This is a genomic window from Leifsonia sp. 10L418 (assembly GCF_056395445.1).
On the sequence record NZ_JBFTJN010000009.1, the window covers coordinates 57,672 to 114,353 of the forward strand.

A 56,682-nucleotide genomic window follows, 5' to 3' on the forward strand; every position below is an offset into this window, starting at 1 on the left:
GCAGCCCGGCGGCGATGGTGATCACCAAGTTCTTCGGTCGGAAGAACGCGTAGCCGAAGCCGAGCATGATGCTGCGCATCAGGGTGAGCTTCTCGACTGCGACGAGCCAGTGGGGAAGATCCCCGCTATCGTCGACGGCGCGCCCGTGCGAGCGCCGCCTGAGCTGAACGATTCCGACGGCGATGAGAGCCGCACCGACGACGACCGGAGCGAGCCCGAACGCCGTGTCGGTTTCCGCACTGCCGGGCTCGGGGAGCAGACTCGACAGCACGCTGAAGAGGCTCACGGCGAGTCCGACGCCCGCGATCCAACCGATCGCGAAGCCGGCCCCGGCGCGGATCCCGCGCGGAGCCAGCAACATCAGGATGACGCCCAGCACCGGCATCGGACTGATCGCGATCCCGAGAGCCAACGCGATGAGCTCGCCGAGGTTAGACCACATCACGAGGCCCCGATCAGCGCGCTTCCTGCATCGGAGCGATGACCTTCTTGATGATCAGCAGCACCGACGCCATGAACGGACACGCGACCAGGGCGCCGAGCAGGCCGAGGAGCGTTCCACCGATCAGCGCGCCGATCAACACCAGCGACGCGGGAATGCTGATGGCCTTGCCGACGATCTTCGGCGTGAGCACGTATGCCTCGAGCTGCATGTAGAGGACCAGGGCGATCAGCGCGATCAGCGCCGTGGTCGGTGAGGTGAAGAGAGTGACGGTGACAATGATCGCCGTGCTGATCACACTTCCGACGAGCGGTATCAGGGTGATCGGCAGCGCCAACGCGGCGAGGATCGGCGCGTAGCTCACGCCGAGTGCGGTCAACAGCACGAAGGTGAACAGCGAGTTCAGGACCGCCAGGATGAACATGCCGGAGAGGTACTTGCCGACCGACTCGAAGATCTGCTCGGCGATCTCGGCGAAACCGGCCCGGCGCGACTTCGGCACCAGCGTGTACAGCGCGCTCTTCATGTTCTCCAGCGAAGCCACGAAGTAGATGGTGAGCACGACGACGAAGATGACGCCGACGGTGCCGTTCAGGATGTTCGCACCAACGCGAAGCGCTCCCCCGCTGACGGCCAGCCAGACCGCCGGGTCGGCTGCAGCGTTCTGCAGGGAGTCGAGCAAGGGGGTCAGCGCCCCGCCCAGAAACTCGTTGACCTCGATAAACCAGCTCTGATTCGCGATCTGGTCGAGTCCGCTCGGAAGGGTCTTCATCAGCTCGCCGGCCTGCTCGGTGAGGATGGGGATGATGATCCAGAGCAGCAGCGACACAATCACCAGGAAGGTGAACACCACCGCTAACACCGCCTGGCCCCGTGACAGCCTCCAGCTCTCCAGCTTGAGCACCAACGGGTACAGCCCCAGGCTGATGAACAGTGCAAAGAAGATCAGTGTCAGCGCGTAGCTGACCGAGCTGATCGCCGAACCCAAAACGAGCGCCAGCAGCACGCCGAGGGTCGCGACGAAGCCGAACCTGAACGGCCCGGCGTTCAGCAGGGCCGAGGTCACCGGATTCGCCGGCGCATGCGGAGCAATCAGGAGCGCCGCCGGGTTCGCTGGCGCAGCCGGGTTCGTCGAGGTCGCATCGTTCCTTGTCGTTGTTGGCATCGGTGTTACTTCACCGGGGTGAAGTTCAGCGCCAAATCGATGAGCAGACGGGTTCCGAACCCTGTCGCGCCCTTCGAACGCCAGACATCGTCGGCGTCGACCTGCATGGTCCCGGCGATATCGAGGTGCGCCCAGGGGATGTCCCCGACGAAGTCGGCAAGGAACAGCGCGGCGAGCGTCGCACCGGCGAACTTGCCGCCCATGTTCGACATGTCCGCGACATCCGAGTTCAGCTGCTCGCGGTAGCGACGCTCGAGCGGCAGCTGCCAGATCGACTCGTCGGTGGCGAGGGAAGCGGCGCCCGCCTGATCGATCAACGCCTGGTTGTTGCCGAGCACCGCGGCCGTGCGCAGACCGAGCGCCATCATGGCGGCCCCGGTGAGCGTGGCGATGTCGACGATCGCGTCTGGCGACTCTTCGCCGGCGAGAACCAGGGCGTCGGCGAGCACGAGGCGACCCTCGGCATCCGTGTTCTTGACCTCGACGGTCGTGCCGCCGCGAATCGTGAGCACGTCGCCCAGCTTCATGGCCGAGCCCGACGGCATGTTGTCGGTGCACATCAGGAAAGCAGTCACAGCGGTCGGGCAGTCGAGGTCGGGCAGCGCCGTCATGGCGGCCAGCACTGCGCCGGCTCCGGCCATGTCCATCTTCATGGCGAGGTGCATGGGGTCCGACGGCTTGAGGCTGATTCCGCCCGAGTCGTACATGATCCCCTTGCCGACCAGGGTGAGCTGGGCGGGCGCGGCCGTGGCTTCGCTGGTGCGCGGCGTGTAGCTGATCTTGATCATGCGGGGCTCTTCGACGCTGCCGGCGTTCACACCGAGCAGGCCGCCGAGGCCGAGCTCCGTGACCTGCTTCTTGTCAAAGATCTCAACGGTGAGGCCGTGCTCGGCGCCGAGCGCGACGGCAACGTCGCCGAGGTCGGTGGCGGTGAGATGCCCGGGAGGGGTGTTCGCCAGGTCGCGGGCCAGGTTCGCGGCCTGCGCCAGAATCTGCCCGGTGCGGATGCCGGCGGTGACGTCGTCGATCTGGTCAGCGGCAACCACAATCTGAAGCGTCGACAACGCCACGTGCTTGCTTGTGGACTTGAGTTCGGTATAGCGGTAGCGCGCGAGCAAAGCTCCCTCGGTGACCAGACGACCGACGGTGTTCGGCGCAATCGCGAACTCGCCGCCCATGACCAGGGCGAGGTTCTCCGCCCGGCGTGCGGCACGGGTGAACACCGCCGCGGCGTCGCGCAGCACAGCCTCGGACTGGTCGGCGTCGTCGCCGGCGCCGACGGCGACGAGCTCGGGGCCTGAGGCCTGCGGAATCACCAGCGACTGGCCGGTTTTTCCGTCGAAACCGGCACGGGTGAGGGCGTCACGGTCGATGCCGAGCGCGGCAGGAACGGCGCCGGTCGTGCCGATCAGAAACCCGATCGCACCGGGAACGCCCGAGTCGCCGGCTTCGGCGACAGCGGTCACCGTGATCGCCTGCGCCGCGACCAGCGACGGAGTCGCGGAGAACGTGGCGGGAATGAGTTTGTAGTCGCTGGAGGGCATATCAATGTTCCTTAGGCTGCGTGGTTGCCGGCTGCGTGGTTGCCGGCTGCGTGGTTGCCGGAGGGCGTCGGAAAGGGGTGGTGACCGGTCGCATCGAGGTCATCCACGTGGTCGGCTTCCTCGAGTTCTTCCTCGCTGGCCGGGTGACCAGACGAGAGTTCGGCCGGGAGGTCGCCGGGCCGGTAGTTCGGCATCCGTCCGGCGGGAATGATCGCCAGGACTGCGATCGACGCCAGCGCGAGCAGCGAGATCTTGAGTGCACGCAGTCGGGCTTCCTCGTTGAGCGCCACCGCCGCATCCACCTGCTCCGGAGTCGCGTTCGTCGTACTCAGCACGTCCTCGAGGTGGTCGTTGGTGACGAAGTTGATGCTGTTCAGGTCGACCTGACCCTTCAGATCGTCAGTCAGAGTTGCGTTGCCGGCGACACCGCTCAGCACCATCGCGCTCAACACACCGACGGCGAACACGCTGGCCAGGGCGATGCCGACACTTCCCGAGATGTTGTGCACGAGACCGCGCCAGGCTCCGACGTCACCGGCGAGCGTCTTGGGCGCGGCCGAGAGCAGCGTGTTGAAGACCAGGGCGACGATCGCGCCTTGACCGAGGCCGAGGGTGATCAGGCCGAGGATGACGAACACCTGTTCCCACTCGTTGCGAATGGTGAAGGCGAGCAGGATCAGGCCGAGTGCCACGACGACGAAGCCGACGCGGGCGATCTGACGCGGAGGGAAGCGCTTGTACAAGGTGGCGACGATGGTGCTGGCCACGAAAATGGAGAGGGTGTACGGGATGACCGCGATCGACGTCTGAAAGCTTGAGCGGCCCTGCACGATCTGGATGTACAGCGGGATCAAGAAGTTGGCCGCGGTGCCGACGAACAGCATCGCCGCCATGCAGATCGTGGTTGCCTTCTCCGAGCTGGTGCGCAGCACGTCGAGGTCGAAGATTTGCGGCTTGCCCTGAGCCTTGCGGCGGCGCAGCCAGGTGAAGAAGATCTGGCCGCCGATGATTCCGAGAACGATCAGGATCGGTGCCGGTGAGATTCCCAGGATGTTGAACGGCGCATCCTCGGTCGCGAGTACCACGCCCCAGCTGTTCAGCCCGCTGAACCCGAAGCTGAGCAGGATGACTGATGCCGCGGCGATGAGGGCGCCGGTCCAATCGATTTTCACGTCTTTCTGCGGGGCCACCGGCTTGAGCCTGAAGCTGAGCAGCAGGTTGATCACGGCGAGAACAACGATGAGCGCGAAGGAGTAGCGCCAGCCGATGGTGGAGGCGAACGTACCGGCGATCAGCAAGGCGAGAACTCCGGCTGCCGGGATGGCGGCGGCCAGGTAGCCGATGGCCTTGGCCTGCTGCTGTCCGTGGAAATTGGCGGCGATGAAGACGACCAGCGCGGGGGCGATCAGCGCGATGACCGCACCGGATGCCGCTTGCGCGATGAACAGCATGGCGGGGGTGGCGCTGAGTGCGACGGCGGCCATCGCGACACCGTGAATGACCACGGCGATCTGGAAGACCCGGCGCGAACCGAACTTCGCGCCGACCTTCGCGCCCAATAAGATGAACGCGGCCATCGCGAAGGTGCCCGCGGTGATCGCTGTTCCCACGCTGGTCGCGGGCGTATTCAGCTCGGTGGTGATTCCCTGCATCGAGACGGTGAGCGCGTTGACCGCGAACGACGCTTGGATCTGGGTGAGAACAACCACGATCAGCGGCAGCCAGGAGGCCTTCACTAACGTTTCGGTGTGATCTGTTGCTGCGGACATCTGTCTACGCTCACAATCCCCTGAAGGCACGACCTGAATTTCCTCGGTGGGAGGTCACTTCATTATGGAGGACCGGGGCTCTCCGACAGAGTTTTTAGGGATTCCACGCCGACGGGTCATGGCGTGTCGCCTCCGTCGCCGCCGCAGGGCGCCCGCGCGCTCCCCGGTTTCGTCCGTCGCCGCTCAAAAGGTCTCGATGAACTCGACGGGCGGCCCGAGTTCCGGTCGGTCCCGCAACTCCAGATGATCGCCGCGTCGTTCGAGCTCCAGTACCGTGATCTGGTTGGCGCCGACGCGCAGCAACGGGGCAGGTAGATAGAGCGTGACCTGCGGGCCGATCTCCCAGTAGCGTCCCAGCAGGAAGCCGTTCACCCAGACGAAACCCTTGGCGAAGCCCGGGAGCGCGAGGAAGGCATCCGCCGGCTCCGTGACCTCGACCGTCGCAGTCGTCCAGCCCGCCGCAGCGTCCTCAGTGCCGACGCCGGTCGTGCCGAGCGCAACCTCGCTCAGGTGCCCCGCCGACCACTCATCGATCGGCAGCGACACCATCGTCCAGCCCTGCACGAGACGACGGTCGATTTGCACGCCGCCGAGAATCCCCTTGCCCTGACCGAGCAGCGGCCCGTAGTTGATTCGCCCTTGGTTCTCGACGAGAATTTCAAGCTGCACGGAACGGCCCTTTCCGTGCAGAGTGAGACCGGTCACCCCGCTCACCGTGTCGAGAATGCCGATCAGGTCGCCGTCAACGAACACCTGGGCGCGGTCGTGCAACCCGCGCACAGAGAGGATGCTCTCCCCCGGTGGCAGCATCGGGTGCGCCCGGTAGAGCACGAGCCCGTTGGCCTGGCCGAGTTCCTCGAAGCTCAGCGGGTGCGGGGAGGCGACCGAGACCCCGGCGCCACGCAGCGACGGAAGCAGCGATGCCGCGTGCACGACGGGGAGCGAACGTGCCGGAAGAACGGCGGCGACCGGAGGGGCGGCTGGCAACGATTCGGCGTGAAAGGTCTCCAACGCGGAGCGCACCGCGTCGAATTTCGGAGTCAGGGCGCCGTTCTCGGCGATCGGGGCATGCGAGTCGTAGCTGGTCACGGTCGGCTGCAGGCGCGAACCGTCATGGTTCGCTCCGGCGAACAGGCCGAAGTTGGTTCCGCCGTGGGCCATGTAGAAACTGACCGAGCCGCCGGGTTCGGCAAGGATGTCCCGCACAGTTTGCGCGACCCCCTGCGGGCTTCGCACGTGGTGCGCTTCACCCCAGTGGTCGAACCAGCCGTTCCAGAATTCGGCGACCAGGAACGGTTCGTCGGTGCGGCGCGTGCGCAGCAACGTCGCGGCTTCAGGAGCGCCCGAACCGAGGGTCGCGCTCGTCAGCACTCCGGGAAGAGTGCCGCCGTCGAGCATCAGCTCGGTCGGTCCGTCGGCCGTGTAGAGCAGTTCGACCACTCCGCGCTCGACCAGCGCCAGCCGCATCCATTCCAGGTAGCCGGAGTCGTCGCCGAAGCTGCCGAACTCGTTCTCCACTTGGAAGGCGACGACAGGGCCGCCGTTGGCGCTCTGCAAAGGCACGAGACGGGGGATCAGCTCGTCGAACCACTTCGACACCGCGTTGAGGTAGCCGACCTCACGCGACCGCGGCTTCAATCCGGGGGTTCCGGTGAGCCAGGCCGGGAGCCCTCCGTTGTCCCACTCGGCACAGATATACGGACCAGGACGCAGGATGACGTCGAGCCCGGCTTCACCGGCCAGGCCGATGAACCGTTCAAGATCGCGCCACCCTGCGAAGTCGATCTCGCCGCGGCGCGCCTCGTGAAAGTTCCACGCCACATACGTGTCGACGGTGTTCAGGCCCATCGCCACGAGACGGGCGAGGCGGTCTTCCCACAGTTCCGGCAGCACCCGAAAGTAGTGCAGCGAGCCCGACAGGATGCGGTGCGGCTCGCCGTGACGGATGAAGGTGCCGCCAGACCAGGTGAGCGCGGGGGAACCAAGGGCTGCGGCGGCTCTGTTCTCGGCGGAATCGGCGTTTGTGAATGAAACAGTTTCGGGCAGGGTGGTGACACTCATTTGACGGCTCCGGCAGTGAGACCCGCACGCCAGAAGCGCTGCAGGCTGAGGAAGGCGATGGCCAAGGGGATGATCGAGAGGAAGGCGCCGACGATGACGGTTCCGCCGGGAACCTGTCCGTTCGATCCGCTCCAGGCAACGAGCCCGACGACGACCGGTTGCAGCTTCGAATCGTTCAGCACCATGACGGGCAGCAGGTAGTTGTTCCACACGTCCACGAATTGAAAAAGGAAGATCGTGACCAACGCCGGCGACATGATGCGCATCGAGACGCTGCCGAAGATACGAAACTCCCCTGCGCCGTCGAGGCGGCCGGCCTCAATCAATTCGTCCGGCACCGATTGGGCGGCGAAGACACGCGCCAGGTAGACGCCGAATGGGCTCACGATGGAGGGCAGCAGCACGGCAAGCGGGTTGTTCAGCAGGCCGATCTGGTTGAACATCAGAAACAGCGGCAGGGTGAACATGACCTTCGGGATGAGCACGGCCGCCAGGACGACGCCGAAAATGAAACCGCGCCCCCTGAACGAGTATTTGGCGAGCGCGTACCCGGCCATGGCCGAGAACACGGTACCCACGACGGCGGCGGTTCCGGCGTAGAAGACGCTGTTGAGCATCCAGCGGCCGAAGATTCCGTCATTCACCGCGAAGACGCGGGCGATGTTGTCAAACAGTCCGAAGCCGTCGGCCCACAGACCCGAGCCCGAGAACTGGGTGCCCGCGGGTTTGATCGAGGCGACGATGAGCCACCAGATCGGAACGACAAAGTAGAACGCGGAGAGCAGCAGCAGCCCGGTCACGCCGAAACTGCGGGTCAGCGAGCTTTCTTTCGCGGCCCGACGACCGGCCAGGCGGGGCGCGGATGCAGCGGCGCTCATTTCTCTCCTCGGTTGGTCAGGCGAAAGAAGCCATAGGACAGCACGCCGACGAGGAGCGCGAGCACCACAGATTGCGCAGCGGCATACGGGTAGTTCTGAGCGCCGACCTGGGCCTGCGCGGCCATCAGGGGCGTGAACGTCGAGGTGATCGATCCCCCGGACACGGGTTGCAGCACTCGCGGTTCGTTGTAGAGCTGTGCGGAGCCGATGATCGAGAACACCGTGGTGAGGATCAGGGCCGGACGCACCATGGGGATCTTCACGCTCCACGCGGTACGCCAGGCCGAGGCGCCATCGAGCTTGGCCGCCTCCAGCGTCTCGCCGGGTATGGTCTGCAGTGCCGAGTAGATGATCAGCATGTTGTAGCCGGTCCAGGTCCACGTGACGATGTTCGCCACCGACCAGAGCGCGAAGCCCTCTGAGAAGAACGGGATCGTGAACCCGAAYGTGTCATTCAGAAAATTGTTGATGGGGCTCGACACCGGAGAGTAGAGAAACGACCACATCAGAGCCGCGACGACTCCAGGGACGGCGAACGGAAGAAAGCTAGCCAGACGAAAGAAGCTCTTGCCCCTGGCCGACCGTGAATCGAGCAACAGCGCCAGCACCAGGGCAAGACCGAGCATCACCGGAACTTGCACCGCACCAAACAGGACAACGCGTCCGAGCGAGGCGATGAATTCGGCGTCGGCAAACACCCGCGCATAATTCGCCAGCGGGTCGAATGTCAGGGTGGGTGCGGTCAGGCCGAGCCCCGAGCGCGTCAGGGTGAACAGACTCTGACCGATCGCGAAGAGAATCGGCAACACGTACATCGCCACAAAAAGCAGAAGAAACGGCGCAAGAAAGAGAAGTGGGATGCGGAGTCCGGCGAAACGGTGACGGATGCGCGGTGCACGCGTTCCCGCGGCATCCGACTCCGGATCGGTCGCTGGCGCAATACGGGGCGATGCTCTGGGCGACGCAGCGGCGGGGGGAGCTGTCGAGATGCTCATCGTGCTCTCTTTCGAAAAGGGTGGAGCGAAAAACAGGAGGGGCGGGTCGCTTGGCCGACCCACCCCCGAGCCAGTGGCCGCTACTTCGTGACCGACAGTCCTTGCGCGGTGAGCGCGTCGACGGTCTTCTGCTGGGTCGCCGCCAATGCGTCGGCGATCGTGCCCTGGCCGGCCCAGGCCTTGCCCAGACCATCGTTCAAGAAACCGACGACCTCCGGCATGTTCGGTCCCCAGGTCCACCCCGACGCAACGTTCGGTGCCGCTTCAGCGAAGACATCGAAGATCGGCTGTCCGCCGAAGTAGTCGTCCGGCTTGCCGAGCGCCGGGAGCGACAGCAGATCGGTGGCGGCCGGGTACAGTGCCGCACTGTCGATCAGACCGGTGAACGTGTCCGGGTCGGTGCTCATGAAGTGAGCAAACGTCCAGGCCGCCTCGGGGTTGTCGCAGCCTTTCAGAATCGCGGTGCCGGAGCCTCCGACGTTTCCGACGACGTCGTCACCGGCTTCCCACTGCGGCATCGGGGCGACCGCCCACTTGCCGGCACCGGCCGCGATGTCGTTCTTGAAGATTCCGGCGAGCCAGACAGCGCCAACGTGGGTCGCAATGCTGCCGTCACCGAGTCCGGTGTACCAGGATTGGTCCCACATGGGTGCCTGGCTGATCACGCCGGCGTCGCTCAGGCCCTGCCAGTACGCGGCGAGCTTCTGGTTGGCCGGGGAATCGATCGACACCTTCCAGGAATCCTTCTCGACGCCGAACCACGGTGCGCCGGCCTGCGAGGCGAACCCGGCGAAGTCGTAGTCGGTGTAACCGGTCGAGAGAAAGTGGGTCGGGTCGGCGGCGTGGATCGCGATGCCGGCTGCTTCATACTCGGCCCAGGTGGTCGGGGCCGCGATACCGAGGCTGTCGAAGAGTTCCTTGTTGTAGTACAGGGCCATGGGACCGGTGTCGACCGGAGCTCCGTAGACCGCATCGCCGACGCTCATCGCGTTCCAGGCGGCGGGGGCGAACTCCTCTTTGCTCGCGTTGGCGTACGTCGAGACGTCTTCCAACGCGCCCTGCGCAGCGAAGCTGGTGAGGGTTTCGTAGCCGACCTGCGCCAGGCAGGGCGCGCTGCCGGCCGTCACGGCGTTCAGCATCTTGTCGTACCCGCCCTTTGACCCGGGCGACACCTCTTCATAGGTGACCTTGATGCCGGGGTTGGCCTTGTTAAACGAGGCGACGGCATCCGCGTAGCCGGGTGCCCACCCCCAGAAGGTGACTTCGGCAGGCTTGTCGGCGGTGCCGGAGCCCGCGTTGCTGGTTGTGGTTGTGCCGCCCGCGCAGGCGGAGAGGGCCAGGCCGAGCACGACCGCGCCGGCGATGCCTGACGACCTCAGGACAGATTTCTTCACTGTTTCTCCTTTGAATGCAGATCGGGGGGATGATTCGATTCGGACCTCTGGCCAGAACCTTCGAATCCGTGTGATGACTATTGCACAAATTGTTATCGATAACAATCGCAGATTCAATCCGTGCCAACTTGCCTGGAAAAATATGGGCGATAGCACCATCCGCGTTGTAATATCGTTATCAATTAGTCGAAAGGAGCGCGCGATGACACACACCGCCCAGCCACCACGTGCCCCCGGGATGACGGATGTTGCCGCCCTCGCCGGCGTCTCGGCCCAAACCGTCTCCCGCGTGCTGAGTGCTCACCCGAATGTGAACGAGAAGACGCGCACGCGTGTACTCGCAGCCGTCGAGCAACTCGGCTACCGCCGAAACGGTGCCGCGCGTGCACTGTCCTCTGGCCGCAGCCGCACCCTCGGCGTGGTCAGCCTGCCGACGAACAATTATTCCAGTGCGGTGCTCGCCTATGGGATCGAAGCGGCTGCGCGCTCCGCCGGCTATGTGGTGAGCACGGCGATGACGACCTCGCTCGATGCCTCGGCGATCGCCGAGGCGATGAACCGATTGTCCGAGCAGGCCGTCGAGGGAATCGTGCTCGCCGTGCCGGTGATCAGCGGCAACGACGCCGTCGAGCAGCTCACGCGCCGCATCCCGACCGTCACGATCGACGGCTCGCGCACCGCGTCGACCGAGGTCGTGGCGATCGACCAGGTAATGGCCGCGACACTCGCAACTGAGCATCTTCTCGAACTCGGCCATGACACCGTCTGGCATGTCGCCGGACCGACGGAATGGCTTGACGCCGAGAGCCGGGCAACCGGCTGGCGCGAGGCGCTTCAGCGCGCCGGACGAACGGTTCCGCCCGAGCTACACGGCGACTGGTCACCGGAGTCCGGCTACCAGGCCGGACTCTTGGTCGGCCGGATGCCCGAGGTCACGGCCGTGTTCGTAGCGAGCGATGAAATGGCCTTCGGGCTGATTCGCGCCCTGCACGAGCTCGGTCGCCGGGTGCCGGAAGACATTTCGGTCGTCGGCGTCGATGACATCGCACTGGCCGCCTATTGCAGTCCGGCGCTCACCACCGTCGCGCAGCCCTTTGAGGAGATCGGTCGCCGCGCCGTCGCGCATCTGCTGCGGCACATCGACGATCCGGCCGCCCCGCCGCAGCCGGAGTCGATCACGCCGCAACTCGTGGTGCGTGCGAGCACGGCTCCCCCCGTGCGGGTGGAGCCGCGCCCGTCGGCGGCGGACAGGTTCTAAACCAGCGAGTCCCGCCAAGCCGCGTGCAGTTGAGCGAACCGGCCGGTGCCGGCGATCAGCGACTCGGGTGACCCGTCTTCGACGATGACCCCGTGTTCCATCACGAGCACGCGGTCGGCAATCGCCACGGTCGACAGACGGTGCGCGATGATGACCGCGGTGCGATCGGCGAGCAGCGTCTGCAGACCCTCCTGCACCAGACGTTCGCTTGGAATGTCGAGCGACGACGTCGCCTCATCCAGGATGAGCACGGCCGGGTTGGCCAGGAACGCCCGCGCGAACGAGATCAGCTGGCGCTGACCGGCCGACACCCGACCGCCGCGCTTGTTCACGTCGGTGTCGTAGCCGTTCGGCAGCCCGACGATGAAATCGTGAGCACCGACGGCGTGGGCGGCGGCGGCGATCTCGTCGAATGTCGCATCCGGTTTGCCGATGGCGATGTTGTCGGCGACCGACCCGCTGAACAGGTAGGCCTCCTGCGTCACCATGACGATGGCGCGGCGCAGATCCTTCGGATGCAGATCGCGCAGGTCGACGCCATCGAGCTCAACCCGGCCGTCGGTCGGGTCGTAGAACCGCGAGATCAGCTTGGCCAAGGTTGATTTTCCGGCACCCGTCGAGCCGACCAAGGCGATGGTCTGCCCGGCCGGCACGTCGAGATCGAAGTGCGGCAGGATGACCCGATCGGTCTTGTAGGCGAACTGCACATTGCGAAAACGCACCTCGCCCTTCGCCTCCCACAGGTCGACCGGGCGCAGGGGGTCCGGCACGCCGGGGCGCTCCTCGAGCACGCCCGAAATCTTCTCGAGGGCGGCGGCGGCCGACTGGTAGGAGTTGTAGAACATCGCCATCTCCTCCATCGGGTCGAAGAACCGACGCGCATAGAGCAGTGCGGCCAGCAGGGTGCCGATGGCCAATTGACCGTCGGCCACCCGGAAACCGCCGACCAGCAGCACAGCGGCGACCGTCACGTTGCCGATCAGCACGAGTCCCGGGTCGAAGATTCCGAACAACTGAATCACTCGGCTGTTCACCGCCCGGTAGTCCTCGACGAGATCGCCGAACTCCTGCTCGTTGCGCTTCTCCTTGCGGAACGCCTTGACCGCCCTGATCCCCGTCATGGTCTCGACGAAGTGCACGATCAGGCGCGCCGAGGCCACCCGGCTCTGCCGGAACTGGGTCTGTGAACGCACCTGGAACCAGCGGGTCAGCACCGCCAGCGGAATGAGTGCACCGAACAGCACCAGCCCACTGGTCGGGTCGAGGAAGAACAGCGAGATCGCGATGAAGACCATGTACAACACGCCCTGCAACAGCTGATTGATTCCCGAATCCAGCAGTTCCCTGATGGCGTCGAGGTCGCTCGTCTGCCGAGAGATGATCCGGCCCGAGGTGTACGACTCGTGAAACTCCAGACTCAGTTTCTGGGTGTGCAAGAAGACGCGCTTGCGCAGGTCAATCAACACGGCCTGGCTGATGCGGGCCGACATGACCGTGTACCAGGCGATCAGCACGGCGCCGATCACGCCGGTGAACAGGTAGACGACACCGGCAGCGGCCAGCGGCATCCAGTCGTTGTTCATCAACGCAGGTAGTCCGGTGTTGAGGCCATATGCGATCAGCGCCGGGCCGGCCACCTGGGCCGCGGTCGACACGACCACGACGACGAGCGCGAGGGTGACCCGCCAGCGCTCGGGGTGCAGCAGCGAGCCGAGCAGCCGCAAGGAGCGCTCTCGAATCTGGGCGCTCTCCGCCTTGGTGAAGTCGTTGCGTTCTTCGCCTTCTACTCCGGTGACACTCATCGCGTTCCCTCCTCTCGGGCGTTCTCTCTGCGTTCTTCGTCTTCCAGACTGGAGATGACGAACTTGTAGTGCTCATTGGTGACGAGCAGTTCGGAGTGCCGCCCCACCGCGGTGATTCTGCCGTCTTGCAGCAGCGCAACCCGGTCGGCGAGCGTGACCGTCGATGGCCGGTGCGCGACGACCAGAGCAGTCGTCGAGGCCAGCACGTCACGCAGCGCGGCTTCGACCAGAGCTTCGGTGTCGACGTCGAGCGCCGACAGGGGGTCGTCGAGAACGAGCACGGCCGGTGCCGCGGCCACCGCCCGCGCCAAGGCGAGGCGTTGGCGTTGGCCGCCGGAGAGGCTCATCCCCTCTTCGCCGACCTTGGTGTCGACGCCGTCGGGCAGGTCATGCACGAACCCGGCCTGCGCGATGCGCAACGCTTCCTCCAGCACGGCGTCGGCTTCGGCGCTTCGCCCGGCGAACTCCTCACGACCGAGCAGCACGTTGTCGCGCACGGATGCCGAGAACAGCGTCGCATCCTCGAACGCCATCGCCAGGTGTCGGCGCAGCTCTTCGCGACTGAGCTGGCGCACGTCGACGCCGTCGAGGGTCACCGCGCCATCCGTCACGTCGTAAAGACGCGTCGTCAATGCGGTGAGAGTCGACTTGCCCGAACCGGTCAGCCCCACCAGGGCCATGGTCTCCCCCGGCTCGAGCACCAGGTCGACCCCGTTCAGCAGATCGGGCACGTCCGCCGGTGAATCGTGGTAGCGGAAGTGCACGTTCTCGAAGGCGAGGCGGCCGCGCGGCTCACTGATCGTCACCGGGTTCTCCGGGTCGGTGATCGTGTTCGGCGCGTCGAGAATGTCGAAGAACCGGTCGGTGGCCGTGCGGGTGTCGAAGGTCATCGACAAGAGGAATCCGATCGACTCCACCGGAAAACGCAGCACCGTCGCCGTGGCGAAGAAGGCGACCAGCTCGCCGAGACTCAACTGGCCGAGGCTGGCCAGCCAGACGCCGACCACCAGGCAGAGCGCGAACGCAACGTCGGGAACGAGCAGCAGCCACAGCCAGATTCCGGCGATCGCGCGTGCCTTCTCGATTTCGGTGCCGCGCAGGCTTTCCGCCTGCGACGAGAAGTTCTTCAGCGCGAAACTGCCGCGACCGAAGGCCTTCAGCACCCGGATGCCGTGCACCGACTCCTCGACGGCGGTCGCGAGGTCGCCGGCTTGATCCTGGCTGCGGCGGGCGATCACCGAGTACTTGTCTTCGAAGACGTAACCGTAGATCCAGATCGGGATGGAGCAGACCAGGAAGATGAGTCCGAGCACCCAGTTGATGGAGATCAGAATTCCGAATCCGATGATGATGGTGATGGTGTTGACCACCAACAGCACCGTGCCGAACGAGAGCCAGCGGCGAATCAGGTTGAGGTCGCTCACCGCACGGGAGAGCAGCTGGCCGCTCGGCCACCGGTCGTGGAAAGTCACGGGCAGGTCCTGCAGCCGGGTGTAGAGGCTGTTGCGCATGGCCGCCTCAACGTGCGTGCCGGGGTTCAGCACGAACCAGCGCCGCAGCCCGATCAAAATCGCCTCGAGGATGCCGAGGCCGAGCACGATTCCGACGGCCGGCCAGATTTGGCTGGTGTCCCCGTCGGAGAGCGGTCCGTCGACGAGCCAGGCGAGAACCTGCGGGATCGCCAGCGCGACGAGTCCCGCGAGCAGTGCCGCCACCATCCCGAGGTACCACCGCGGCATCGCGGATCGGGCATAGGGGTAGAGCCGCATCAGCGTGCGGAAGGTGTTGAGCCGGGCCGGTGCGATGGGCTCGACGGGTTGAGGCGGATGTTCGGGCGAGGTGAGTGTGGTCACGTTGATTCCTGATGTGGTGATGAAAATGGGGTGGCGCGGCCACCGACGTCTGAGGTGCGGGTGTGGTTCGGCATGCTGCCGTTGCCACCCGGATCTCATCGATTTCCGGGATGCCGCGGCTCAGAAGCCGAGCCGGTCATGCGTGGAGATCTGCCATGCGTCGGGCCCCCGGGCGGACAGGCAGAGTGTGGGCGTGGGCGGGAATGCAACGGCGGAGTTGCTCCGCCGGTTCTCGCTACGCGGCGATCGGTTCCGACGGATAGCGAGCAGTCACTCGGAGGGAGGCGCCAAATTCAGCGCCGCTGTTCGCAACCGTTGCGAGCGTAAACCGGGCTGTCTTTGTCATGTCTGCCTCCTGGGCGCATCATCGTCTTGGGCCGCCCCGTTCAGGCAGCCTTTCAGAATATGGCAAGGAAAGCTTCAGGCGCAAGCATTTATTTCTGGCAACCGGTGATCGAGCCTGTCGAGATTTCATGGCCGCGTCTCGAAATCGGCGAAACGTGGTCACTTCGACGAGCTCAGTACCTCGCTCGACAGGCTCGACCACCGAGATGCGCGGGTTAGGGCAGCAGGTCGCTGTGATGCGCCTCGACCACGTTCGGGTGCGCGCGCAGGCGGTAGCGCAGCGCATTGTCACCGTAGGTTTCAAGAATCGGGCTGTTCGTCGGGTCGACCGACAACCCGCGCGTCTCAGCTTCGAGTTCCGGCGGCAGGTCGAGGCGGGGCATGGTGGCGTCGAGTGCCGGGTTGAAGAAGAACGGGATCGAGATTCGGTCGTCGCCGATCCGCGGCGAGATCACCCGGTGCAGGGTCGCCTTGAGGTAGCCGTGAGTGGCCAGCTCGAGCATCTCCCCGATGTTGACCACGAACGCACCGGGCACCGACGGCGCGTCGATCCAGTCGCCGTCATGTTCCACCTGCAGGCCGCCCTTGCCCGGTTCGACGAGTAGCAGAGTCAGCACTCCGCCGTCGCGGTGAGCTCCGACGCCCTGCTTCGGTTCCGGGTTCGACTCCCCCGGATAGCGCACGATCTTGGTCAACGAGAACGGATGCGTCGCGAACGCGTCGTCGAAGACATCCTCTGCAGCCCCGAGCGAGAGCGCCCACGCCCGCAGCAGGCGCAGCGCGAGCGCGTTCAGCTCGTCGTTCCAGCGCAGCGCCACCTCGCGCAGCTCGGGCAGAGCCTCCGGCCAGAGGTTCGGCCCTTCGAGCCGCCAGTATTCGGCCACCCCGGCGCCCGGTTCGACGACGTCGCGCTCGACGCCGATATCAATCTGCTCTCGCCAGTCGATGTCGCCGTGGGTGAGCTCCCCGCCCACGCGCGTATAGCCGCGGAACTGGGGGCTCTTCACGTTCTCGATGGCGAGTTTCTGCTCCGCCGGAAGCTCGAAGAAGCGTCGCGAGACGGCCAGGAGGTCGTCGGTCAGCCCCTGGTCGATGCCGTGGCCCACGAGGTAGAAGAACCCCACGTCGTGGGTGACGCGTCGAAGGTCCGCGCGAAACGCGTCGGCTTCGGCCGGTCCGGCATCGAGGCGGGACAGGTCGAGAACGGGAAGAGAGGTGAGCATCTCCCTATCGTGACAGGGCTTGCCTCAAGCGCGCTGCATGTTACGCCGTGCTGGCCAGAGCCGCAGCCGACCCACGCAGAACGGGCCGGCGCCCTCGTCTGAGAGTGCGCCGGCCCGCCGTTATGACTGGTGATTGCTAGTGGAAGAAGTGACGTTCTCCGGTGAAGTACATTGTGACGCCGGCTGCGGTTGCCGCGGCGATGACCTCATCGTCGCGCACTGATCCGCCGGGCTGCACGACCGCGGTGATGCCCGCGTCGAGAAGCACCTGCAGGCCGTCGGCGAAGGGGAAGAAGGCGTCGGAGGCCGCTACCGACCCGGCCGCACGGTCACCGGCGCGGGTGACGGCGAGCTGGCAGGAATCGACCCGGTTCACCTGGCCCATTCCCACACCGACGGATGCCCCGCCACGCGCCAACAGGATGGCGTTCGACTTCACCGAACGGCAGGCCTTCCAGGCGAATTCGAGGTCGGCGCGGGTCGCCGCGTCGGCTTCCTCACCGGCCGCCAGCGTCCAGGCCGACGAGTCGAAGGCGTCGAAGGCGTCGGCTTCCTGCACCAGCAGGCCGCCGGAGATCTGGCGCAGCTCCATCGACGAGCGACGGTAGCCCTCCGGCAACTCGAGCAGTCGGATGTTCTTCTTCGCGCTCAGCAGTTCGAACGCGGCCGGTTCGAAGCCGGGCGCGACGAGAACCTCGGTGAAGATCTGGCTGACCGTCTCGGCCATGCCGAGGGTGACGATGCGGTTGGCCGCGATCACACCGCCGAATGCCGACACCGGGTCGCAGTCGTGGGCGCGGCGGTGAGCGGATGCGATCGCGTCGGTCGCCTTCGAGCTCGCGACGGCGATGCCACAGGGGTTGGCGTGCTTGATGATGGCCACGGCCGGCTCGTCGAAGTCGAAAGCGGCGCGCACGGCCGCATCCGCGTCGACGTAGTTGTTGTATGACATCTCTTTGCCGTGCAGCACGGTGGCCTGGGCGATGCCCGCTCCGCCTTCGCCGAGGTAGAGGGCTGCGGCCTGGTGCGAGTTCTCGCCGTACCGGAGCACGCTGCCGCGCTCGGTTTCGATCACGAGCGTGTCGGGGAAGGCCGCTTCGGTGTCGAACGCGGTGGCGGCGCTTTCGAGCAGAGTGTCGAACTGCTCGAGGATCTCGCCAGCGAGCGTCTCGTCGTCATCGGCCCACTGGTCGTACACGTTCTCGGTGAACCAGGCAGACACGCTGAGGTCGTAGCCGGCGGTGTGCTCGAAGGCAAGCGAGGCCAGCTTCTGGCGGAGGCGCAGGGTGGTGCCGCCGGCCTGCACGGCGGCGATGACCTCGTCGTAGTTCTCGGGGTCGACGACAATCGCGACGTTGGCGTGGTTCTTGGCGGAGGCGCGCACGAGGGCCGGCCCGCCGATGTCGATCTGCTCGATCACGTCGGCCGGGGCGGCACCCGACTCAACGGTCTCGACGAACGGGTAGAGGTTGACGACGACGAGCTGGAACGCGGCGATGCCGAGGTCCTGCAGCTGGTTCTCGTGGTCTTCGAGGCGCAGGTCGGCCAAGATGCCGGCGTGCACCGACGGGTGCAACGTCTTCACGCGTCCGTCGAGGGATTCGGGGAATCCGGTGACCGCTGAGACATCCGTCACCGCGTGGCCGGCCGCGCGGATCGTGGCGGCGGTCGATCCGGTGGAGACGATTTCGACGCCGGCGGCGGCGAGCACGTCGGCCAGTTCGATCAGGCCGGTCTTGTCGCTGACGGAGATGAGGGCGCGTGTGACGGGCACCTGGTCCCGGTCGCGGTAAAGGCTCTGCGCGTTAGTGTGACCGCTCATGCGTGGGAAAGCTCCTTGAGATCGACGTGTCCATTGGCGATATCGAGAACTGCCTGCACAAGCAGACGGCGTTCGACAGGTTTGATGCGTTCGTGCAGGGATGCCTCGGTGTCGCCCGGCAATACCGGCACCCGTTCCTGCGCGATGATCGGTCCGGCATCGACACCGTTGTCGACAACAATCAGGCTGGCACCGGTCTGGCTGACGCCGGCGGCGAGGGCGTCACGCACGCCGTGAGCGCCGGGAAACTCGGGAAGGTACGCCGGGTGCGTGTTGATCAGGTGTGGCGAGAGCGCTTCGACCACGCGCGCGGGCAGCAGGCGCATGAGCCCGCTGAGCACGACGAGGTCGGGCTGCCACTGCTGGATCTGGGCGAGGAGTTCATCGCCCCAGGCGTCACGGCTCGCATGCGAGCTGAAGGGCACCGTGAAGGTGGGAATACCGAATTCCTCGCCGAGGGCTAGGCCGTCGGCGTCGCGGTCGGCGCCAATGGCGACGACCCGCGCGGGGAATTCAGCGTCTTCCGACGCTTCGAGCAGTGCGCGCAGGTTCGACCCTCCGCCAGAGATAAGCACGACCAGTGACAGCACCCTCTGAGCTTACCGTTACCCGCTCGTGCTCCTGCCGTGGGCATCCGGCTCGCACTGACAGCATCTCCGTCCCGCTCCGCCCCTGCGCCGAGTTTGAGTGTTGCGGTCGAGCTTGCCCGGCAGAACAGGGCAACTCGACCGGAAGTCTCAAGCTCGGCGAGTTACTGGGGGTTGGCAGAGACGCTTGAGGTTGAGGCGCCACTCGAAACGGATGCCGCGCTCGACACGGATGCCGCGCCGCGACTTCCGGCAAGCATCCCGAGGCAGGCGGCGATCCCGATTTCGACTGCGGCGACAACGCCGACCAGCAGCGGATTCGGTCCGACCTCGACGAGACGCCCCGGCCCCATCGCGCCCGCTGCCGCCCACGAGGCCAGGCCGAACAGCACTCCGGCGACAACGCCGATGCCGCCGCCGGCCGAAAGCTGCCCGGTCAGGGTGGGTACGGGCCGACCGGCCTTGTCGGAGCGGCGCCGGATCAGCAATGCGGTGAAGAAACCGATCAGCACCGGAACTACCAGCCACAGAAAACCACCGGCCGGCGCGCTCTGCGGCAGGGCGCCGAAGATCGGCAATCCCGGAACAGCGCCGAGCGAGGTGCCGACCGGGGAGACACCCGTACCGACGCCGACCGCGAATCCCGGACCGATCAGCCAGGCCGCCGCCCAGATGACCAGGTTCGGCAACAACGCGAGCTGCGCCACGGTCAGGGTGATTCCGCCGACAACGCCGGCCTGCACCGTTTCGTAGAGACCGATGATCGTCGCGAAGTTCGCCAGGATGAGCACCGCCACAGCGAGTGCCGCCACCCCGACGACCGCGACGAAGGCCGCCGCGCCTCCGCGCAGAGACTCAGCGATCGCGAGGCGGGCCGTGCCCGGCAGATCGAGAAAACGTTCACGGATGGCACGGGCCAGGCCGGTGAGGCGACCCAGCCGAGGCGGCGTCGCGGCTTCCTTCGCCGATCGCGATGTCGCATCCGTCGTGTGCACCCCGCGCCCGAACACTCCGAGCACGCCGACCACCACGCCGGCGGCGTACATCAGGGTCGGGAACACGATTGCCTGGGGCAGCGACGCGGTCACCACGCCGTTGCCCGACGAGACGGCGATCAGGGCCGTGAAGACGCCGTAGCTGGCGATCGCCGCGAGAACGCCGATTATCGGGTGCGGGGTTTCGCTGGCGCGGATGCCGGTGCGCACGCCGAGGGCGACGGCCAGCACGGCGAACCCCAGCAGCGCGATGCTCAACACGAACGGAGCCTCGGCGCCGGGAAGAGCCAGAGCGCCGACCATGGCGGCCGGAAGCTGCACGGTGAGATCGACGCCGTTGCCGAGCAGCCACACGGAGGCAGCCGCGTCCCAGAACACGCTCCAGTCGACCGCCAGCTCGAAATGGGTTGCCCAGAGCACGGTCAGCGGAACGAGCGCGATCCCGACGCCGATAGCGACGACGATGAGGGCCTCGAGTGCGGCGAGCAGGGCGGTAGTTGTGCGATTCATCGGCTTTTGAGCCTACCTGCCGTGCACGCCCCGGCCCGCTCCCCCGCCGCGCCGTGCGCCCATTCGACGGAGATTTTCACGCCGGCGGGCGCGGCGCCGCATCAGCCTGTCGGCCGTGGGTCAGAAACCGAAGAATCTCCGTCGAATGGGAGACACCAGACCCGGCAGCTGCGCCGGCTACTTCTTGCGGTACGGAGCCCGAGCGAGTGCAATGAGCGCGGTGCCGCCCAGAATCACGCCGACGATCACCCAGATGGTGAGCCCGATTTGGAAGAGTTCTTGCATAGCCCCCAGTATTGCCCGCTCCGCTGGTTCTGTCATGAGAATCTCACGCGGCAGTTCCATCGCAACGGATGTCGACAATCACCAGCTGTGAGCGTCACCATCCGCCCTGGAGCGATGCGGTCGGCCAGGGCTGAACATGATCGACCAGCCGGTCTGTCACGAACGCAGTCCGGCACGAACGCAGTCCGGCACGAACGCAAAAGGGCCCGCCGAAAACGGCGGGCCCTTCTGTCACGCTGAAAACGCGTGTGACTGCGTGACTTACAGTGCGGCGAGAACCTCGCGCAGCAGGGTCGCGGTCTCGCTCGGCGTCTTGCCGACCTTGACTCCGGCGGCCTCGAGGGCCTCCTTCTTGCCCTGTGCGGTTCCGGCTCCGTCGGAGACGATGGCGCCGGCGTGGCCCATGGTCTTTCCTTCGGGTGCCGTGAAGCCGGCCACGTAGCCGACGACCGGCTTGGTGACGTGAGCCTTGATGTAGTCGGCGGCCTTCTCTTCAGCGTCGCCGCCGATTTCACCGATCATGACGATCGCGAGGGTCTCCGGGTCGTTCTCGAAGGCTTCGAGGGCGTCGATGTGCGTGGTGCCGATGATGGGGTCGCCACCGATACCGATCGCGGTCGAGAATCCGAGGTCGCGCAGTTCGTACATCATCTGGTAGGTCAGGGTGCCCGACTTCGAGACGAGGCCGATCGGGCCCTTGCCGGTGATGGTCGCCGGGGTGATGCCGACGAGCGACTCACCGGGGGTAATGATGCCGGGGCAGTTCGGGCCGATGATGCGGGTCTTGTTGCCCTTGGCCTTGTTGTAGGCCCAGAACTCAGCCGAGTCCTGCACCGGAACGCCCTCAGTGATGATGACGAGCAGCGGGATCTCGGCGTCGATAGCCTCGATCACTGCGTCTTTGGTGAAAGCCGGCGGAACGAACGCGATGGAGACATCCGCGCCGGACTTCTCCATCGCCTCAGCGACGGTTCCGTAAACGGGCAGTTCCACGTCGCCGTGCACGACACTGGTGCCGGCCTTGCGGGCGTTGACGCCACCGACGACCTGCGTGCCGGCCTTCAGCATGAGGGCGGTGTGCTTGGTGCCCTCACCGCCGGTGATGCCCTGCACGATGACCTTGGAGTCCTTGTTGAGGAAGATTGACATTCTCGAAATTCCCTTACTTCGCGGCGTGGGCGAGTTCGGCGGCCTTGTCGGCGCCCTCGTCCATGGTGGCGGCCAGAGTGACAAGCGGGTGGTTCGCCTCGGCGAGGATGCGACGGCCCTCTTCGACGTTGTTGCCGTCGAGGCGCACAACGAGCGGCTTGTTCGCCGCGGAACCGAGCTCGGCGAGCGCGCCGACGATGCCCTTGGCGACGGCGTCGCAGGCGGTGATGCCACCGAAGACGTTGACGAACACGCTCTTGACCTGCGGGTCGCCGAGGATGACGTCGAGACCGGCGGCCATGACCTCAGCGGATGCTCCGCCACCGATGTCGAGGAAGTTGGCCGGCTTCACGCCGCCGTGGTTTTCACCGGCGTACGCGACGACGTCCAGCGTCGACATGACCAGACCTGCACCGTTGCCGATGACACCGACCTCACCGTCGAGCTTGACGTAGTTGAGGTCGTTCTCCTTGGCCTTCGCCTCGAGCGGGTCTGCTGCTGCAGCGTCTTCGAGAGCAGCGTGACGAGGGTGACGGAAACCGGCGTTCTCATCCAGGGTGACCTTGCCGTCGAGGGCGATGATGTCGCCCTCTTCGGTGAGAACGAGAGGGTTGACCTCGACGAGCGTCGCGTCCTCACCCTTGAAAACGTTGTAGAGCTGCACGAAAACCGGTGCAACCTTCTCGACCAGCTCGGCCGGGAACTTCGCATCGACCGCGATCTGGCGGGCGATGTCGAGGTCGATTCCGACGTTCGGGTCGATCGACGTGTAGGCGAGCGCTTCCGGCTTCTCAACGGCGAGCACCTCGATCTCGACGCCACCTTCGTAGCTGGCGAGCGAGAGGTAGGAGCGGTTCGAGCGGTCGAGCAGCACCGAGAAGTAGAACTCCTGCGCGATGCGGGCGCCACCGGCGACCATGACGCGGTTCACGGTGTGACCCTTGATGTCGAGTCCGAGGATGGCGCGGCCAGCGGCCTCTGCGTCATCCGGAGTCTTGGCGACCTTGACGCCACCGGCCTTACCGCGGCCACCGACCTTGACCTGGGCCTTGACGACCACAACACCACCGAGCTTCTCGGCGGCTGCGCGCACCTCCTCCGGAGTGTCCGCGATGATTCCCGGAAGGACCGGGACTCCATACTCTTCAAACAGGTCTCTGGCCTGGTATTCGTAAAGATCCACGCTGCTCTTCCAATCCGCAACTAGCGTTCGTGCATGGTGAGGGGGTCACAGGCACAGTTGTTGGCGCGAAATTAGCTCGACGTCAAGACATACTGGCCGCTCTCAACTCTACCTCGCTCAAGCCGCCTGATTCCGCGTGCGTCGGCGCCAGAACGTGAAATGAAACGCCCGCCTCCGCATTCGCGGTGACGGGCATGTCGAGGGAGACTCCGGGCGACTAGACAAGCACCTTGAGGCCGGTGTTCCAGTTGAACGTGTCGAACTCGGGGTTGGCCTGCAGGGTCATGATGACGAACTGGAACCCTTCCAATTCCCGTGAGCGACGCAACGGCCCCACGTCGATGGGGCGCAGGCCGGCATCGGCGACGAACGATGCGACCGCAGCTTTGGCCTCGGCGTCGTCTCCCGCGATGAAGATGTCGAGCGGCGCGTCGGCAACCGAGCCGGCGACCAGCGTGCCGGCAAATGCAGTGTTGAACGCCTTGACCACGACGGCACCCGGCGCGGCGAGCGCGGCGATCTCCTCGGCAGCGGATGTTCCGGGGGCGACGACGAGGGAGTCAAACGTCGTGAAGTCGACGGGGTTCGTGATATCGATCAGCACCTTGCCGGAGAGCGCCTCACCATACGCGGCCACAACCGCTTGTGCCGCGTCGAACGGCAGAGCCAGCACGACAAGCGCCCCGGCAGGAGTCGCATCCGCGCTGCTGCCGAATGCGACGGAAGCACCGAGCTCCGCGGCGAGCGCCTGCGCCGCAGCCGAGTCCCGACCGAGGATCTCGAGGGTGCGACCGGCAGCGACGGCACGCGCACCGATGCCGCGAGCCATGTTGCCGGTTCCGATGATGGTGATGTCAGTCATGGTTTCTCTTTCTGAAGTTCAGTTACTGGAACGATGCCGTCACTCCCCCACGATTTACTTGAAGCGACAACCAAATCGTAAGACACTTAACTTGAAGCGTCAAGTTAAATGTTAGAATCGACGCATGACTGAACCACGCTGGCTCTCGGAAGATGAACGTCTGGCCTGGCTGCGCTTGGTCGCCGTCACGATGCTGCTGCCCAGCCGACTCGAGTCCGAGCTCAAGCGAGACGCCGGCCTCAGCCACTTTGAGTACTACGTGCTGGCGATGATCTCGGAGAGCCCGGACAAGCAGCTGCTTCTCACCGAGTTGGCCTCACGCACCAACTCGTCGCTGTCACGCCTGTCGCATGTGATCGGCCGGCTCGAAACGGCCGGATATCTCACCCGCTTCCCCTCCCCGGTTGACGGCCGGGCCTCGATCGCCGCACTCACCGACGCCGGTTGGGAGAAGATCGTGGCCAGCGCCCCCGGACATGTCACTGAAGTGCGCGAAGTGGTCTTCGACCCCCTGTCGGCACGGCAGGTGGCGCAGCTCAGCGAGATCTGTGGACAGCTGTTGACCACACTTGACCCGGAGCATCACCTTCTCGGCTTGGGGTAGCCGGCTGCCCCATAGGCTTGGTGCATGGCAACACAGCGTTTCTCGTCAGCATCCGTCGTCTCGGCCGCCGCCCTCGACGCCGCGTTCGTACTCCTCTTCGTGCTGATCGGTCGCGCCAGCCACAACGAAGGCCTTGCCGGTGTGCTCACCACCTGGTGGCCATTTCTCGGCGGTCTCGCGATCGGCTGGCTGATCGTGCGCGCCTGGCGACGCCCCGGTGCCATCGTCTGGACCGGGCTCGTGGTGTGGCTCTGCACGGTCGTCGGCGGACTCGCGCTCCGCGCCCTCGTTGGCCAAGGTGTTCAACTGAGCTTCGCGATCGTGACGACGCTCGTACTCGGCGTCTTCCTCCTCGGCTGGCGAGCAGTCTGGCTGCTGGTTCGCCGGCTGCGCTCTGCGCGTTCGTCACAGCGAAGCGTCAACTCGTAACAGCGGAGTGATTATTACGGCGGAGTGTGAATTCGACGCGGATTCAACGCGGTTTCAACGCGGATTCGACGCGGATTCGCTCTGGGGCTGAGCCTCAGGTGGCACTGCGCGGGAGGAGAGAATCATCGGTCTCCGTCTCGGTGCTCCCTTCGCTCGTAATCACCGTAATTGCCTCGGTCGTGATCTTGCTGGCGGCGAGTGCGCGAGCGCGCCGTTCGTCATCATTCCAGCCCCGCATGTCGCTCATGACCGAGACGGTACCCCGGTGCGAACCGGTCGGCTAGCTCTAGCGGCAGGCGAATTTGAGGGTAAATTCGGCGGGCTGAACGAGCACTGAATGCGGCCGTGCTCAGCGCTCGAAATCGTCCTCTTCGACGACGATTCGCTCGTCGGCATCGATGCCGGGTTCGACCTCTCCGGCGACCGGTTCTTCTTCATCGAGCGGCTCATCGACATCATCGATCGGGCGTTCGTCGTCGACCACCGGCTCCGCGGCATCCGGCAGTCGTGGCCACAAGCTGTCTGGATCGCTTGGCATGGTCGGCCTTTCACCTCGTGAGGGCGGTTCCCCGGGAACATCAACGCTACGCTCCCGGCCTGACGCAGACAAGCATGCGGGCACGGCGACGTGCCCCGCCCGTCAGTCCGGAATACACAATTGCCGGCGCCTGAGCGGACGACGCTCAGGCCACGGGCGAGGGAGCGTTGCGCCGGTTCACGACGGCACGAGTGATCAGCACAATCGCCATGGCGATGATGCCGCCGAGCGCAGTCTCCACCAGGCGATCGACAAGCAGTGTCGGGACCGCAACCGGAGTCGCCAGGTGGGCAACGGTGAGCGCGAGCGGAGTCACGAACAAGAGGGCGGCTCCGTAGTGTTTGGCGATCAGGATCTCGGCACCGAACTGACCGAGGGCGATGACCAGCACCAGCACCCAGACCGGCGGCCCCGGAAGCAGGATGAGGCCCGTCACGAGAACTCCGCCGGCGGTTCCGATGATTCGATGGATGGCGCGTGAGGTGGAATGCGCGGCACCCGGCGGTGGTATCACTGCGACGACGCTGACGACCGCCCAGTACGGATGGCCGATCCCGACAGCGATCGCCAATCCGCCGGCCACGAGCACACCGACCACATTCTGAACGATGGCGAGCCAGACCGTCGAGTCGTGAAATGCCGCACCGCGCACCCGGGGCTGACGGGGCAAAGTTTTGAAGAGCCCGGTCGGCGCATCGGCAGCGGCGCGACGGATGAGCCAGCCCGACATGGTGAGCGTCCAGGCAAACGCGGCGGCGATCACTCCGACGAGAAGCCGGGGGCCCACTTCATCGACCGGAGTCGGCACCTGCGAGCAGACCGTGTACGCGAAAACGAAGAAGATCGGCGTCGGCGGAAACAGGCCGACCGCCGCCGCCAGCAGCAGCCCGGCGACGATGACCAGAACCAACCCGGCTGCGAGCAGCGGCAGCGCTGCCCCGGAGGCGGCCATCGCCACGCCGAGGGCCATGCTCACCAGGAGACCGAGCGCCGCGACACTCACCGTGCGCAGCCGGATCCGGTACGGCTCGCTCCGCCCGTACAGGGCGGTCATCGCCCCGAACGTGGCGTAGGGCGCCCAGTCGATACGGCCCAGTGCGATCAAAACGATCAGCGGAATCACCGTCGCCAGGGCTGCCCGGGTTGCCACCTCGACGTCGAGCCGACGCAGATTCTTGATCCGGTCGAACAGGCCTTCCGGCCTGTTCGCCGCTTCTGAGCCTGCCCCGGCGCCCATCAGATCTTTTCGATCGGCGCAACCTTGATCAGCAGTTTCTTCGCGCCAGAGGTGTCGAACTGCACGTGAGCAATGCGCTTGGTCCCCTCGCCGGTCACCTGGTTCACTCGGCCATCGCCGAAGTCGACGTGACGGATGCGATCGCCGGCTTCGAGAGTGAGGTCGCCGTTGTCGCGCACCTGCGCCGTGATCCGATTCGCCCATTCGGTTTTCGGCTTCGGCGCCGGCGGCAAACCGGCCGGAACCCGCTCGCTGCTGCTTCCACGGAATCCCGAGCCGCCGTAGCCACCCGACCCGCCAGAGAAGCCGTCGCGCCGGGCATTCAGGGCGCGCGGCTGGGTGCCGCCGCGGGAGTTAGCCATGCCCGGAGACTGCTTCCAGTCGATCAGCTCGACGGGAATCTCCTGCAGGTACCGGCTCGGCATGGCCACGTTCACCTCGCCGAACTGTGCGCGGCTCATGGCCAACGACAGGTACAGCCGCTTCTTCGCGCGGGTGATTCCGACGTAGAACAGGCGACGCTCTTCGGCCGGGCCCCCGGGTTCGCCGGCCGACATCTGGTGTGGCAGCAGCCCCTCTTCGACACCGGTCAGGAACACGGCGTCATACTCGAGGCCCTTTGCGGTGTGCAGGGTCATCAGCGACACGGTGCCCGACTCGTCGTCGAGGTCATCGGCCGCGGCGACCAAAGACACCTGGGTCAAAAAGTCGACAAGTCCGCCGTCGGGGTTCTCCCGATTGAAGTCCTTGGTCTGGGCAACGAATTCTTCGATGTTCTCGGCCCGCGCCTCATCTTGCGGGTCGCGGCTGTTGCGAAGCACCGCGAGCAGCCCGCTCTCCTCAAGCACGAAGCTCAGAATCTCGGCCACGTTGGCGACACCGGCCGGGTTCTCCGGGTCGAGCTTCAGGGCAGCCTCATCGAGCAGACGGGCCAGTTGCAGGATCGACCCGGTGACCTTGGGGCCAAGGCCGAGCGCGGCGGCATCCCGCATCGCCTGCCGGTAGCTGATGCCGTTGGCCTCGGCGAAGCTGAGAAGCGCCGTCTCGGTCGTCGGCCCGATACCGCGCTTCGGGGTGTTCAGGATGCGGCGCAAGGCCAGCTCGTCGGCCGGGTTCGCGACGGCGATCAAGTAGGCCAGAGCGTCTTTGATCTCGGCACGCTCGTAGAACTTGGTGCCGCCGACCACGCGGTACGGAACCGCAGCCCGCACCAGAATCTCTTCGAGCGCACGGGTCTGCGCATTGGTGCGGTAGAACACGGCCATGTCCCGGTAGGCCATGCCGCTACTGTGCAGCGCCTCGATCTCGTCGGCGACGAACTGCGCCTCGTCATGACCGGAGTAGGCGGTGTAGCCGACGATCTTCTCGCCCGGCCCGTCAGCGCTCCACAGTTTCTTGTCTTTGCGGTCGAAGTTGTGCCCGATCACCGCGTTGGCCGCCGAGAGAATGTTCTGCGTCGACCGATAGTTCTGCTCGAGCAGCACCACCTGGGCGCCCGGAAAGTCACGTTCGAACTCGCTGATGTTGCGGATGTCCGCGCCGCGGAACGCGTAGATCGACTGGTCGGAGTCGCCCACGACCGTGAGTGAGGCGCCCGGGATGGCGCCCGTCGCATCCTGCACGTTGCGCACATGCAGCCCCTGCGCTTCCATCTCTTCGGCGATCTCGGCGGTGACCGGACGGGTCAGCTCGCGGATGAGGGAGTACTGGGCGTGGTTGGTGTCCTGGTATTCGTCGACCAGGATGTGGCGGAATCGGCGCCGGTAGAGCGCGGCGACCTTCGGGAATGCCCGGAACAGGTAGACGGTCTCGCCGATCAGGTCGTCGAAGTCGAGCGCGCTCGCATCGCGCAATCGCTTGGTGTACTGCCGGAAAATCTCCACGAACATGACCTCTTGCGGGTCACTCATGTTCGCGTTGCGCGAGTACGAGTCGACGTCGGCGAGCTCATTCTTGAGCTTCGAGATCTTCGATGACACATTGGCCGGGGTGAAGCCGAGAGTGTCGGCGTCGAGGCTCTTGATGATGCGCTTGAGCGTGACCCGGGTGTCTGACGAGTCGTAGATGCTGAAGTTGGTGGTGAGGCCGGCCTTCTCTGCCTCGCGGCGCAGGATGCGCACGCAGGACGAGTGGAAGGTTGAGATCCACATGCCGTCGGCGCCCTGCCCGAGCAATGCATGCACGCGCTCACGCATCTCGGCTGCGGCCTTGTTGGTGAACGTGATCGCGAGGATCTGGCTCGGCCAGGCTTCGCGGCTGTCGATGAGGCTGGCGACCCGACGGGTGAGCACACTGGTCTTGCCGGAGCCGGCACCGGCGATGATCAGCAGGGCGGGGCCGCGGTATTCGACGGCGATCCGCTGTTGTGGGTTGAGCCCGTTCAGCAGACGCGACTCCCCTGCACCATGACCGGCGTCCTGGCCGTTGCCGTGACCGGCACCCGGCCCTGCCCCGAACGCCGCGCCCTGGCCGGGCCCGTAGCCGTCAAGAATGATGGGTACCGCGGAGGCCTGATTCGCGGGCGTGGAATCGGGGTTGGAGAGTGTCGTCATGTCGGTCCAATTGTAGATGTTGCCCCTGACACCTTGCCGGGCAGGGCATCCGTCAGAACCGAGCGTGTCCGCGGATGCTCAGAGCGCGTTGCGCACGGCGACGGCGAGATCGGGGTGGTCGGCGAAGACCCCGTCGATCCCGGTGCCCATGATCAACGCGAACTCGGCCTGCCACGCCCCGAAGTCGGCACTCACCGTTCCCGTGCGAAAGGAACGGGCGAGAAACTTGTTCTCCGGACGCAGCGTCCAACAGTAGATCTCGAGTCCTGCCGCGTGGGCGCTGTCGACCAGGTCGGATGCGCCGGAGACCTCGCCGGCGGCATCCTTGTGGAGAATCAGTTTCTTGGGCACGCTCACCCCGTCGACGTGGCCGGCGAGGGCATAGAGGCCGGCTGCGGTGAGCGAGGCGGCGTAGGGCACTGCCGCGCTCCCCTGCCGGGCCACCTCGTCGAACGGTTTGCCCGACGCCTCGATCAGGTAGACCCGTTTTCCGTAGATCCCGCGCGAATAGACCTGATCCAGCACATGCATTTCAAAGCTCTCGATCACGAGGCGCCCGTCGCCCTCGTTCCAGCCGGCCTCGTTCACCTCGGCCGCGAACAACTCGTCGAGCGGCAAACCGATCGACTCGAAATAGGTGGCGTGCTTGATTTCAGCGACCATGCCGAGTCGCCGAGGCGTGCCGACCGAGGCGTCGTCGATCAGGTCGAAAACATCGCGCAGCCGCATGATCGGAAATGCCCCGTCGAAGCTGGCACTTGATTTGCGAAGCGCCGGGATTCGCTCGCGGGCGCGCAGCGTTTCGAGCTCTGCCCACGTGAAGTCTTCGGTGAACCACCCCGTCAGGGCGACTCCATCGATGAGCTTCGTGGTGCGGCGGTCGGCGAACTCGGGCCGGCTCGCGACATCCGTCGTGCCGGAGATCTCATTCTCGTGGCGCACCACGAGAATCCCGTCGCGGGTGGAGACGATGTCGGGTTCAATCGCATCGGCCCCGAGGGCGAAGGCCAGCTCGTAGGCCGCGCGAGTGTGTTCGGGACGATAGCCGCAGGCGCCGCGGTGTCCGATGACAATCGGATGCGGTGATGCTGACCTGGTCATGCGACAAGGTTAGTCGCGACCTGCCAGAATCAATGTTGTGAATTTTTGGAGCGAGCCGACCCGCAGCCTGCGCCTGCGCTGGGGCAGCTACCAACCGCGCTATCTCGTCGGTTTGGCCGCGATCGTTGTCGGTGTTGCCGCCACAAACCTCACCAGCACGTACAGTCTGTGGTTCCTGTTGATCGGCCCCGTGGTGCAAATGATCGGCTGGCTGTGTCTGCCTGCGGCGCTGTGGCGCCGGCTTCTCGTCGTGCTCCCGTGCATGATTGCGGGCCTCATTCCGGTCGCCGGCCCTGATTTCGTCGGGGCGTTCGCCGCGCTCCTCGCCGCGTGGCTGCTCGTGCGGCATCGCCCCGCTGTGAGTTACCTGGCTGTGTTGGCGCCGATCGCCGCCAGCATCGTGGCCAAGTTCACTTTGCACGAGTACACGCAAACCGCGTTCGCGCTGTTGTTCTGCGCCGGAGTGAGTGTGGCGGGTGCGTGGTTCGCCCGGCAGCTCGCCCGGTGGCGCGACGAGCAGCGCGCGGCTCGGCGCACCGCCAGCCAGTCCAGATCGGCACGGTCATTCGGCTGACATTCAGCGAACCTGAACGTTCTCTCAGATAGATTGGAAGCAGCGTCGAATTCGGCGCGTCCCCGTCCCCAGTTGAATGTGAGCCCGGACACCATGGCAACTTCCAACCCCGCGTTCTCGCGCAACCCGGCCTTCAGCGCCCAGGGCGCCCAGACAGCGACCCCGGTCCTCTCCGGCGACGAACTGCAGCAGATGTACAACGCCCCGTCGGCGGGCGCGCTGGACACCGACCGGATGACCTACGAAGACACCATCGTCAAGTCGGCGCTCTGCTTCGCTGTTCTCGTTGTCGCTGCGGTGGCCGGCTGGATGCTCACCCCCGGCCTGCCGTTCCTGCCGTTCCTCGGCGCGATCGTCGGACTCGTGCTGGGCCTGGTCAACACCTTCAAGAAGGAGCCGTCGCCCGGCCTGATCGTGGGCTACGCCGCAGCCGAGGGCCTCTTCGTCGGCGGTATCTCGTACGTGTTTGAGTCCATGTTCGGCGGCGGCCTCGTCTTGCAGGCTGTGCTGGCCACCCTCACGGTCGTCGGCGTCACGCTCGCCCTCTTCGCGAGCGGCAAGGTCCGTGCTTCCAAGAAGGCCACCAAGGTGTTCCTCATTGCGATGGTCGGCTACCTCGTCTTCTCGCTGATCAACGTCGGCGTGATGATCTTCGGCAACACGAGCGGCGCATTCGGCATGAACAGCATGGACATCCCAGGCACGAGCATTCCCCTCGGCGTCGTGATCGGTCTGCTCGCCGTGCTGATGGCCGCCTACTCGCTCGTGCTCGACTTCGACTTCGTCCAGCGCGGGGTCAACAACCGAGCCCCCCGCAAGTTCGGTTGGAGCGCCGCCTTCGGCATCATGGTCACCGTTGTCTGGCTCTACGTCGAGCTGCTGCGCATCTTCGCAATCCTGCGCGAGAACTAAGCGACACCCGCAACACGTCGACAGGGCCGCTCCTCACCGAGGAGCGGCCCTTTTGCATCCGTCCGCCGCCACGACAGCGCCAGCCCCCGCCAGGCGACGAAGGGCCGCTCCCTGGTGAGGAGCGGCCCTTCGCGGTGTCGGCGCAGCCTACGCGACGGCGAGGCTTTCGACGAGCTGCAGCACGGTGCGCACCGACGCTCCGGTTCCTCCGTCACCGACGATTCCGTAGCCGGGGCCGTTGTTGGTGCCGGTGCCGGCGATGTCGAGGTGGGCCCAGGGAATCTTCGCCCCGCCATCGGCAGCCGTGCCGACGAACTCCTGCAGGAAGATGCCGGCCAACAGCATTCCGGCGTCACGCGATCCCGCGCTGAGGTTGGCCAGGTCGGCGAACTTCGAATCGAGCAGACGACGCAGCTCGGAAGGCAACGGCATCGGCCAGTGCGCTTCGCCGGTGATTTTGCCTGCCGAGACGACCCGGGCAACGAGGTCGTCGTCACCCATCACACCGGCGGTCCGGCGGCCGAGTGCGACGATGGCGGCACCCGTCAGCGTCGCAATGTCGATGATGGCGTCGGGGTGCTCCTCGCTGGCCAGCGAGAGGCCATCCGCCATCACCAGACGCCCCTCGGCGTCGGTATTGATCACCTCGACCGTGGTGCCGTTGCGCATCGTCAGCACGTCGTTCGGACGGATCGCGGTGCTCGAGACCAGGTTCTCGGCCAAGCACATCCACGCGGTCAGGCGCACCGGCAGGTTGAGGCGGGCCGCAGCGAGAGTGACAGCCAGCGTCGTGGCGGCACCTGCCATGTCGTGGTGCATCGTGAGCATGGAGTCCCAGGGCTTCAGTGAGTAGCCGCCGGTGTCGTAGGTGATGCCCTTCCCGACAAACGCGAGGTGTGTGGTCGCCTCGGCCGGGGCGTAACTCACCTTGACCAAGCGCGGTTTGCGTGACGACCCCTGGCCGACCCCGAGAATGCCACCGCAGCCTTCCGCGGCAAGCTTCGTCTCATCCCAGACCTCGACCGTGATCGGAAGCCCCGCCGCGGCATCCACCGCGACCTGTGCGAGCGAGGCCGGGAAGATCTGGGCGCCGGGCGTGTTCACCAGGTCCTTGACCATGCGCACCGCATCGCCGAGTACTCCGATGCGGTCAAGTGCTGCCTGGTCGACGGCGACGTCGGTCAGAACCGTCACGTCAGACGTTGGCACTTTCTGGGTCTTCTTGCTCGTCCCCTTGAACGTGGTGAACGAGTAGGAACCGAGGGTGGCGCCTTCAACGACGGCGAGCACTTCGGCTTCGGTTGCGAGAGGCAGCGCGATGGCGACGGATGCGGCGCCGCCGAGCTGACGCACGGCCGAGCCTGCGGCGTTGCGCAGAGCATCGACGGTGACGGCTGAGCCGAGTCCGATCACTGCAACGCTTCCGACGGATGCCCCGATTGCGGGAAGACGCAAGAGAGCGTCGGCCGCGCCGGTGAAATCGAACGTCTCGAACAGATCACTCACCCAGGCATATGCCGGGTCGCCGATATAGGTCGCCCCTTCTGCGCCGGAAAGCGCGCCGACGACGAGCACGTCGACGGCGACGGTGCCAGCGTCGGCAGTCATGAGAGTCACACGGGGAGTAGTCACGATTTGGTCCAATCAGTCCGGAAGCTGAGAAGCTCACCTCAGACGTTAGAGGATGCCGCGCGTCAGCTGACCGTAGACCGTCGGTATGTTTGCGGTGTGCCTGCCCCCTCTTCGCAGGGCACCTCACGTCGTCGGCGGCTTGCGCTCGCAACCACAGTCCAAGGATTGGCTCGCGAGGTTTCGAGACGCGGCCTCCTGCGTCGGCTGCTCCTCAACCACCGGGATGGTAGGGCCCTCTACCTCCGAAGGCCCTCAGCCAGAGCGACTCAGTACATTCCAGGGGCGGTGACGACGTCACCGCCCACTCCTTCCTGCACGGTTGGCGGTGAGTGAGCGTTTCGCGGGGTGTCGAGTTATGACAGGAAAGGCCGGGCCCCTCCACCGGCGAATGCGCTGACCACGAGCAACTCACTACACCGCCACGTGCGGTGACGTCGTTATCCGCGGGGTGTCGAGTTATGACGAAAAAGGCCGGGCCCCTGTCTGCAGATGGTTACCCGATCTGCAACCGGTGGGGCCCGGCCTTTTTCGTCATTGTTTGAGCTGAGGAGCGGATGACGACGTCACCGCAACACCCCTACTCCCATTCGATCGTTCCCGGCGGCTTCGACGTGACGTCGAGCACAACGCGGTTGACTCCGTCGACCTCATTCGTGATGCGGTTCGAGATCTTCGCCAGCACGTCGTACGGCAGGCGAGTCCAGTCAGCGGTCATCGCGTCTTCCGACGACACCGGGCGCAGCACGATCGGGTGACCGTAGGTGCGGCCGTCGCCCTGCACTCCGACGGAGCGCACGTCGGCGAGCAGCACGACCGGGCACTGCCAGATCTCGCGGTCGAGACCAGCCGCGGTCAGCTCGGCGCGAGCGATCGCATCCGCCTTGCGCAGCAGGTCGAGACGCTCCTGCGTCACTTCACCGACGATGCGGATGCCGAGGCCGGGGCCGGGGAACGGCTGACGCTGAACGATGACGTCGGGCAGACCCAGCTCAGAGCCGATCGCGCGAACCTCGTCCTTGAACAGGGTGCGCAGCGGCTCGACGAGCTCGAACTGCAGGTCTTCGGGCAGACCGCCCACGTTGTGATGGCTCTTGATGTTCGCCGTGCCGCTTCCGCCGCCGGACTCGACGACATCCGGGTAGAGCGTGCCCTGCACGAGAAAACGGATCGGGTCGCCGTCGGTGGCCCGCGCTTCGGCGATGAGGTCGGCCTGCGCCTGCTCGAACGAGCGAATGAACTCACGGCCGATGATCTTGCGCTTGGTCTCGGGGTCGCTGACTCCGGCCAGGGCGTTGATGAACTGCTCGCGGGCGTCGATCGTGATCAGACGCACGCCGGTCGAAGCGACGTAGTCAATTTCAACCTGCTCGCGCTCGCCCTCACGCAGCAGACCGTGGTCGACGAAGACGCAGACGAGCTGGTCGCCAACGGCCTTGTGCACGATGGCGGCCGCGACCGAGGAGTCCACTCCACCGGAGAGACCGCACAGCACCTTGCCGGTGCCGACCTGCTCGCGAATGCGGGCAACCTGCTCGGCGATGACGTTTCCGCTGTTCCAGTCGCCGGGGATGCCGGCGGCGCGGTGCAGGAAGTTCTCGAGAACGTGCTGGCCGTGCTCGGAGTGCTTGACCTCGGGGTGCCACTGCACGCCGTACAGCTTGCGCTCGTCGTTGGCGAACGCGGCAACCGGGGTCGACTCGGTCGAGGCGAGAACAGTGAAGCCCTCCGGCGCCTTCGAAACGGAGTCGCCGTGGCTCATCCACACGGTCTGTTCGGCGGGCTGGCCGGCGAGCAACGCGTTGACGCCATCCGTCACGGTCACCGGGGTCGAGCCGTACTCGCGGGCACCGGTCTGGGAGACCTCACCGCCGAGAGCGGTGGCCATCACCTGGAAGCCGTAGCAAATACCGAGCACAGGAATGCCGAGGTCGAAGATCGCCGGGTCGAAGCTCGGCGCACCTTCTGCGTAGACGCTTGAGGGTCCGCCCGACAGCACGAGGCCGATCGGGTTCTTCGCCTTCACCTCGTCCGCGGTGATCGAGTGGGCCACGATCTCCGAATAGACGGATGCCTCACGCACGCGTCGAGCGATCAGCTGCGCGTACTGCGCGCCGAAGTCGACGACGAGCACAGGGCGGGCGGTGGTTTGTTCGGTCACGCTCACGCGCGGGCCTCCTGCACGGTTTCGTTGGTTGCGGCGCCCTCGCGGGCAGCCAGGAATGCCTTCACTTCGCGGGCAACGCGCACCTCGACGAAGAAGGAAAGTGTGGGAACGACGCCGCCGAGGGCGATCAGAATGAAGCGCGAGAACGGCCAGCGCATCAGGCTCCAGAGACGGAAGTCGGCGAACAGGTAGAGCACGTAGAACCAGCCGTGTGCCATCAGAATGCCGGTGCTCAGGTTGACCGCGGTCACGGTGTCGCGGGGAACCATCGCGAGAAAACCGTTGGGGCCGCCGAGCTCAAGCTCGTAGCCGAGCGCGTACTTGGCGATCATTTCGGCGCAGAGCAGCAGCAGAAAGACACCGGTGATGATCGAAGCGACCTTGTAGAGCCGGAGCGCGCCGGGGATTCTGGGGATGTCGGCGGGCTTAGGTGCAAGTGGCATGAGTCAATTCTACGTGGCTAAATCTGGGCGTGAGCCCCGCCAGGCGGCCCCGTCGGACGCGGTCGCCTCACGACAGCGCGCTCCAGCATCCCGATGCACCTCGGCCGTTCGCCGAACCGTGTCAATCGACCATTTCCTCGTGCGGAAAATGGTCATTTGCCACGGTTCGACGGCCCGAATCAGGATGGGTCGGGTCACCGAGGCGCGTCAGCGGCCTCCGCCGCCTCTTCCTCTTCCCGTTCGACGGCATCCTTCACCAGACGGAACCAGAGGAACACCGCGAACCCGGCAAAAACTGCCCATTCGAGCGCGTAGAACACGTTGAGCCAGTTCAGATCGGCGGTTTCGATCGGAGCGGGGGAATCGATGACGGCCAAGCCCGGCGCAGCTTCGGCGTCGACGATGTAGCCGAAGTAGACCGGCTGATCGGTGTAGCCCGTCCAGATATTGATCAGCGCGGCAGGGGCGACCGTGGTCATCTCATGCGGGTCTCGGCCCTCTTTCGGAACGGTGGGTGCCTCAGCCGCGACGAAACGACCGTTCAGCGTGACCTCGACCGCGATCCCGACCTGCAGATTCTCGCGTGCTGCTTCTGCCGCCTTCTTGTCGGGAGCCCAGCCGCGGGCGACGGCGATGTGGGCGCCCTCGCTCGTGATGAAGTGGCTGACCACCCAATAGCCGCTCTCTCCGCCGTTCAACCGGTCGGCAATCAGTTGCTCGTCTCCGGGAACCCAGAAACCGTCAACCGTCACTTTCTGACCGGTCGCCGAGTCGAAGGGCGGCCCATCGGGCTGAGCGACGTCAGCGAGCGGCAGCGTCTTTTCGGTGGTGCGTTCGACCACAACGCCGGACTCAATGGCCCGGGAGAGCTGCCATTGGCCGAGCAAAGCAAACCCTGCGGCAACGGCCAGGGCGAACACGAGCATTGCCACCCAGCGGGGGCGCAGCATCATTTGAATCACGAATAGTCCTCTGTGCGATCGTCATGCCGCTTTTTCGGCGGCTGACGGTGTTCGGTGATGAAATCAATCATGGGGTCGCCGGTCGGTATCGCTTGACTCCCGGCAGCGTCGTCATCTGCATCAGTATCCGCTTCGATGTCGAGATCGGCTTCGGGATCCGAAGCTCCAGGTTTCGCAGTGACCGCCTCGACCAGCGCAATCTCTTCGACGTGCATCCGGTCGCGCGGCGGCGGCAAGCCGGCGCTCTTCTTTCTGCCACCGACCAGCGCCGCCCCGATGCGTTCGGAACGCGAGGCGAAGAGCGGCCCGAGAATTGCCATGGTGAGCACGTAGAGCCCGGCGAACGGCTGCAAGAGATGGTCGAGGCCGGCCGCCACCGACAGTGTCGCCAGGATCAGAGTGAACTCACCGCGATTGACCAGGATGCCCGCCGCGTTCATGCCTTCAACGACGCCCATTCGATTGAGCCGGGCGAGCAGCATTCCAGAGGCAATGTTGAGCACGAAGGTCATCACGACCGCCGCGAGCACGATGAAGATGACCGAGCCGAACTCGGCCACGTTCAGCGCGAGCCCGAAGTTCAGGAAGAAGAAGGCGCCGAAGACGTCACGCAGTGGTACCGCGACGCGTTCGATCTTCGCCCGATAGGTGCTTGCCCCGAGCACGACGCCGATGAGGAACGCGCCGATCGCATCCGTCACACCGATGATCTCGCCGATGCCGGCAAACAGCACAGCCAGACCGAAGAAGAGGATGGTGAACAGCTCGTCATCTTTGGTCCGGATGAGCCGGGAGACGACTTTGCCGCCCCAGCGGGCGAGCGAGAACATCACGATCAGGAAGAGGAAGGCGATGCCGAGCTGCAACACGATCGGCCAGACCTCGGTCTTGCCGCTCAGAACGACGGAGACAATGGCCAGGTAGATGGCGATGAAAATGTCGCCGACCACCGTCACGCCGAGGATCATCGGTGTTTCTTTGTTCGCCAGGCGGCGCAGCTCGATGAGCAGCTTGGTGATGATGGCGCTTGAGGAGGTTCCGGTCATTCCGGCGATGACGAGCGCCTCGCGGGTGCCCCAACCGACCATCATGCCGAAGGCGAAGCCGATCCCCATGTTGATGAGCACATAGGAGCCGCCGGAGATCAGCAGCTTTCCGGCGTTGTCGAAGAACTCCTCTTGGTCGAACTCAAGACCGAGGCTGAACAGCAGCAGAATCAGCCCGAAGACCGCGATCAGTTCGATGTCGGCCGAGTGAAAATTGAGCGGGAACCAGCCGGAGTGCGGGCTCGCGAGCAGTCCGACGATCATGTAGATCGGGATCGACGGAAGCCCGATCAGCTTGCCGAGGCGCCCCAGAACGTAGGCAACAACCAGCAGGATGCCGAGGGTGAGGAGGTCTTGGCCCAGTTCCATCCGTTTACCCCCCGGGCGGAGAGTCGACGGCCTTCGCCTTCACTTCACCAGTGCGGAAGAACGCAAATGCCTTCGCCACCTTCTCGGGCGAGCCGGCGACGACGAGAGTGTCGCCCGGAAAGACCTTGAAGTCTGCGGCTGGGGCGGGGTTGGCCGATTCGCCGCGCACAACCGCGACAACGGTCAGGCCGGCGATGCCGCGATCAGCGGGGTTGCCGAGCGCCTGGCCGGCGATGTGGTCGTCATAGTCGACGGTGAACCAGTCGATCGACAGACCCGGAATCTGGTCGAGTGCGGTGAGCGATTCGGTGATTTGGGTTCCGCCGAGCAGCTCGGCGAGTGTACGCGCCTCGTCTTCGCTCAGGCGAAGCGACACTTTGGCCGCGTCGGGCCCGCCCTCTTCATCGGCGAAGGTGATCAGGTCGCTGTGACCCGATCGGTGAGCAATCACGCCGACTTTGCCGCCGTCGTCAGTCACGAAGGTGTGAAGCACACCGACGCCGGGGAGTTTGACCCGCCGAACATCGACCATGGTTGTGACTCCTGAGTGTTGTGGGAAGGAGTTCCATTCTATCGAAGGGTTTCGAGGCGGATGCCGGTGCTGCGGTCGGCCGATCGGTCGGCACCGCTCGCACGCACGAAAGGGCCTGGCGCTAGCGCCAGGCCCTTTCGTGCGCGTCCCCGTGCGCGACGTCTCTCGGTTTCGCTACACGGTCGAGGCGATATCCGGCGCTTCGAGTCGCACCCGATCGGCCGACTCATCGTCTGGCTGTTCCTGCGACGCGCGCTCGGCGGCAACCCGCTTGAGATAGAACGCCACCTCGCGTTCCTCACGCTCGGCGTCCCACCCGAGCACGCCAGCCAACAGGCGTGCGGCGACGGGCGCCGCCGAGACCCCGCGGTCCCAGGCTTCGATCGAGATCCTGGTGCGCCGGGCGAGCACGTCTTCCAAATGCAGCGCCCCTTCATGGGTTGCCGCGTAGACGACCTCGGCGCCGATGTAGTCATCGGCTCCGGGCAACGGATGCGCCAGGGTCGGGTCGGCCTTGATCAGGTCGAGCAACTCGTCGGTGAGCGTCCCGTACCGGTTCAGCAAGTGTTCAACCCGGGCCGTGTGCAGACCGAACGCGCGGGCGATCTTGCCCCGTTTGTTCCAAGCCGCCTGGTACCCCTCCGCGCCGAGCAGCGGGATGTCCTGGGTCGTCGAGGGCGGAATGCGTCCGTCGAGTGCGTCGGCAGCCGCGTCGATCGCATCCTTCGCCATCACCCGGTAGGTCGTCCATTTGCCACCGGCAATCACCACCAATCCGGGAACCGAGTGGCCGACGAGATGCTCGCGGGACAGCTTGGAGGTCTGCTCTGACTCGCCGGCGAGCAACGGCCGCAGTCCCGCGTAGACCCCTTCGACGTCTTCGCGGGTGAGCGGAACATTGATTACCGCATTGACGTGTTCGAGCAGATAATCGATGTCGGCGGTCGTCGCGGCCGGATGCGCCTTGTCGAGATGCCAGTCGGTGTCGGTCGTGCCGATCAGCCAGTGGCGACCCCACGGGATCACGAAGAGCACGCTCTTCTCGGTGCGCAGCAGCAGCCCCATCGCCGACTGGAACCGGTCACGGGGAACCACCAGGTGGATGCCCTTCGACGCCCGCACCTTGAATGTGCCGCGTTCGCCGACCATGCGTTGGGTGTCGTCGGTCCAGACCCCTGTCGCGTTGACAACCTGCTTGGCCCGCACTTCGAAGCGTTCACCGGTTTGCAGGTCGTGTGCCTGCACGCCGACGACGCGCTCTCCCACCTTGATGAAGCCTTCGACCCGCACCCGGCTGGCCACGTGGGCGCCGTAGAACGAGGCGGTGCGCACGAGCGTCGACACGTAGCGCGCGTCGTCGACCTGGGCGTCGTAATAGGTGATGCCGCCGACCAACGCATCGTCGGCGATGCTCGGAATGAGCTTCTTCACCTGCGACTTCGACAGATGCCGGTGGTGCGGCACACCGGGTGGGCGACCGCCGGTGTACGAGAAAATGTCGTAGAGCAGCATGCCGGCGCCCACATAGACGCGCTCGGTGATGCGTTTCTTCAACGGGTAGAGAAACCGCACCGGCTTGACGAGGTGGGGTGCGATCCGCTGCAGCAGCAGACCACGTTCGATCAGAGCCTCGCGCACCAGCCGAAAATCGAGCTGTTCCAAATAGCGGATGCCGCCGTGCACGAGCTTCGACGAGCGACTCGAGGTGCCCGAAGCCCAATCACGCTGCTCCAGCACCCCCACGCTCAGTCCGCGGGTGACCGCATCCAGAGCGCTCCCGGCGCCGACGATCCCTCCGCCGACGACCAGGATGTCTAGCTCTTTGTCTTTCAGCCGGGCGAGCGCTGCGGCTCGTTCTTCAGGCCCCAGTTTTGAGGAACGTGTTACCGAGTTGCTCGTGGCCATGCGCGGACTCCCATCCAGACGGCAAGATGCTTAACCCGACGCTAGTTCACTCGGTACGGCGCGACAACTACCTCGACGCGCTGGAACTCCTTCAAGTCCGAATATCCGGTGGTCGCCATCGAACGACGCAGGGCGCCGACCAGGTTCGCCGTGCCGTCGGCGACGGGTGCCGGGCCGTAGAGAATTTCTTCGAGCGGAGCAACGGTTCCCACCTCGACACGCTTGCCACGCGGCAGCTGCGAGTGGTGCGCCTCGGCACCCCAGTGGAAGCCGCCGCCGGGGGCATCGGTTGCCCGGGCCAGCGTCGAGCCGAGCATGACCGCGTCGGCGCCGCAGGCGATGGCCTTGACGATGTCGCCCGACGTGCCGAGGCCGCCGTCGGCGATGACGTGCACGTAGCGGCCGCCCGACTCGTCCATGTAGTCGCGACGCGCGCCGGCCACATCCGCCACGGCCGTGGCCATGGGGGCGTGGATGCCGAGGGTCGCGCGGGTGGTCGATGCGGCGCCGCCGCCGAATCCGACGAGCACACCGGCCGCACCGGTGCGCATGAGGTGAAGGGCCGCCGTGTAGGTCGCGGCGCCGCCGACGATGACGGGAACATCGAGCTCGTAGATGAACTTCTTGAGGTTCAACGGCTCCTGGTTCTGCGAGACGTGCTCGGCCGACACCGTGGTGCCGCGGATGACGAAAAGGTCGACGCCGGCAGCGACAACGGTTTCATAGAGTTCTTGGGTGCGCTGGGGCGACAGGGCACCGGCGACGGTCACCCCGGCGGCACGGATCTCGGCCAGACGTGCGGTGACGAGTTCCGGCTTGATCGGTGCGGAATACATTTCCTGCATCCGCTGCGTCGCCTTGTCGGCGGGCAATGTGCGGATCTCGGCGAGCAGCGGCTCGGGGTCGTCGTAACGGGTCCAGAGTCCTTCGAGATCGAGCACGCCGATACCGCCGAGCTGGCCCATCATGATGGCCGTGGTCGGAGAGACGACGGAGTCCATCGGTGCCGCGAGGATCGGGATGTCGAACTGGTAGGCGTCGATCGACCAGCTGACCGAGACATCCTCGGGGTCGCGGGTGCGACGGCTGGGAACGATCGCGATGTCGTCGAAGGCGTAAACCCGACGAGCGCGCTTGGAACGGCCGATTTCAATCTCCATAGTCACCAGACCAGTCTAGGGCGTGCGGTCGTCGCTCCCCCCGGTGCGGCTCTTCCACCTTCGTTCTCCCCGCGAACCAGCAGTTGTCGGAGCCTCAGCACTCGGGAAGCTCCGACAACTGCAGGTTCGCGGCTCGACGGGGCGCGGGCGATGCGGCACGATGAAGCCATGGACGTCATCGCAGATCCCCTGTCCCTGTTGCGCTTGCGCACGAGCGAGAAGTGGCGCACGTTCGGCGAGGATGTGCTCCCCCTTTTCGTCGCCGAGATGGACTTCCCCCTCGCCGAGCCGATCAAGCGCGCACTGCATGAGGCGATCGACCGGAACGATTCCGGCTATGTCGCCGAGCAGAATGGCTTTGCGGATGCCTTCGCCGGCTTCGCTCTCGGCCGATGGAATTGGCAGGTCGACCCTGCGCACGTGACAACCACCACCGATGTCAGCGTCGCCATCGTCGAAACCCTGCGTCAGGTGATCGTGCCGGGCGACACGGTGGTGATCAATCCGCCGATCTATCCGCCGTTCTTCGATCTGGTACCCGAGGCCGGCGGCGAGGTGCATGAGGTCCCGCTGGTCCGCAGTGACACCGGATGGTCACTCGACCTCGACGGCCTCGAGCAGGCCTTCGCCGACGGCGCGCGCGCCTACCTGCTCTGCAACCCGCACAACCCACTCGGGCACCCGCACAGCATTGAAGATCTCACCGCCGTCGCCCTGTTGGCCGCGCAATACGACGTCACGGTGATCAGCGACGAGGTGCATGCCCCGCTGACCCACACCGACGGCACTTTCACGCCGTTCCTCTCGGTGTCACCGGAGGCTGCCGAGTACGGCATCTGTGTCACGGCGGCCAGCAAGGCCTGGAACCTGGCCGGCCTCAAATGCGCGGCGATCGTCACGGCATCCGCACGGATGCGCGCCGCTCTCGACGGCCTGCCGGAGGAGGTGCTCTGGCGCACCAGCATCCTGGGACTGATCGCCGGCACCGCCGCGTTCACCGAGGGTGAGCCGTGGCTCGACGGGGCGATTTCAGCCATCCAGTCGAATCGAGTGCTGCTCGCGGACCTGCTCGACGCCCAGCTGCCCGGCGTCGGCTACGACCAGCCGAGGGCCAGCTACCTGGCCTGGCTCGACTTTCGTCAGCTCGGCTGGGGCGAAGACCCGTCGGTGATGGCGCTGGAGCAGTCGAAGGTGGCGCTGAACCCCGGCCCGACCTTCGGGGCCGAAGGCTCTGGCTTTGTCCGGCTCAACTTCGCCTGTTCGCCCGAGGTGCTCTCCGAAGCGATCTCGCGGCTGGCCGCCGTCATGTAGAAGGCCGTTCCGGTGGTTGAGGAGCGCCCGACGTGTTTCGAGACGCGGCCTCCTGCGTCGGCTGCTCCTCAACAACCGACGGCCGCGTCTCGAAACCAAGCGAGCCGATCCTCAGACGCAACCAGCGTTCGAAGATCGGCTCACGAGGTCTCGAGACGGCCGCGGGCGGCCTCCTCGACCACCGCAAGTTTCTAGCGGCGGTAGTTCGGCGCCTCAACCACAATCTGCACGTCGTGCGGGTGCGACTCCTTCAGACCGGCAGACGTGATGCGCACGAACTTGCCCTTCTGCTTGAGCTCCTCGATGGTGCGGGCTCCGACGTAGAACATCGACTGACGCAGGCCGCCGATGAGCTGGTAGGCCACGGCAGAGACGGGGCCGCGGTACGGGACCTGGCCTTCGATGCCTTCGGGGATCAGCTTCTCGTCGCTCGGGACATCCGACTGGAAGTAGCGGTCCTTCGAGTATGAGGTCTTCGAGCCGCGGGTCTGCAGCGCGCCGAGCGAGCCCATGCCGCGGTAGGCCTTGAACTGCTTGCCGCCGACGAAGACCAGCTCGCCCGGGCTCTCGTCGGTGCCGGCCAGAAGCGAGCCGAGCATGACGGTGTCGGCACCGGCGACGAGCGCCTTGGCGATGTCACCTGAGTACTGCAGTCCGCCATCGGCGATGACGGGGATGCCGGCTTCGCGCGCGGCCAGGGAGGCCTGGTAGACGGCGGTGATCTGGGGAACACCCACACCGGCGACGATGCGCGTGGTGCAGATGGAGCCGGGACCGACGCCCACCTTGATCGCGTCGGCACCGGCGTCGATGAGCGCCTGGGCGCCGGAGCGCGTTGCCACGTTTCCGCCGATCACGTCGACACCGTTGAAGGCCGAGTCGCTCTTGAGCTTGCGAATGATCTCGAGCACACCGGCGCTGTCGCCGTTGGCGGTGTCGACGACGAGCACGTCGACTCCGGCGTCGAGCAAACGAGTGGCCCGCTGCCAGGCGTCACCGAAGAAACCGATCGCGGCGCCGACGCGCAGGCGTCCGGCGTCATCCTTCGTCGCGAAGGGGTATTCCTCGCTCTTGTCGAAGTCCTTGACCGTGATCAGGCCGGTGAGCTTGCCGGAGTCGTCGACCAGCGGGAGCTTCTCGATCTTGTGCTTGGCGAAGATCGCCACGGCATCCATCGGCGGCATGCCGACCTTGCCCGTGATCAGCGGCGAGGTCGTCATAACCTCGCGCACCAGGGTGGTGTGCTTCTTGGTCTCTGAGACGAAACGCATGTCGCGGTTCGTGATGATGCCGACCAGGATGCCCTTGGAATCGACGACCGGAAGGCCGCTGACTCGGAACTGGCCGCACAGTGCGTCGACCTCGGCCACGGTGGCGTCCGGCGTGGTGGTGACCGGGTTCGTGATCATGCCGGATTCGCTGCGCTTAACGAGGTCGACCTGTTCGGCCTGGTCGTCGATCGACAGGTTGCGGTGCAGGATGCCGAGGCCGCCCTCACGCGCCATGGCGATCGCCATGCGCGTCTCGGTCACGGTGTCCATGGCGCTGGACAGCAGCGGAGTCGCGACGTTGATCCGTCGGGTCAGGCGCGACGTGGTCTCGGCCTCACTCGGAATGACGTCTGTGTGTCCAGGAAGAAGCAGGACGTCGTCGTAGGTAAGCCCAATGAAACCGAACGGATCTGGCTGATCCATGTCACCCCTTTGCGTGGCAGGAATTGAGAAAAGTTGACTGGGAGCGATCGTTGGTCCCGATTTATCAATGTTAAGCGAGATTACGCCACGCGCATTCCCCCTTCCTGCATGCTGCCTAGCCCACGCCCAGGTAGGCCTCCTTGATCGCCGGGTTCGCAAGCAATTCGCGGCCGGTTCCGCTGTGGGTGATCGCCCCGGTTTCCAGCACGAATCCCCGGTTCGCCTTGGACAGCGCCTGGGTGGCGTTCTGCTCGACCAAGAGAATTGTCGTGCCCTGCGCGTTGATCTCTGCGATGATCCTGAAAATCTGCTTGATGAATTGCGGGGCAAGGCCCATCGACGGTTCGTCGAGCAGCAACAGCCGCGGTGCGCTCATCAGCGCCCGGCCGATCGCCAGCATCTGCTGTTCGCCGCCCGACATGGTTCCGCCGAACTGTGTCTTGCGTTCGGCAAGTCGCGGAAACAGCGAGAACACACGCTCGTAGTCGGCAGCCATCCCCGAGCGGTCGGCGCGACCGAACGCGCCCATGTCGAGGTTCTCAAGCACCGTCATGCCCGGAAAAATCCCCCGGCCTTCCGGCGCTTGGGAGATCCCGCGCACCACACGGAGGTGGGCCTTCAGCTTGGTGATGTCGTCGCCGTCGAAGGTGATCGACCCCTTTGACGGGTTGAGCAGACCTGAGATCGTCTTCATCGTCGTTGACTTGCCGGCGCCGTTCGCACCAATCAGCGACACGATCTCGCCCTCCTCCACCGAGAAGGACATGTCGTGGATCGCTTCAATGCGACCGTAGTGAACGCTGACGTTTTTCAGCTCAAGCAGGCTCATCGTCTGGCTCCCCCAGGTAGGCGGAGATAACCCGCGGATCATTGCGAATGGCGACGGGAGTGTCGTCGGCGAGCTTCTTGCCGAACTCCAACACCACGATGCGGTCGGTGACGCCCATCACCAGCCTCATGTCGTGTTCGATCAACAGCACGGTGTAGCCGTCGGCCCTGATGCGACGGATGAGCACCATCAGGTCTTCTTTTTCGGCCGGGTTGAATCCGGCGGCGGGCTCGTCGAGGCAGAGCACCTTGGGATCAGTGGCGAGCGCCCGGGCGATCTCCAACCGACGCTGGTGCCCGTACGGAAGGTGCCGCGACAGCGTGCCCGCATGGTCGGCGATCCCAACGAACTCGAGAAGCGCCATCCCCCGTTCCACAGCCGACTTTTCCTCGCGGGTGTGGCGCGGAAGCCGCAGCAGCGCCCCGATCACACTCGTGCGGTGCCGGGCGTCGAGGCCGACCACCACGTTCTCGAGAGCCGTCATTTCGCCGAACAAGCGGATGTTCTGAAACGTGCGGGCGAGTCCGCGCCGGGTGATTTTGTGCTGCTTCACTCCCTTGAGCGATTCGCCCTCGAGCAGCACGTCACCGCTGGTGGGCTTGTACACCCCGGTCATGGCGTTGAAACAGGTCGTCTTGCCGGCGCCGTTCGGTCCGATCAGTCCGAGGATCTCCCCCCGTTTGATGTTGAATGACACGTTGTCGAGCGCGACGAGTCCGCCGAACTTCATCGTGAGGTTCACGATCTCCATGATGTTGTCGCCGACCTCGACGGCAATCTCGCGGTCGGGTGCCGCGGCCTCTGCGACCTCGGCGGGCACATCGGCGAGCTCCGGTGGCGTGGCGGAGACGGCAGCTGTCGAATCGCTCATGATGCTTCTCCTTCCGGCGCCGAGGGGGCGGGAGTATCGGGCGGCGACGCTTTCGTCGCCGCTTTTCGAGCGATCTTGTGATAGGCGTTTCGGCCGTAGGCCAAGAGCCGCTGACGGGCCGGGATCAGTCCCTGCGGGCGGAAGATCATGATGATGATCAATGCAATCCCGAAGATGAAGTACTTGTAGTCGGCGATGGCGGTGAAGCGAAGCGGGATGTACGCGACGAGTGCGCCACCCAGAACGGCGCCCACCTTGTTGCCGGCACCACCGAGCACGACGGCTGCGACGAACAGGATCGAGGTTTGTACGTCGAACTTCTGATTGTTCACGAAGCCGACTTGGCCGGCGAAGATCGCGCCGGACAGACCGCCGACCGCCGCCCCGATCGCGAAGGCCCAGACCTTGTACTTGAAGGTCGGAACACCCATGATCTCAGCGGCATCTTCGTCTTCACGGATGGCGATCCACGAACGGCCGACCCGGCTGCGCTCGAGATTACCGGCCAGCAACAACACGATGAGGATGATCGTCAATGTCATCCAATACCAGGGCGTGCCGTTGGAGTTCGCGAAGATCGGGTTACCTTCTGCCGTCTCTCCGGGCGGATGACCGACGTTCTGAAAGCCGACCTGCCCCTTCAACGCCGGGATGATCGTGGCCAGGATGCGCACGATCTCTCCGAAGCCGAGCGTGACGATGGCCAGGTAGTCGCCGCGCAGGCGCAGAGTCGGGATGCCGAGCACGACGCCGAAGAACATCGCGACCCCCATGGCGACGGGAAGCGTCCAGAGATACGGAATGTGCAAGTAGGGCGAGTCGGGGCTGGTCAGCATCGCCGCGGTGTATGACCCGATCGCGAAGAACGCCACATAACCGAGGTCGAGCAGGCCCGCGTAGCCGATCACCACGTTGAGGCCGACGGCGATCAGAGCAAAGCTGGCCATCGTGAAGCACGCCAGCGGCCAGTCATTGCCCGGTTCGGTCGTGAGCAGCGGCACGTTGAAGACCGGCAGAAGGTAGGCCAACCCGACGACGATGAGCAGCCAGAGCCACTGCACCTGACGCGGAAGCAGGTTCCAGCGGTCACGCAACGGCTGCGACCAACGGCCCTTCTTCTTCGATTGGGCTTCAACGTCGAGCTTTTCCCGGTCGGATTCCGCGTCGGGCAGAATCTTCGGACCGTCGATGAAACTCATGCTCTGCTCCGTCCGAGTGAGGTCCCGAGGATTCCCTCAGGTTTGATGAGCAGCACGAGAACGAGCACGACGAACGCGACAACATCCGTCCATTGCGAATTGCCGAGCAGAATCTGCCCGTAGTTGCCGATCAGGCCGAGCAAGAAACCGCCGAGGAGCGCCCCCCGCACATTGCCGATCCCGCCGAGCACCGCAGCCGCGAACGCCTTGATACCCAAGATAAAACCGCCGGTGTAGAGCACGCCGGAGGGGATCAGCATCACGTAGAAGAGGGAGCCGACCCCGGCGACGGCACCGCCGATCAGAAAGGTGGTGACGATGATCTTCTGCTTGTCCACGCCCATCAGCGTTGCCACGTCAGGGTTCTGGGCCACCGCGCGAATGCCGCGGCCGGTGCGGGACGTTCGGATGAACTGGTCGACCAGGATCATTGTGACCAGAGATGCGATCACGATCACGATCTGCTGGCTGTTCACGATCGTGCCGAAGACGTCGAAGACCGGTACCGGAACGAACATGGTCACTGCCGGTTCCGGGTTGCCGCCACGGATGATGAAGATCGAGTACTGGATGGCGAAGGATGCACCGATCGCGGTGATCAGGAAGGCCAACCGCGACGCGTTTCGCTTGCGCAATGGCCGGTAGGCGACCCGCTCGACGATGTAGGCGGTGGCCGCGGCGACGAGCATCGCGACAAGTAGCGCGAGTAAGAGGTCGAGCACGATCAACCACAAGGGCAACGTCGGCGCGTTGGGGCCGAAGCCGAGTGTCGTGAGAACCAGAACGACGCCGTAGCAGCCCATGATGAAGACTTCAGAATGGGCGAAGTTGATGAGGTTGAGCACGCCGTAGACGAGGGTGTATCCCACAGCGACGAGACCGTAAATGGCCCCGAAGGTGAGGCCGTCGAAGGTGGCGCTCCAAAAGTTTTGGATCAGCGACGGGACATCGAAAGAGATCCAGCCGTTGTCGAGTATGGGGTGAAGTAAAAGATCGAGCATTCGGCATCCGCTTCTAACTTGCCTGAGACGCCAATGTCTCAGGGGACACGCAACGATGATTCGAGAATGCCGCGGGGGCGTTGAGTACACGCCCCCGCGGCATTAGTCGATCGGCGTTATCCGATAACTCCCGTCAGCACGATCTTCCCGTCGAGCACCCGGTAGCCGTAGACGGCCGGGGTCGCGAGCTCACCGGTGGAGTCCCACTTGTAGTGCTTGCTCAGTCCGTCGGCGTCGTAGCCGGTGACCCACTTGAGCAGGTCGGGACGGGTGATGTTTCCCTGGCCGATTCCGGAAAGCAGAACCGTCGCGGCGTCGTAGCCCTCAATGGAGTAGGTGCCCGGTTCCGCGTTGAAGGCTGCGCTGTACGCCTTCTGGAATTCGGGGATCAGCTCACCGGGGGTGCAGGGGCAGGTGAAGTAGGCGTTCTCTGATGCATCGCCGGCCAGCTTGATGAACTGGTCGTCCTTCACACCATCCGGTGCGACGAAGGTGCCGGTGTATCCCTTGGCGACAAGCTGCTGGTCGAAGGGCGCACCCTCTGCGTAGTAGCCGGAGTAGTAAACAGCGTCAGGCTTCGCGTTCATGATCTTGGAGATCGTGGCCGAGAAGTCTTTCTGACCGGTGATCACCTTGTCGCTGCCGACGAGGGCATCGCCCAGCGCCTCCGTCGTCGTGGTGCCGAGTCCGATGCCGTAGTCCGAGTCGTCCTGAACCAGGTAGACGGTCTTGGCTTTCAGCGGGCCGGTCATGAACGAGGCTGCTGCCGGTCCCTGAACTGCGTCATTGCCGAGGCCACGGAAGAAGGTCTTCCAGCCGTTCTTGGTCAGGTCGGGGTTCGTGGCGGACGGCGTGATGTGTACCAGGCCGGCCTGCTCGAAGATGTTGCCCGTTGCCTTCGACTCACCCGAGAACGGGAGACCGATGACACCGACGATCGATTCCGTGTTGACGGCCTGGGTGACGGGGCCCGTCGCCTTGTTCGGGTCGCCTTCCGTGTCGAACTTGGTGAAGTTGACCTGGCAACCGGGGTTCGCCGCGTTGTGCTGGTCGATGGCGAGCTGCACACCGTTGTAGATGTTGATACCGAGCTGGGCGTTCGCCCCGGTCTCCGCACCGATATATGCGATGTCGAGCCCGGCCGGACAGGTTGCCTTTCCATCCCCGGCGGGGAGAACTGCGTTGGGCGGAACTTCAACCGAGGTCGCCGCGGGAAGGTTGACCCTGCCGCTCGACGCGGTGGAGGTGGATCCTCCGGTTGTGCCCTGGTTTGCACAACCGGCCAAAACGAGGCCTGCTGCCGCTGCTAGGGCGAAACTTACTAGGACTTTCTTTCGTAACATGTGATTCTGCCTCTCGACCTGAATGCGCTACGGTCCGCAACGGTGCGGGCCCTACCTCGAATGTGTGACTGAGCATACAAGCATCCGAGTTTCACTCAGCAATGTTTTGAGCGCATTTTTGATAACGATCGGCGCATCCCTCGCGAGCGATGAACCACACCTGACACCCCTTTGGGGCTGATTGTCAGATGAGCTCGAGCACGGCGCGGCGGTTGCGGCGCGCGCCGACCAGGCCGTCGATGGTGAGAATGAGCAGCGCGATCCAGACCAGTGCGAAGCCGGCCCAGCGCTCGGGCGACATCGGCTCGCGAAGGATCAGAACGCCGACGAAGAACTGGATGATCGGGCCGAGATACTGGATGAAGCCCATGTAGATCAGCGGCAGTCGGCGTGACGCCGCGGCGAAGAAGAGCAGGGGAACAGCGGTGACGACACCGGCGGCGAGCAGCAAAGCCGTGTGCGCGGCGCTGACCGTTCCGATCGTCAGCCCGGCGGTCGCGCCGACGACGACAAGCTGCACAATGGCGACCGGCATCAGCCACAGGGTCTCCATCGTGAGCCCGGCGACGGCGTCAACCCTGTTGCCGACCCGCTTCTTGATGTAGCCGTAGAAGCCGAACGAGAAGGCAAGGGTCAATGCGATCCACGGCACGGTTCCCGCGCCGACCGCCAGAATGACCACGGCGACGAGGCTGACACCGACGGCGATCCACTGCGCGAGGCGCAGTCGCTCGCGCATGAAGAACACCCCGAGAAACACGGTGACGATGGGGTTGATGAAGTAACCGAGCGAGGCCTCAACCACTTGACCGCTCATCGCGCTATAGACGTAGGTCTGCCAGTTGATGTAAATGAGCGCCCCGGCGACGGCCATGGTGATCGAAATGCGCGGGCGCGCGAGCAGCCGGAAGAAGGGCTTGAACTTGCGGGTGACCGCGAGCAGCAGAGCGCAGAACACGAGAGAGAAGACGATGCGCCAGGCCACGACCTCGAAGGCACCGGCCGGGGCCAGCGCGATGAAGAAGAGCGGCAGTACACCCCAGATCGCATAGGAGACGAGGGCATAGATCAGCCCGGAACGGCTGGTGCCACCGGGATTCGGGGTGGCCCGAGGAGCCTGCGCTGTGGTGCTGATCTGTAGTTCGCTGGAAATTGACACGTCTAGATTCTACGCCCTGTATACAATATGCAAAACCACCCCGGGCGTGTCGCAACGGCAAAAGACCCGGCTGGCACAAGCCATCCGGGTCTTTCGAAGAGAGCTGAGACTAGCGAACGACGACAGCCAGCACGTCGCGAGCCGACAGGACGAGCAGGTCGGAACCGTCGAACTTGACTTCGGTTCCACCGTACTTGGAGTAGATCACCTTGTCGCCGACAGCGATGTCGAGGGGGATGCGGTTTCCGTTGTCATCGATACGGCCGGGGCCGACAGCGATAACTTCACCCTCCTGGGGCTTCTCCTTGGCGGAGTCAGGAATGACAAGACCAGAAGCAGTAGTCTGCTCGGCGTCGACCTGCTTGATGACGATGCGATCCTCGAGCGGCTTGATGGAGACCGACACGGTTGACCTCTTTCTTGTTTCTTGACAAAGATTCGGTTAGCAGACTCACGTCGAGAGTGCTAAGTCGAGTTTAGGGCGAACCTGGCACTCACGCAACGTGAGTGCCAGCGAAGTGTCGTGTCATGACGCCCCGTCAACACGCTTGGTAGATTTGACGGATGGATCGCGCTGAGCTCGTCGAGTTGTTGTCACCCGAGGGATTGCGTCTTCTCGATTCGCTCCCCCCCTACGATTCGACACTGGATGTCGTGAAGATGGTCGGTGACCTGCGCAAGGCCGGTCACCCGCCTGCGCTCGTCTCGGCCGTGCTCACTCAGTCAAAGCTGCGCGCCAAAGCCGTGCCCAAGTTCGGGGAGTTCGCCAGCCGGATGCTGTTCACCGAGGCCGGGCTCGAACAGGCCACCCGGCTGCAGGTGGCAGCCCTGCACGCCGGCCGATTCGTCGCAGCCGGGCTCCACCGCGTCGCCGACCTCGGCTCGGGCATTGGCGGCGACGCTATGGCCATGGCGGCGATGGACCTCGCCGTCACCGCCGTCGACGCCGACGAGGTCACTGCGGCGATGGCCAGCTTCAACCTCGCGCCGTTCCCGGGCGCCTCGGTCGAGCACAGCACCGCCGAAGACTTCGACCTCACCTGTTTCGACGCCGCCTGGCTTGATCCGGCCCGCCGCACCGCCGGGCACGGCAACACGTCGCGCCTCGGCGCCTCCGACTACTCCCCCTCGCTCGATTTCGTCTTCGGCCTGGCCGCCCGCCTGCCGATCGGGGTCAAGCTCGGCCCCGGCCACGATCGTGACCAGATCCCGGCCGAAGCCGAGGCGCAATGGATCTCCGTGAACGGAGCGCTGGTCGAAATGGGCCTCTGGTTCGGCGCTCTCGCGCGCGACGGCATCCGTCGTTCTGCGCTGCTGCTCCGAGCGGATGGCCCCGCCGAGATGACCGCGGAAGCCGACAGCGAGGATGCCCCGGTCGCCGGCCTCGGCGACTACCTCTACGAGCCCGACGGTGCGGTGATTCGCGCCAGGCTGATCGGAGATCTGGCCAGGCGACTTGACGCCGGAATGCTCTCGGAGGGCATCGCCTACCTCACGGCCGACACCCTCGCCCCGACGGCGTTTGCGACCGCGTTCCGCGTGCTCGAGACGCTTCCCTTCGACGAGAAGAAGCTGCGCCTGGCGCTGCAGGAACGCGGGATCGGCACCCTGGAGATCAAGAAACGGGGCGTCGACGTCGACCCGGCGGTGGTTCGCACCCGGCTGAAGCTCAAGGGCAGCGGTTCGGGCACACTCGTGCTCACCCGGATGGCCGGGCACCGGGTCGCGCTTCTGGTCGAGCGAGTCGTGTAGCGGCAGCACGTCCGGCCGGCATGCGCTGCGCGGGTCGGGCACCGCAGCGCGGGTTGCCCCCGATGCGCGGGACGGCATCCGACCCGCGCGACGATGCTGCGGGCAGCTACCCCGCCGTCACCGCTTTCATCGCTGCCGAGATGATGGCGATCCAGATGCCGACGAAAACCAGTCCGACCAGCCCAAGAGCGAGCCCGTAACCCCAGCGCGGTGTGGCCAGGCGTTCAGTGCTGCGAGCCCACAGCGCGAGCACAATCGCGAGGAACGAGAGCGGCGCTCCCCACACCCCGAATACGGCGAGTACCAAACCGGCGGATCCGCAGACGAGTGCCGCGACCGATACTCGCCGGCGCGACTCGATCGTGTGCAACTCAGCGTCGGTGTAGACGTAGGGCACCCATTCGGTCGGCGCGGTGAATGTGGATTCATACGCCAGCTGCCCGGTCACCGGTGCGGGTTCTCGTGTGAGGTCACCGACGTAGTCGCTGACCTCGGGCGGCTGCCCGTGACGTGGGCCTTCCATGATTCACCTTCTGCGCTTCGAGTGCCCCAGGAAGTGGCCTCAGAGTTGTGTGCCTAGTACATGTAGTTCGAGGAACCGAATCCGGCCGCGAAGATCAGGATCCAGACCAGCACGCTGCCGAGAGCCAACGCGATGCCGACGAATCCGGTGATGATGCCGGTCAGCCAGAACCCCTTGGCGTGGGCTTCTCGCTTCTTTCCGAGGAACCCGAGAACCACGGCGGCGGCGGGGATGAACAGACCGAAGACGCCGCCGATGATCGGGATGAACGCGACAACGGGAAACCCGATCAAACCGATGATGCCGGCGACCAACGAGATGATGCTGAGCACCGGCTGCTTGGTGGCTGGGGCCGTGGCATACGGCGCGTAGACCGGAGTTCCCGGTGGTGGCACCGGCGGTGCACCCGCGGCCGGCGGGCTGCCGTAGGCGGGCGGTGGAGCGACCGGAGCGGCGTACGCGGGAGGCGGGGCCACTGGCGGCGTCGGCTGACCGTAGGCCGGCGGCGGCGCAGCCGGCGCGGATGCCGCGGGCGGCGCAGCCGGGGCCGCGGGTGGCGCGACTGGCGGAGCGGCAGGCGCCGCCTCGACCGGCGGCACCTCAGGCGTCGGCACCTCAGGACTCGGCACCTCAGGACTCGGCACCTCAGGACTCGGCTCCACGGGTGGGTCCGACGGCGTCGCGCTGTTCACGGGGGCACTGACGCTCTGCGGAGCCTCGGGGCCCGAGGCCCCGAGGGGGTTCGGCACGTCCGGAATATCGGGCGCCGGAGGAATGTCGGGCACCTGCGGACCTTCCGGAATATCGGGGACCTGTGGCACGTCAGGAACTTCAGGCACACCCGGAACGTTCGGCGTGTTTGGATCACTCATGAGAGTTAATTCCTTTCACTTTCCGTCTGTCATCGCCTGCCGTCGGCAGCCGATGCTAGTAGGTGCTGTATTGCTCGGGGTGGGAGACCGCGTAGATGATGAACGGAATCATCACAATGATGAAGATGATCGCCGCGGCGATCGACACGTAGCCGATGATGAGGCCGGCAATGGCGAGTCCGCGCCCCTTCTCGCCGGTGCGCTTGATCTGGCTGAGTCCGATGTGCCCGGTGATGATGCCGGCCAGGCTTATGCCGACCAACGAGGTGATGAGCGAGATGATGGCGAGCACGTTGTACTTCTGCTCGGCGAGCGGAGCGCCGTAGCCCTGCTGGCCGTACGGCTGCTGGCTGTACGGCTGCTGTCCATATGCCGGCGCCTGGCCAGAAGCATCAGCTGCGGGCGGAGCGGGCGCATACTGCGGAGCGGCGGGAACCTCGGGGGCCGGCACTGCTGCGTCGCCGTTCGGAGCGGAAGGCACATTGGGGTCGGTCATCGGTGGACTCCTTCAAGTCTCTTCAGTGGCGTCGAGTTGAGCGCCTCCGGGAGGATGCGCAGCGTCGGAATCGCCGCTCCCCCACGCGTCAGAATACCGCTAATCGCCCACGAACGGGCATTATGACCGGTCTGCTGCCTTGAATCTATGACGCTTGAATCTCCGAGACCGGAAGGGTGGAATCGGCGCCGAACTCCAACGACGACGGCGCATGCCCCGCCATGATCAGTTGCGCGCCGAGCGCGGCGATCATCGCGCCGTTGTCGGTGCAAAGCGAGAGCGGAGGAATGCGCAGGGCGATGCCCGCGGCATCCGTGCGCTGCTGAGCCACCTCGCGCAACCGAGCGTTGGCGATCACGCCGCCGCCGAGCAGCAGGCGCGGCACGTCATAGTCATGACAGGCGGCCACGGCCTTGGTGAGCAGCACGTCGACGACAGCCTCCCGGAAGCTCGCTGCGACGTCGGCGATGGGAACCTCTTCCCCGGCGTCCTGCCGTGCTTCCACCCAGCGGGCGACCGCGGTTTTGAGTCCAGAGAACGAGAAGTCGTAGCGGTGCTTCGCCATGTCTTTCGGCAGGCTCAGCCCGCGCGGAAACCGGATGGCCTTCGGGTTGCCACTGACGGCGACCCGGTCGATCTGCGGCCCGCCGGGGTAGGGCAGCCCGAGCACCCTGGCCACCTTGTCGAACGCTTCGCCAGCGGCGTCATCGATCGTCTCGCCGAGCAGCTCCACGTCGGAGACGAGGTCACGCACGAGCAGCAGGGAGGTGTGTCCGCCCGAGACCAGCAGTGCGATCGTCGGGTACTCGAGGGGCTCAGAGCCGGCCAGCGGCGGACCGGCGGGTGCTGGGTGCCCGGGATGCGCGGCATCCGCTGTCGCTGCCGTTGCGGGCACGTGCAGGAGGTCAGCGCCAACGTGACCGACGAGGTGGTTGACGGCGTAGATCGGCTTGCCGAGCGACACGGCGAGCGCCTTCGCCGCCCCGACGCCGACCATCAGTGCGCCGGCGAGGCCGGGCCCGTTGGTGACAGCAATCGCGTCAAGGTCGGTCAGACGGATGCCGGCTTCGGCCACGGCAGCCTCGATCGACGGGATCATCTCTTCGAGATGGGCGCGAGCGGCGACCTCGGGCACGACCCCGCCGTAGCGGGCATGCTGGTCCATCGAGGAGGCGATCGTGTTCGAGAGCAGGGTGGTGCCCCGCACGATTCCGATGCCGGTCTCGTCGCAGGAGCTCTCGATGCCGAGAACGAGCGGGTTGTCCCGGTTCATGCCGTTGCCTTTGGGGTCGAGGTGTCGGGGGTGGGCTCCGCGAGCTGCGTACTCGGCTCGGGGATCTGGAGTCGCAT

The 56,682-nt window shown here is 65.4% G+C and carries 50 protein-coding genes (2 of these 50 running past the window's edge); 7 read left to right on the forward strand and 43 right to left on the reverse strand.

Going from position 1 to position 56,682, the window contains the following annotated elements:
• The 8 genes from AC1DCF_RS16690 to AC1DCF_RS16725 form a co-directional block, all read right to left on the reverse strand.
• Positions 1-442, reverse strand: partial view of a GAP family protein gene (locus tag AC1DCF_RS16690; protein WP_477212050.1) — the 5' portion only. The gene continues 239 nt to the left of window position 1, outside the view; the window shows 442 of its 681 coding nt (coding positions 1-442); the start codon lies at positions 440-442; its stop codon lies beyond the left edge, outside the window.
• A 13-nt stretch (positions 443-455) separates the two neighbouring features.
• Positions 456-1,607: an AI-2E family transporter gene (locus AC1DCF_RS16695; RefSeq protein ID WP_477211984.1), complete on the reverse strand. Its 1,152-nt coding sequence runs from the start codon at positions 1,605-1,607 to the stop codon at positions 456-458.
• 5 nt (positions 1,608-1,612) lie between these two features.
• A complete protein-coding gene (locus tag AC1DCF_RS16700; protein ID WP_477211985.1) occupies positions 1,613-3,151 on the reverse strand; it encodes a leucyl aminopeptidase in 1,539 nt (512 codons plus the stop codon).
• 11 nt (positions 3,152-3,162) lie between these two features.
• Positions 3,163-4,920, reverse strand: a complete 1,758-nt coding sequence (locus tag AC1DCF_RS16705; RefSeq protein ID WP_477211986.1) for an MFS transporter — start codon at positions 4,918-4,920, stop codon at positions 3,163-3,165.
• Positions 4,921-5,103: 183 nt separating this feature from the next.
• On the reverse strand, positions 5,104-6,981 hold the full coding sequence (locus AC1DCF_RS16710; RefSeq protein ID WP_477211987.1) for a glycoside hydrolase family 35 protein: 1,878 nt from the start codon (positions 6,979-6,981) through the stop codon (positions 5,104-5,106).
• Positions 6,978-7,859, reverse strand: a complete 882-nt coding sequence (locus AC1DCF_RS16715; RefSeq protein ID WP_477211988.1) for a carbohydrate ABC transporter permease — start codon at positions 7,857-7,859, stop codon at positions 6,978-6,980. Before AC1DCF_RS16715 ends, AC1DCF_RS16710 begins: the two co-directional genes overlap by 4 nt.
• Positions 7,856-8,854 (reverse strand): carbohydrate ABC transporter permease, encoded by a 999-nt coding sequence (locus AC1DCF_RS16720; protein WP_477211989.1) that lies wholly within the window; start codon positions 8,852-8,854, stop codon positions 7,856-7,858. Before AC1DCF_RS16720 ends, AC1DCF_RS16715 begins: the two co-directional genes overlap by 4 nt.
• A gap of 80 nt (positions 8,855-8,934) precedes the next feature.
• Positions 8,935-10,248 carry an ABC transporter substrate-binding protein gene (locus AC1DCF_RS16725; protein WP_477211990.1) on the reverse strand — a complete coding sequence of 438 codons (1,314 nt, stop codon included), beginning with the start codon at positions 10,246-10,248 and terminating at the stop codon, positions 8,935-8,937.
• 202 nt (positions 10,249-10,450) lie between these two features.
• Here AC1DCF_RS16725 and AC1DCF_RS16730 point away from each other — a divergent pair, with 202 nt between their 5' ends.
• Positions 10,451-11,506: a LacI family DNA-binding transcriptional regulator gene (locus AC1DCF_RS16730; protein WP_477211991.1), complete on the forward strand. Its 1,056-nt coding sequence runs from the start codon at positions 10,451-10,453 to the stop codon at positions 11,504-11,506.
• Here the strand turns inward: AC1DCF_RS16730 and AC1DCF_RS16735 are convergent.
• From AC1DCF_RS16735 to AC1DCF_RS16775, 9 genes are all read right to left on the reverse strand, one after another.
• Complete coding sequence (locus AC1DCF_RS16735; RefSeq protein WP_477211992.1) at positions 11,503-13,308, reverse strand: ABC transporter ATP-binding protein; 1,806 nt, start codon at positions 13,306-13,308, stop codon at positions 11,503-11,505. The two genes, AC1DCF_RS16730 and AC1DCF_RS16735, sit on opposite strands and share 4 nt — an antisense overlap.
• Positions 13,305-15,077 carry an ABC transporter ATP-binding protein gene (locus tag AC1DCF_RS16740; protein ID WP_477212051.1) on the reverse strand — a complete coding sequence of 591 codons (1,773 nt, stop codon included), beginning with the start codon at positions 15,075-15,077 and terminating at the stop codon, positions 13,305-13,307. The genes AC1DCF_RS16735 and AC1DCF_RS16740 overlap by 4 nt, the downstream gene beginning before the upstream one ends.
• A gap of 644 nt (positions 15,078-15,721) precedes the next feature.
• A complete protein-coding gene (locus AC1DCF_RS16745; protein WP_477211993.1) occupies positions 15,722-16,729 on the reverse strand; it encodes an isopenicillin N synthase family dioxygenase in 1,008 nt (335 codons plus the stop codon).
• Positions 16,730-16,865: 136 nt separating this feature from the next.
• Complete coding sequence (purH, locus tag AC1DCF_RS16750) at positions 16,866-18,551, reverse strand: bifunctional phosphoribosylaminoimidazolecarboxamide formyltransferase/IMP cyclohydrolase (RefSeq protein WP_477211994.1); 1,686 nt, start codon at positions 18,549-18,551, stop codon at positions 16,866-16,868.
• Positions 18,548-19,141: a phosphoribosylglycinamide formyltransferase gene (gene purN / locus AC1DCF_RS16755; RefSeq protein ID WP_477211995.1), complete on the reverse strand. Its 594-nt coding sequence runs from the start codon at positions 19,139-19,141 to the stop codon at positions 18,548-18,550. The genes purH and purN overlap by 4 nt, the downstream gene beginning before the upstream one ends.
• Positions 19,142-19,302: 161 nt before the next feature.
• Positions 19,303-20,643 (reverse strand): cell division protein PerM, encoded by a 1,341-nt coding sequence (locus AC1DCF_RS16760; RefSeq protein ID WP_477211996.1) that lies wholly within the window; start codon positions 20,641-20,643, stop codon positions 19,303-19,305.
• A 546-nt stretch (positions 20,644-21,189) separates the two neighbouring features.
• A complete protein-coding gene (sucD, locus tag AC1DCF_RS16765) occupies positions 21,190-22,077 on the reverse strand; it encodes a succinate--CoA ligase subunit alpha (RefSeq protein WP_441790914.1) in 888 nt (295 codons plus the stop codon).
• A 13-nt stretch (positions 22,078-22,090) separates the two neighbouring features.
• On the reverse strand, positions 22,091-23,260 hold the full coding sequence (sucC, locus tag AC1DCF_RS16770; RefSeq protein ID WP_477211997.1) for an ADP-forming succinate--CoA ligase subunit beta: 1,170 nt from the start codon (positions 23,258-23,260) through the stop codon (positions 22,091-22,093).
• A 217-nt stretch (positions 23,261-23,477) separates the two neighbouring features.
• Positions 23,478-24,122, reverse strand: coding sequence for an NADPH-dependent F420 reductase (locus AC1DCF_RS16775; RefSeq protein ID WP_477211998.1), 645 nt, complete (start codon positions 24,120-24,122; stop codon positions 23,478-23,480).
• A gap of 124 nt (positions 24,123-24,246) precedes the next feature.
• Between AC1DCF_RS16775 and AC1DCF_RS16780 the strand changes: the two genes are divergently transcribed.
• Positions 24,247-24,726, forward strand: coding sequence for a MarR family winged helix-turn-helix transcriptional regulator (locus tag AC1DCF_RS16780; RefSeq protein ID WP_441790917.1), 480 nt, complete (start codon positions 24,247-24,249; stop codon positions 24,724-24,726).
• 24 nt (positions 24,727-24,750) lie between these two features.
• The gene (locus AC1DCF_RS16785) at positions 24,751-25,155 is read left to right on the forward strand and encodes a DUF3054 domain-containing protein (protein WP_477211999.1); all 405 of its coding nucleotides are present in this window, start codon (positions 24,751-24,753) and stop codon (positions 25,153-25,155) included.
• 94 nt (positions 25,156-25,249) lie between these two features.
• Here the strand turns inward: AC1DCF_RS16785 and AC1DCF_RS16790 are convergent, their stop codons facing one another.
• From AC1DCF_RS16790 to AC1DCF_RS16810, 5 genes are all read right to left on the reverse strand, one after another.
• Entirely contained in the window at positions 25,250-25,402 is a 153-nt protein-coding gene (locus tag AC1DCF_RS16790; RefSeq protein WP_441790919.1) for a hypothetical protein, read from the reverse strand.
• Between the two features lie 102 nt (positions 25,403-25,504).
• Positions 25,505-25,693, reverse strand: a complete 189-nt coding sequence (locus tag AC1DCF_RS16795) for a hypothetical protein (protein WP_441790920.1) — start codon at positions 25,691-25,693, stop codon at positions 25,505-25,507.
• A gap of 145 nt (positions 25,694-25,838) precedes the next feature.
• Entirely contained in the window at positions 25,839-26,930 is a 1,092-nt protein-coding gene (locus AC1DCF_RS16800) for an FUSC family protein (RefSeq protein ID WP_477212000.1), read from the reverse strand.
• Entirely contained in the window at positions 26,930-29,482 is a 2,553-nt protein-coding gene (locus AC1DCF_RS16805) for an ATP-dependent helicase (RefSeq protein WP_477212001.1), read from the reverse strand. The genes AC1DCF_RS16800 and AC1DCF_RS16805 overlap by 1 nt, the downstream gene beginning before the upstream one ends.
• Positions 29,483-29,560: 78 nt before the next feature.
• Entirely contained in the window at positions 29,561-30,583 is a 1,023-nt protein-coding gene (locus AC1DCF_RS16810; protein ID WP_477212002.1) for a glycerophosphodiester phosphodiesterase family protein, read from the reverse strand.
• A 37-nt stretch (positions 30,584-30,620) separates the two neighbouring features.
• Here AC1DCF_RS16810 and AC1DCF_RS16815 point away from each other — a divergent pair, with 37 nt between their 5' ends.
• Together AC1DCF_RS16815 and AC1DCF_RS16820 are read left to right on the forward strand one after the other, a co-directional pair.
• Positions 30,621-31,157, forward strand: a complete 537-nt coding sequence (locus AC1DCF_RS16815; protein ID WP_477212003.1) for a hypothetical protein — start codon at positions 30,621-30,623, stop codon at positions 31,155-31,157.
• A 93-nt stretch (positions 31,158-31,250) separates the two neighbouring features.
• The gene (locus AC1DCF_RS16820) at positions 31,251-32,069 is read left to right on the forward strand and encodes a Bax inhibitor-1/YccA family protein (protein ID WP_477212004.1); all 819 of its coding nucleotides are present in this window, start codon (positions 31,251-31,253) and stop codon (positions 32,067-32,069) included.
• 147 nt (positions 32,070-32,216) lie between these two features.
• Here the strand turns inward: AC1DCF_RS16820 and AC1DCF_RS16825 are convergent, their stop codons facing one another.
• From AC1DCF_RS16825 to AC1DCF_RS16860, 8 genes are all read right to left on the reverse strand, one after another.
• Positions 32,217-33,677, reverse strand: a complete 1,461-nt coding sequence (locus AC1DCF_RS16825; protein WP_477212052.1) for a leucyl aminopeptidase — start codon at positions 33,675-33,677, stop codon at positions 32,217-32,219.
• Positions 33,678-34,278: 601 nt separating this feature from the next.
• Positions 34,279-35,859, reverse strand: a complete 1,581-nt coding sequence (gene guaA / locus AC1DCF_RS16830; protein ID WP_477212053.1) for a glutamine-hydrolyzing GMP synthase — start codon at positions 35,857-35,859, stop codon at positions 34,279-34,281.
• Between the two features lie 2 nt (positions 35,860-35,861).
• Positions 35,862-36,308, reverse strand: coding sequence for a DUF3817 domain-containing protein (locus AC1DCF_RS16835; RefSeq protein WP_441790926.1), 447 nt, complete (start codon positions 36,306-36,308; stop codon positions 35,862-35,864).
• 194 nt (positions 36,309-36,502) lie between these two features.
• Positions 36,503-37,261 (reverse strand): SURF1 family protein, encoded by a 759-nt coding sequence (locus tag AC1DCF_RS16840; RefSeq protein ID WP_441790994.1) that lies wholly within the window; start codon positions 37,259-37,261, stop codon positions 36,503-36,505.
• 5 nt (positions 37,262-37,266) lie between these two features.
• Complete coding sequence (locus tag AC1DCF_RS16845) at positions 37,267-38,685, reverse strand: cation:proton antiporter (protein WP_477212005.1); 1,419 nt, start codon at positions 38,683-38,685, stop codon at positions 37,267-37,269.
• Positions 38,686-38,689: 4 nt separating this feature from the next.
• Positions 38,690-39,217, reverse strand: a complete 528-nt coding sequence (locus AC1DCF_RS16850) for a cation:proton antiporter regulatory subunit (protein ID WP_441790928.1) — start codon at positions 39,215-39,217, stop codon at positions 38,690-38,692.
• Positions 39,218-39,391: 174 nt separating this feature from the next.
• Complete coding sequence (locus AC1DCF_RS16855) at positions 39,392-41,122, reverse strand: glycerol-3-phosphate dehydrogenase/oxidase (RefSeq protein WP_441790929.1); 1,731 nt, start codon at positions 41,120-41,122, stop codon at positions 39,392-39,394.
• A gap of 41 nt (positions 41,123-41,163) precedes the next feature.
• Positions 41,164-42,282: a GuaB3 family IMP dehydrogenase-related protein gene (locus AC1DCF_RS16860; RefSeq protein WP_441790995.1), complete on the reverse strand. Its 1,119-nt coding sequence runs from the start codon at positions 42,280-42,282 to the stop codon at positions 41,164-41,166.
• A 168-nt stretch (positions 42,283-42,450) separates the two neighbouring features.
• On the opposite strand from AC1DCF_RS16860, the gene AC1DCF_RS16865 reads away from it, so the two are divergent.
• Complete coding sequence (locus tag AC1DCF_RS16865; protein WP_477212006.1) at positions 42,451-43,593, forward strand: MalY/PatB family protein; 1,143 nt, start codon at positions 42,451-42,453, stop codon at positions 43,591-43,593.
• Between the two features lie 191 nt (positions 43,594-43,784).
• Here AC1DCF_RS16865 and guaB read toward each other — a convergent pair whose 3' ends face one another.
• The 8 genes from guaB to groES all read right to left on the reverse strand — a co-directional run bounded on the left by guaB (position 43,785) and on the right by groES (position 52,095).
• Positions 43,785-45,287 (reverse strand): IMP dehydrogenase, encoded by a 1,503-nt coding sequence (gene guaB, locus AC1DCF_RS16870; protein ID WP_477212007.1) that lies wholly within the window; start codon positions 45,285-45,287, stop codon positions 43,785-43,787.
• Positions 45,288-45,402: 115 nt separating this feature from the next.
• The gene (locus AC1DCF_RS16875) at positions 45,403-46,116 is read right to left on the reverse strand and encodes an ABC transporter ATP-binding protein (protein WP_477212008.1); all 714 of its coding nucleotides are present in this window, start codon (positions 46,114-46,116) and stop codon (positions 45,403-45,405) included.
• Positions 46,103-46,987, reverse strand: a complete 885-nt coding sequence (locus AC1DCF_RS16880; RefSeq protein WP_441790933.1) for an ABC transporter ATP-binding protein — start codon at positions 46,985-46,987, stop codon at positions 46,103-46,105. Before AC1DCF_RS16880 ends, AC1DCF_RS16875 begins: the two co-directional genes overlap by 14 nt.
• The gene (locus tag AC1DCF_RS16885; protein WP_477212009.1) at positions 46,984-48,186 is read right to left on the reverse strand and encodes a branched-chain amino acid ABC transporter permease; all 1,203 of its coding nucleotides are present in this window, start codon (positions 48,184-48,186) and stop codon (positions 46,984-46,986) included. Before AC1DCF_RS16885 ends, AC1DCF_RS16880 begins: the two co-directional genes overlap by 4 nt.
• Complete coding sequence (locus AC1DCF_RS16890; protein WP_477212010.1) at positions 48,183-49,187, reverse strand: branched-chain amino acid ABC transporter permease; 1,005 nt, start codon at positions 49,185-49,187, stop codon at positions 48,183-48,185. Before AC1DCF_RS16890 ends, AC1DCF_RS16885 begins: the two co-directional genes overlap by 4 nt.
• 116 nt (positions 49,188-49,303) lie before the next feature.
• Positions 49,304-50,530: a branched-chain amino acid ABC transporter substrate-binding protein gene (locus AC1DCF_RS16895; protein WP_477212011.1), complete on the reverse strand. Its 1,227-nt coding sequence runs from the start codon at positions 50,528-50,530 to the stop codon at positions 49,304-49,306.
• Positions 50,531-50,714: 184 nt separating this feature from the next.
• Positions 50,715-51,689: an EamA family transporter RarD gene (gene rarD / locus AC1DCF_RS16900; protein ID WP_477212012.1), complete on the reverse strand. Its 975-nt coding sequence runs from the start codon at positions 51,687-51,689 to the stop codon at positions 50,715-50,717.
• A 109-nt stretch (positions 51,690-51,798) separates the two neighbouring features.
• The gene (groES, locus tag AC1DCF_RS16905) at positions 51,799-52,095 is read right to left on the reverse strand and encodes a co-chaperone GroES (protein ID WP_441790937.1); all 297 of its coding nucleotides are present in this window, start codon (positions 52,093-52,095) and stop codon (positions 51,799-51,801) included.
• A 158-nt stretch (positions 52,096-52,253) separates the two neighbouring features.
• On the opposite strand from groES, the gene AC1DCF_RS16910 reads away from it, so the two are divergent.
• Entirely contained in the window at positions 52,254-53,441 is a 1,188-nt protein-coding gene (locus AC1DCF_RS16910; RefSeq protein WP_477212013.1) for a THUMP-like domain-containing protein, read from the forward strand.
• Between the two features lie 106 nt (positions 53,442-53,547).
• Here AC1DCF_RS16910 and AC1DCF_RS16915 read toward each other — a convergent pair whose 3' ends face one another.
• The 5 genes from AC1DCF_RS16915 to rimI all read right to left on the reverse strand — a co-directional run.
• Positions 53,548-53,964, reverse strand: coding sequence for a hypothetical protein (locus tag AC1DCF_RS16915; RefSeq protein WP_477212014.1), 417 nt, complete (start codon positions 53,962-53,964; stop codon positions 53,548-53,550).
• Positions 53,965-54,017: 53 nt separating this feature from the next.
• The gene (locus AC1DCF_RS16920; RefSeq protein WP_477212015.1) at positions 54,018-54,836 is read right to left on the reverse strand and encodes a DUF4190 domain-containing protein; all 819 of its coding nucleotides are present in this window, start codon (positions 54,834-54,836) and stop codon (positions 54,018-54,020) included.
• Between the two features lie 55 nt (positions 54,837-54,891).
• Positions 54,892-55,332: a DUF4190 domain-containing protein gene (locus tag AC1DCF_RS16925; protein WP_441790941.1), complete on the reverse strand. Its 441-nt coding sequence runs from the start codon at positions 55,330-55,332 to the stop codon at positions 54,892-54,894.
• Between the two features lie 145 nt (positions 55,333-55,477).
• Entirely contained in the window at positions 55,478-56,605 is a 1,128-nt protein-coding gene (gene tsaD, locus AC1DCF_RS16930; RefSeq protein ID WP_477212016.1) for a tRNA (adenosine(37)-N6)-threonylcarbamoyltransferase complex transferase subunit TsaD, read from the reverse strand.
• A protein-coding gene (rimI, locus tag AC1DCF_RS16935) for a ribosomal protein S18-alanine N-acetyltransferase (protein WP_477212017.1) crosses the window boundary here: on the reverse strand, positions 56,602-56,682 show its 3' end. Its footprint extends 441 nt past the window's final position; 81 of the gene's 522 nt are visible here — the last part of the coding sequence; its start codon lies off the right edge, out of view; the stop codon is at positions 56,602-56,604. Before rimI ends, tsaD begins: the two co-directional genes overlap by 4 nt.

What these genes read in the sequence shown, in the direction of transcription:
- AC1DCF_RS16695 (WP_477211984.1), bottom strand. Translation starts at nt 1,607, where the DNA reads ATGCCAACAACGACAAGGAACGATGCGACCTCGACGAACCCGGCTGCG.
- AC1DCF_RS16700 (WP_477211985.1), bottom strand. Translation starts at nt 3,151, where the DNA reads ATGCCCTCCAGCGACTACAAACTCATTCCCGCCACGTTCTCCGCGACT.
- AC1DCF_RS16705 (WP_477211986.1), bottom strand. Translation starts at nt 4,920, where the DNA reads ATGTCCGCAGCAACAGATCACACCGAAACGTTAGTGAAGGCCTCCTGG.
- AC1DCF_RS16710 (WP_477211987.1), bottom strand. Translation starts at nt 6,981, where the DNA reads ATGAGTGTCACCACCCTGCCCGAAACTGTTTCATTCACAAACGCCGAT.
- AC1DCF_RS16715 (WP_477211988.1), bottom strand. Translation starts at nt 7,859, where the DNA reads ATGAGCGCCGCTGCATCCGCGCCCCGCCTGGCCGGTCGTCGGGCCGCG.
- AC1DCF_RS16730 (WP_477211991.1), top strand. Translation starts at nt 10,451, where the DNA reads ATGACACACACCGCCCAGCCACCACGTGCCCCCGGGATGACGGATGTT.
- AC1DCF_RS16735 (WP_477211992.1), bottom strand. Translation starts at nt 13,308, where the DNA reads ATGAGTGTCACCGGAGTAGAAGGCGAAGAACGCAACGACTTCACCAAG.
- AC1DCF_RS16740 (WP_477212051.1), bottom strand. Translation starts at nt 15,077, where the DNA reads ATGCGGCTCTACCCCTATGCCCGATCCGCGATGCCGCGGTGGTACCTC.
- AC1DCF_RS16745 (WP_477211993.1), bottom strand. Translation starts at nt 16,729, where the DNA reads ATGCTCACCTCTCTTCCCGTTCTCGACCTGTCCCGCCTCGATGCCGGA.
- purH (WP_477211994.1), bottom strand. Translation starts at nt 18,551, where the DNA reads ATGAGCGGTCACACTAACGCGCAGAGCCTTTACCGCGACCGGGACCAG.
- AC1DCF_RS16760 (WP_477211996.1), bottom strand. Translation starts at nt 20,643, where the DNA reads ATGAATCGCACAACTACCGCCCTGCTCGCCGCACTCGAGGCCCTCATC.
- sucD (WP_441790914.1), bottom strand. Translation starts at nt 22,077, where the DNA reads ATGTCAATCTTCCTCAACAAGGACTCCAAGGTCATCGTGCAGGGCATC.
- AC1DCF_RS16775 (WP_477211998.1), bottom strand. Translation starts at nt 24,122, where the DNA reads ATGACTGACATCACCATCATCGGAACCGGCAACATGGCTCGCGGCATC.
- AC1DCF_RS16780 (WP_441790917.1), top strand. Translation starts at nt 24,247, where the DNA reads ATGACTGAACCACGCTGGCTCTCGGAAGATGAACGTCTGGCCTGGCTG.
- AC1DCF_RS16785 (WP_477211999.1), top strand. Translation starts at nt 24,751, where the DNA reads ATGGCAACACAGCGTTTCTCGTCAGCATCCGTCGTCTCGGCCGCCGCC.
- AC1DCF_RS16790 (WP_441790919.1), bottom strand. Translation starts at nt 25,402, where the DNA reads ATGAGCGACATGCGGGGCTGGAATGATGACGAACGGCGCGCTCGCGCA.
- AC1DCF_RS16795 (WP_441790920.1), bottom strand. Translation starts at nt 25,693, where the DNA reads ATGCCAAGCGATCCAGACAGCTTGTGGCCACGACTGCCGGATGCCGCG.
- AC1DCF_RS16800 (WP_477212000.1), bottom strand. Translation starts at nt 26,930, where the DNA reads ATGGGCGCCGGGGCAGGCTCAGAAGCGGCGAACAGGCCGGAAGGCCTG.
- AC1DCF_RS16805 (WP_477212001.1), bottom strand. Translation starts at nt 29,482, where the DNA reads ATGACGACACTCTCCAACCCCGATTCCACGCCCGCGAATCAGGCCTCC.
- AC1DCF_RS16810 (WP_477212002.1), bottom strand. Translation starts at nt 30,583, where the DNA reads ATGACCAGGTCAGCATCACCGCATCCGATTGTCATCGGACACCGCGGC.
- AC1DCF_RS16820 (WP_477212004.1), top strand. Translation starts at nt 31,251, where the DNA reads ATGGCAACTTCCAACCCCGCGTTCTCGCGCAACCCGGCCTTCAGCGCC.
- AC1DCF_RS16825 (WP_477212052.1), bottom strand. Translation starts at nt 33,677, where the DNA reads ATGACTGCCGACGCTGGCACCGTCGCCGTCGACGTGCTCGTCGTCGGC.
- AC1DCF_RS16835 (WP_441790926.1), bottom strand. Translation starts at nt 36,308, where the DNA reads ATGCCACTTGCACCTAAGCCCGCCGACATCCCCAGAATCCCCGGCGCG.
- AC1DCF_RS16840 (WP_441790994.1), bottom strand. Translation starts at nt 37,261, where the DNA reads ATGATGCTGCGCCCCCGCTGGGTGGCAATGCTCGTGTTCGCCCTGGCC.
- AC1DCF_RS16845 (WP_477212005.1), bottom strand. Translation starts at nt 38,685, where the DNA reads ATGGAACTGGGCCAAGACCTCCTCACCCTCGGCATCCTGCTGGTTGTT.
- AC1DCF_RS16850 (WP_441790928.1), bottom strand. Translation starts at nt 39,217, where the DNA reads ATGGTCGATGTTCGGCGGGTCAAACTCCCCGGCGTCGGTGTGCTTCAC.
- AC1DCF_RS16855 (WP_441790929.1), bottom strand. Translation starts at nt 41,122, where the DNA reads ATGGCCACGAGCAACTCGGTAACACGTTCCTCAAAACTGGGGCCTGAA.
- AC1DCF_RS16860 (WP_441790995.1), bottom strand. Translation starts at nt 42,282, where the DNA reads ATGGAGATTGAAATCGGCCGTTCCAAGCGCGCTCGTCGGGTTTACGCC.
- AC1DCF_RS16865 (WP_477212006.1), top strand. Translation starts at nt 42,451, where the DNA reads ATGGACGTCATCGCAGATCCCCTGTCCCTGTTGCGCTTGCGCACGAGC.
- guaB (WP_477212007.1), bottom strand. Translation starts at nt 45,287, where the DNA reads ATGGATCAGCCAGATCCGTTCGGTTTCATTGGGCTTACCTACGACGAC.
- AC1DCF_RS16875 (WP_477212008.1), bottom strand. Translation starts at nt 46,116, where the DNA reads ATGAGCCTGCTTGAGCTGAAAAACGTCAGCGTTCACTACGGTCGCATT.
- AC1DCF_RS16880 (WP_441790933.1), bottom strand. Translation starts at nt 46,987, where the DNA reads ATGAGCGATTCGACAGCTGCCGTCTCCGCCACGCCACCGGAGCTCGCC.
- AC1DCF_RS16885 (WP_477212009.1), bottom strand. Translation starts at nt 48,186, where the DNA reads ATGAGTTTCATCGACGGTCCGAAGATTCTGCCCGACGCGGAATCCGAC.
- AC1DCF_RS16890 (WP_477212010.1), bottom strand. Translation starts at nt 49,187, where the DNA reads ATGCTCGATCTTTTACTTCACCCCATACTCGACAACGGCTGGATCTCT.
- AC1DCF_RS16895 (WP_477212011.1), bottom strand. Translation starts at nt 50,530, where the DNA reads ATGTTACGAAAGAAAGTCCTAGTAAGTTTCGCCCTAGCAGCGGCAGCA.
- AC1DCF_RS16910 (WP_477212013.1), top strand. Translation starts at nt 52,254, where the DNA reads ATGGATCGCGCTGAGCTCGTCGAGTTGTTGTCACCCGAGGGATTGCGT.
- AC1DCF_RS16915 (WP_477212014.1), bottom strand. Translation starts at nt 53,964, where the DNA reads ATGGAAGGCCCACGTCACGGGCAGCCGCCCGAGGTCAGCGACTACGTC.
- AC1DCF_RS16920 (WP_477212015.1), bottom strand. Translation starts at nt 54,836, where the DNA reads ATGAGTGATCCAAACACGCCGAACGTTCCGGGTGTGCCTGAAGTTCCT.
- AC1DCF_RS16925 (WP_441790941.1), bottom strand. Translation starts at nt 55,332, where the DNA reads ATGACCGACCCCAATGTGCCTTCCGCTCCGAACGGCGACGCAGCAGTG.
- tsaD (WP_477212016.1), bottom strand. Translation starts at nt 56,605, where the DNA reads ATGAACCGGGACAACCCGCTCGTTCTCGGCATCGAGAGCTCCTGCGAC.